Genomic DNA, 55,266 nt, shown 5'->3' with positions numbered 1-55,266 from the left:
GGTTCAAGGATGAACCCTCATCAATCAGTAATGCAAATTAATTAGAGAATCAATCATGACCCGAACCACCATTCTTACGCCGGAACAAGTGCCTGCCGAGTCGAAGGCGACGCTCGATGGCTTCGCCAAAAATATCGGCTTCACGCCGAACATGATGGCGGCGTTCGCGCAAAGCCCGATCGCGTTCAACGCCTGGGCGTACCTGCTGGGCTCCCTGAGCAAGGCGCTCGACGTGAAGACGCGTGACAGCATCGGCCTCGCCGTCTCCGAAGTGAACGGTTGCAACTATTGTCTGACGGTTCACAGCTTCACGGCAGAGCACCTGGCGAAGCTCCCCACGGACGACATCATCCTCGCGCGCAAGGGCCACGCCGCCGATCCGAAGCGCGATGCCGCAGTCCAGTTCGCGCGCAAGGTCATCGAGACCCGTGGGAAGGTGGGCGACGCCGACCTGAACGCGGTTCGCGAAGCGGGCTACACAGACGCAAACGTGATGGAAATCGTCGCACTGGTCGCTATGTATTCCCTGACGAACTTCTTCAATAACGTCTTCGATCCGGACATGGATTTCCCCGCTGTCACGCCGGCCGGTTCGATCTGACCTCGCGGCTACGACGCACATGACGTTGGACACCCCGAGAGCGGAGTTCTCGGGGTAATCCATCGGAACGCACGGCGGAACGGTCGGCCATGTTCGGCAAAAGGCCGGCACATTCCATCACCAAGGAAAAAGATGACCCTTCAGCATCCAGTTTTCACGCGCTGGCCCGCACAACACCCCGACCGGCTCCAGCTATTTTCTCTGCCGACTCCTAATGGAGTGAAGGTCAGCATCATGCTGGAGGAGACGGGCCTTGCGTACGAAGCCCATCGTGTCGACATCATGGCGAACGAGAACCAGGAACCTGCATTCGGTTCGCTCAACCCGAACGGCAAAATTCCGGCGATCTTCGATCCGAACGGTCCAGGTGACCGCCCGGTCGCGTTGTTCGAATCGGGTGCGATCCTGCTTTACCTCGCCGACAAGACAGGGCAACTCCTGTCTGCCGATCCCGTGATTCGCTATGAAACGATCCAGTGGCTGATGTGGCAGATGGGCGGTGTTGGGCCAATGTTCGGTCAGGTCGGCTTCTTCAATAAATTCGCAGGCAAAGCCTACGAGGACAAACGCCCGCGCGACCGGTATGTGGCGGAATCCGCCCGACTGCTCGGTGTGCTCGACACACGGCTCGCAGGTCGCGACTGGGTGATGGGCGATGACTACAGCATTGCCGACATCTCGCTGCTCGGGTGGGTGCGCAATTTGATCGGTTTTTACGAGGCGCGGGAGCTTGTCGGCTTCGATCGATTCGCTCATGTCCGGCGATGGATCGATCGTGGTCTCGCGCGCCCTGCTGTGCAGCGCGGCCTCGAGGTGCCCGCAGCTTGATTCTCGCCGGGCTTGAAAGATGTCCTGGCTGACACGCAAAAGGAGAAGACCATGAAGATTCCGAACATCATCATCGCCGCCTTCGTTGCACTAGCCGCGATGGGCGCGGACTCCGCTGTAGCTCACGACGGCGACGGACAAACCGTAACGAAGAATTTCGATGCAGCGATCCCCAACGTCCCCGGCAAGTCGCTGATTGCCCTGGAAGTCACCTACGCTCCGGGTGCATCGTCGGTGCCCCATACGCATGCGAAGTCAGCATTCATTTACGCGTACGTGATCAAGGGGGCTGTCGAGTCGAAAGTGAATGACGGCCCGACGCGCGTCTATCGGGAGGGTGAGAGCTGGTCAGAACCGCCCGGGGCTATCCATTCGATTAGCCGAAACGCGAGCAAAACGCAGTCCGCGAAATTGCTCGCCGTGTTCGTCCTCGACACGGACGACAAAGCGCTGACCACGCCTATCAAATAGCGCGAAGCTCATCGATAAACAACGATTCCTGCGAGGCACTGGAGAGCGTTCCCCGAATTCGCAGGATGTCCTTTTAGACGAGTGGATCCATGATTGAAATCACCGCAGACGCCGAGGCAATCATAAAGGGGGCAATCCTGTCGTTCGTCGCGACAGTGAATGAGGACGGGACACCGAATCTTTCGCCAAAGGCTTCCTTGACGGTCAGGAATGGCAAGCTTTACTTTGCCGATATCGCGTCGCCCGGGACGTTGCGAAACTTGAATCTCAACCCCGCTGTCGAGATCAACGTAGTCGACATCTTCCAGAGACGTGGTTACCGGTTCAATGGGCGTGCGCTTATTCTTCCGCCCGGCGGCGAAGAATACGCAATGATCGCCGACTGGATTCGCGAGGTAAACGGGCCTGAGTATCCTGTCGAGCATGTCATCCGCATAGAAATTAGTTCGATATCCTCATTGTGTTCACCTGCACATGTCTTTGCCGATCCGCCCCGCAGTCAAGACGAGATACAGAAAACGTACCGTCAAAAATACGGTGTGCGCCCAATCGGGGAATAGGCTCTGGAATCGAGCGTATTGCTTGATGCTGGGGCGGCCATAGCTGCGTTTCCCAGCGTGACCGTCAGATGAATTTCGGGAGCATTCTATGCAATCAGTTGACATCAAAGCCATCGAGCGTAGCGATTTCGATATTTGGCTGATGCTGTGGGAAAGCTACCAGCGATTTTACAAGGTAACTATCCCCAAAGCCGTGACACGCGACACCTGGGAGCGCTTCTTTGACCCTAACGAACCCATGCACGCGGTGCTCGCCCTGGCGTGTGGTCAGCCCTGCGGCTTTGCACACACGGTCTATCACCGTTCGACCTGGACAACCGACGACTACTGTTATCTACAGGACCTGTTTGTTGCGACTGATGCACGTGGGCGTGGCGTTGGTCGCGCGTTGATCGAACATGTGTATGCGGAGGCGAAACATCGAAAAGCGCCCCGTGTGCATTGGCTGACCCACGAAACCAACTATCCCGGCAGGCTCCTTTACGACGCCGTGGGAGAACGCTCTGGCTTTATCCAGTACCGAAAGGTGCTCGCATGAAGTTCACCGGCGCGGTCTTCGCCAGGATACTCGCGATGCAGCGTGAGCTGAGAGAAGAAAGAGAGCGGTGCCGGGTTGGTTCCTCGGCGTGTCGAACGTTTCCCGGACTACTTCGACAGAAGGTAGTGCCGGGGCCCGTATCGAAACTATGAAGCAGTGCATCCGTAACGAACCACCTAACATTCTGAAATGGGAAATAACAATGAGTATTCGCATGAATCTGCTTCGCTTTCAAATTGCAGAAAAGAGCGCAGGATCCCGAGCTGGACTTTCGTTGCTCAGATGGGCGCTAGTCATCATCTTTCTGTGGTTCGGTGCAATGAAATTCACCCATTACGAAGCGAACGGCATCTCGCCGTTCATCGTCAACAGTCCTATCATGGGTTGGTTGAATTCCCTGTTCGGGGTACAGGGCGCAAGTGACGTAATAGGTTTGCTTGAACTGTCGACTGCGGCCGCTCTGATCATCGGGGCGATTCAACCACTGTTCTCCGCGCTGGGAGCTGCGATGTCGGCCGTTACTTATCTGATCACGCTTACCTTCATGTTGAGCACTCCGGGCGTTGCCGAAGCAACTGCCGGTGGTTTTCCCGCGATTTCAGCGTTGCCCGGCCAGTTTCTGCTTAAAGACGTCGTTCTGCTGGCTGCGTCGCTTTCCCTCCTGCTCGGGTCAATCCAGGCCTCGCGGACGGACACGCGGCAGTGAGCTAACGGAAAGTTAGATATCTGGATAGTCTAAGGAGATGAAAATGGAGAGCAAAACTACGCGAAGCGCCGAGATAGGTGAAAGAATCTCTGGCAAATCCTCGCATCCGGATGAGCGTACTATCCGCGACTGGTTGGGCCCAGAAGCGTTCGAACACTGGAGGGAGCTGAGGAGCTGGATTGATGAGTTCTACCCCAATGTGTTCACGCCGGGTTGGATATATGGGGGCAAGAAGCGAGGCTGGGCACTGCGCTATAAGGAAACCAGGGCGTTGTGCAGTCTGCTCCCGGCATACAGTCTGTTGTCCGTTCTGGTCGTCCTGGGCAGAGCAGAACGAGAGAAGTTTGAAGAACGGCGTTATTTGTGGAGCCCGCCATTGGTCAAACTGTACGATGAATCCCGGACCTATCATGACGGGAAATGGCTGACTATTCCGATCTTGTCGGTGGATGACCGAATTGAGGTGACGGATCTCATGAGCATGAAACGCCCCGCGCTTTCACGCCTTCGAGGGTTGTAGCTGGACATCGCATCGCCAGTATCCGCGCCGTTGCGCACTGCCTGTTGCGCAAAGATAGCAGCCGGTGCGATCCCGGCATCGCGGAATGTATGAGATGAAGCGCCGGGCGCGTTCGGATGTCCGCTCTCGGCAGCATTTGCCTGCCGATGAACCATTAGTCGCAGCATAAGCGGAAGACCGTGTATGAGTGACTGCTTGCGAAGGGGAACTGCCGCCCGAATGTCATAGCGACGCAACGAACTGGATGTCACATCATGGCCGACACCGGCACTTCGGTGGCAGCGGCGCGTTGAACAGATCGAATGCTGAAAAGGCCACACGCAGCGCGGAGCACGGCCCTTGACGCGTTCCGGGGCCTGATGTGCTTAGGCATCCGCGCCTCGAGGTATTGGCTCCCACAGTCGCCGCGTACTGCGTTGACGGGACCCGTCTGCAAGGCGAACCTAGATCGGAGCAAGCATGGTCCCGCGGCAACGCCTGGCGCCACAGCGACAGGCGTACGCGCTGGCCGAAACGCGCGCTTTCGCTGAGACTTCAAGCGCGTAGTCGATGAACAGTTCCGCGCCGGGCTGGATATCCTTGAGCGCGTTGATGTAGACGCGGCCCGATTTCTCGATTGCCTCGCAGTTCGCCTTGCAGGCATGGTTGAGCCACCGCGCGCCATTGCCGCCGCGGCCGCCATCAATGACGCGCCCGTCCGACAACCCGAAGAGGAAAGTGTGCGCAGCATCGGTGCGTCGCGCATAGGCGCGGGTTGCTTCGCGCCAGGTGGTGACGAGCCCCCTGTATTCGAAGATGCGTTCGCCGGCGGAAAGTGCCCGCAAGGCAAAGACGCCCTTTCCGTGGATAGGAGACTGCCGAACGGAGACGCGCTTCATGTCGGGAAAGTGCGAAGGAGCGAGACGCGGAGTATAGCCGCAGAAACGGCGGCGCAACATGTGGCTGCGGCTAGTTACCGGTGTCTTGGTCATGAGCCGGCGCATATGTGCGACGACGCGCATGCTTCGTCCTCGCAAAAGCGGCCGCGATTTCCCTTACGCGTTTGACCTCGTAGCTGAGCCGATCGATCGAATGGTCGACGCGTAAGCGTGCCGCAGGTTGTGCGTTGTGGTGGGTTCAACGGCTCCTCGAGCGCGCGTGCCGCATCCAAGGCGTTACCGCCGGCGGCCGGGATTTTCAAGCCGGCGGGTGCTTGCAGCAGATGTATTGTAGGTTGGCCTGCGGTGGCTGCGGTCGTAGTCAGCCGCCCCGCGGCGCGAGTGCCCTCGAATGAAGCGAATGGATTGCGTCACGCGGTCTGGCGCATCCGATAGCCAACACCTCGTATCGTCACGATCTTCTCGGAGCCAAGCTTGCGCCGCAAGCCGTGAACGACGACATCGACAGCGCTACCCGAGGCCGCGCGTGTACGTCCAAAGAGGTGCAACGCCAGCTCCGAACGCGTGAAAACTCGCATGGGCTCGTTGACCAGTGCAGTCAGCAACCGGTATTCGCTCGGCCTCAACGTCACCGGCATGCCGTCGAGCAGTACCAGATAGTCGAGCTCGTTCACTGTCAAATTTCCCAGCACCAATGGACCTTGTGTGCGATTCGGCCGCCGCATCAAGACGCGAACCCTCGACCTCAGATCTTCGAGGTCGAACGGCGTGATTAGATAGTCGTCGGCGCCACCGTCGAGCACAACCATCGGACTCGCCAGGAGACCGCGCGGAAGCAGTGCGACGACCGCCGCGTTCCCGCCAAGCCTGCGATAGCGGCGCAACAGTTCGAGGGCGTCCACGGCAGATTCGCCGAAATCGAGCAGCACGACGTCGTGGCATCGATACCGCAAACTCAGTTCTGCTTCGTATTTGCTGCTCGCCCAATCGACCTCGTATCCCGCGAGGTGCATCTGCGTGACGACCTGCAGCGCGATTGAATCGTCCTCATGAACCAGTAACATCCTCACGTGGGTCTCCAGCCACCGAGATGGCGTTGTCACTGCGTTATGCGCAACCGGCTTCCTGACTATCGCGCGTCTGCCTCACGCGAGATTCCCGATCCGATAACCCACGCCGCGCACGTTGAGGATGGCGTCCCGCCCCAGCTTGCGGCGCAGATTGTGGATATGCACCTGGATGGCATTGCTCTCGATTTCCTCGTTCCATCCGTACAGGCATTCTTCGAGTTGCGCCGGCGTGACGACGATCGCTGGATTGCGCATCAACTCATGAAGCAGCGCAAACTCCCGCGTCGTCACCGATACCTCCCTGTCGCGCAACCACACACAGTGTTGCGCAGGGTCGAGCCGTAGCGCGCCGACCTGCAGCGACGGTTGCACACGCCCCGTTTGATGGCGGCTCAAAGCACGCATGCGTGCCAGCAGTTCGTCGAGTGCAAACGGTTTGACGAGGTAATCGTCGGCGCCGGAGTCGGGGCCGGCAACCGCATCCGGACCGACATCGCGCGCAGCCATCACAATCACGGGCGTCGCATCGTTTCGCTGCCGCAATCTTGCGAGCAGTGTCAGTTCGTTATTTCCGGACGAACCGATATCGAGTAGCACCAGAGCGTACGAGGTCGTTCGCAGCGCAAGCATCGCCATTTCGACATCATTCGCCCAATCGACAGCGAATCCCTCCTTGTGCAACCCGCGCTTCAACCCGCCATCTATCGAGGCGTCGTCTCCCACCACCAGTATGCGCATCGCGCTCCCCGTTGTTCACTCCAGAGCCCGTCAAAGATTTCGACTCGTCGCGTTACGGCGCTCTCGCCACGTCGCCGTTCGCCCGTGTTCTTTCCGTATTCGTTTGGTGTAGCGAGAAAGCCAGCTCGCGCCGTACGTGCCGCACGTAACGTGGGAGAGGCTAGCGTCGCCAACCTTAAGGGAAGGTTAACGCTCTCGCTCACAGAATTTTTGAACAACAGCACGCGCTCAGTGAATTCCCTGACCGTTGCGCTATTCCGGAAAGTCGAACGGCACGCAACGCTCTCTTCTCTTTACGTTTTCCTTCATCCGCTTCTTACGCAAGCTCATGCCTTGCGTAAACAACCACGGCCATTGCGAACCGTCGTCAGCCTTTCCCAACGGCGCTTTCCGGCGTTCAGGCACGCACGCGTTGTCAGGAAACGGACAGGTTCGAGGCCACGGGTCCATAGCCTTCGATCATTTAAACGGCTTTCAGACATAACGAACCTTTTATCGTGCACATAAAATTATTCGATTGTCCGAAAGCGGGGCACGCCGTCAAAGTTCGACCCGGGACAGCTGATGCCCGCCTCTCATCCCCGGTGGACAGTACGTACCGCAGCGCACCAATCGTGGCGCCAGACAGGGTGACCCACATGCCGCTGGAGGCCGCCGCCCCACCCGCAAGCATCGGCCCTAAGCACTGGATTCTTCATTCCGCACTTCGCACTACACAATATTATTAATGAAAGGAGAGGTTGTGAGACATTTCAGGTTAGGTGTTATTTGTGTCGTAGTACTTAGCACTTTCACGTCCGTTGCGGCACATGCACAGAGCAGCGTCACGCTATACGGTTCGCTCGACGAAGCCGTCGCCTGGTACAACAACACCGGCGGCCATTCCCTCGTAGCCATGCAAAACGGCGACAACGCTGCCACGTATTGGGGCCTCAAGGGCAAGGAAGAACTTGGCGGCGGTCTGAACGCAATCTTCACTCTGGAAAGCTCGTTCGACATCACGCGTGGATCGCTTTCGAATGGCCGTCTTTTCGGCCACCAGGCCACGGTGGGTCTCTCCGACGATGCGTACGGCACGGTAACGATGGGAAGGCAGTTCGACCCCACGGTCGACCTGATCCAGCCGATCACCGGCGACAACTTCGCGGGTCCGGTTTTCACCACCCCCGGCGACGCCGACAACAACGACAACTCGGCATGGATCAATAGTTCGATCAAATACGCGAGCCCAACTTACGCCGGCTTCCAGTATGAGTTGATGTACGGCGTAGGCGGCATTGCCGGCAATCCGACCGGCGGACACGCGTATGGCGCCGCCGCCGCGTACAACAACGGCGGCCTGACGCTTGCCACCGGCTATCTGTTCATGAAGAACGACCAGAACGGTAACGGCGCGGCGGACCTCGTTCAAAACAACTCAGTTACGCCGCTTTTCGGCGCAACACCGCTGTTCGGTTCGCGGCAGATCTTCCAGGTCGCCGCCCAGTACGTCATCGGCAATCTGACCGGCAACGTCCGCTACAGCAATGCTCAGTACAAGCCGTATATGAATTACGGCGCATTCAACCACACGCAGACCTTCAATGTTGGCGGCGCGGCGCTTCAATACCAGTTCAATCCGGAAGTGACCGCCGCGCTCAACTATGTGTACACGCACTCCAGCGGTGCTTCATCGGCGACGTACAACAACTTCGGCGTGAACGCTACCTACGCGTTGAGCAAGCGCACGAGCTTCTATGCAGCCGTGGCCTATTCCCACGCGAGCGGCACGACGTTCAGCGAAGACGGCTCCGAAATCGTCGCGGCGGGCGGCACGGTGGGCGATCTTGCGGCGAGTTCGAGCACGCGCTCGCAAGTCGTGACGATCGTCGGCATCACGCACAAGTTCTGACCTCGAATTCAAGCCAGTCGATAAAACCCGCTACAAGCGCATTCATTTCCTATGGAGGCAACATGGCTTTTCTCACGCACAAAGCATTGACGGTTTGTCTGGCAGCGATGGGGGTGTGCTCATTCGCGGCCCACGCGCAAACGTCGCAATATCAACTCGTCAAGACGATCGATTTGCCGGGAACCAAGGGCGGTCACGGCGACTGGGTCACCTATGACAAAGACACCCACGCGGTGTGGATCTCCCAGTCGCCCAATCACAACGTCGTCGTGATCGACGCGAACAGCATGGCGATAAAGAAAACGCTGACGGGTGTCGATTCCGGCAACGGCATCGACTTCGACGCAGAGCACGCGTATGTCACGGACGCGACGACTGGCAAGCTGATCGTCTATGACAAGCACTCGTTCGACCGCATCGCCGCCGTCGACAGCGGAGGCAAAACCCCCGACGGCGTGAACGTCGACACGAAAACGGGCGCGATTCTGCTCGCGAACGACGACAGTAACAACGAAGCCGTTTTCGAGCCGAAGTCGCCGTACAAGCTCACCGCATCGTTCAAGCTGAAGCCCGAAGACGACAAGGACGGCCCAGACGTCGCACTGTATGTGGCTTCCACCGACCGTCTATATCAGCCGGTTGGCAGCAAGATCGACGTGATCAATCCGAACACGCACGAGATCGAAGCGGTGTGGGACTTCGGTTTGAAGGAAGACGCCAAGGGCGGCGTCTACGACAGCAAGACCCATCACCTGCTCTTCGGCACCAACGACAAGAAGATGCTCGTGGTGGACCCCGCAACGGGCAAGCTGGTCACGACCATCGCTGTTGCCGGCGCGGTTGACCAGACCGCGATCGACGCCGAGAAGCGCCGCGCATTCATCGGCGACAAGACCGGCAATCTCGAGGTGATCGATCTCGACTCCAATCAAATTGTCGACCACATCCATACCGAACCCAAGGTCCACACCCTGACGGTCGACACGGCCACCCATCGCGTCTACGTCTATCTCAACGAGAGCAACAAAGTTGGGGTGTACGAGCAGAAGTCCTGATATCGCGGGCAACACACTACGGCGCGCGTGGCGCGGCCCCTCGCGCCGTAGTCTGACCTTCAATTCGTAGGAGAAGTCGTCATGTCATCTGCTGCCTCGCCGGCAGGCAATGCATTCCTGAGAAACCGGTGGACTCAACTCTTCATCGGCATTGCCTGCATGGCACTTGTCGCCAACCTTCAATATGCGTGGACGCTTTTTGTGATCCCGATGAAAACGGAAAACCTTTGGACCGGCGCCTCGGTCCAGCTAGCGTTTTCCATCTTCATTCTGGTCGAAACCTGGCTCGTGCCGGTCGAAGGTTGGCTCGTCGACCGTTTCGGCCCGCGTCCCGTCGTCATGTGCGGCGCGGCATTCGTCGCGCTGAGCTGGGTGCTCGATTCGTTCGCCACGACTTTACCCATGCTCTACACGGCTTCGGTGATCGCGGGCCTCGGAGCGGGCTGCGTCTACGGCACCTGCGTCGGCAATGCACTCAAGTGGTTCCCCGACCGTCGCGGTCTCGCTGCCGGCCTGACTGCTGCGGGCTTCGGCGCCGGTGCCGCGCTAACGGTGATTCCGATTGCCGACATGATTCACAACTCGGGATATCGGCAAACGTTCTTCGTGTTCGGCGTGATTCAGGGTATCGCCATCTTCATCCTGAGCATCGCGTTGATTCGCCCGAATCCAGGCCCGGGTATCAAGCCCGTCGCGCGCGTCGTGACGAGCAAAGTCGACTATACGCCGCGGCAGATGGTCAAGACGCCTCTCTTCTGGATGATTTATCTGCTATTCGTGCTCGTCGCCGCCGGCGGTCTGATTGCCACCGCGCAACTCGGCCCGATTGCCAAGTCATTTGGCTTTGCCAAGCTCCCGGTACAGTTCTTTGGCGCGACGCTGCCGTTGCTGACGCTGGCGCTATCGATCGACAATCTGCTCAACGGACTGACCCGTCCGGTTTGCGGCCTCCTCTCCGACAAGATCGGCCGCGAAAACACCATGCTGATCGTGTTCGTTGGCGAAGGGCTGGCATTGCTGGGGATGAATGCGTACGGTCACGATCCTTATGCATTCCTGATCTTTGCACCTCTGATATTCCTGTGCTGGGGCGAAATATTTTCGATCTTCCCTGCAATCTGTGCGGATACCTTCGGTAGCAAATACGCGGCGTCGAACGCGGGCACGCTCTATACCGCCAAGGGCACGGCATCATTGCTCGTGCCGATTGCTTCGCTTTTGGCCGCCGGCGGTTCATGGGAGCATGTCCTGATTGGCTCAGCCGTCGTGTCGATCGTCGCAGGGCTGTCGGCCAAGTTCATTCTCGCGCCCATGAGAAAACACCGGTTCGCAACCACGGCCAACGAGGTTGCGCCGGCCATGCAAACGCAATGATGCGCTTCGCGGCCGCCACGGTTCGACCTTGGAGCACGGTTGGATCGTGGCGGTAGCGAGTTGCAAATTGTCAGGCCTCCGTAAGTAAGCGGCTTATGCGGAGATTACAAGTCGCCCGTTCGGCGTTAACTATTCCTTAAGTCTGCCGCGTCAAGCTAGCGGTGCCAGCTTGCGATCCACCCCGGGGCCGTAGCGCTGGCACCTGGCTGGAGGCACAGACCATGAACCGGACACTCATATTGGCCGCGCTTGCTGCCGCCCTATTGATACCGGCCCTTTCTTTCGCTCAACCATCGAATGGATCGCCCACGCGCGACCAGGTCCGCGAGGAACTGGCTCAACTCGTGAAGGCCGGCTACAAACCGACCGGACGCGACAACAAATATCCTTCCGACCTGCATGCGGCACAGGCACGCGTTGCGGCCGCCGCCGCGGCGCACCAGGCTGCACCCGCGACCGCCCCAAATTGGCAAAACAATTGATGTGGTGTTGTACGGTAGTTCCGATAGCGCTTGATGGACATTCAATGTTCGTCAAGCGCGTTCTAATGCGCGCCGCGAAGCGCATGCTTTGAAGCATTCGAGTCTAAGAGGTGTTAATAGAATGACTTTTGCAGGTGTCGCCAGCATATGATTCAGCAGGCGATTCTGAGGAAAGCCTCGTGGATGAAGGCGAGCTGCTCGAAGCGGATGCGCAGTCGGCGGAAGTTGTGAAGCCACGAGGGATGGTCTGCTCCACAACCCAGCGTGTTTTGCGCCGCCCACTACCATGAGGCTGACCACGTCGAGCGATTTCGGTTGCAATGCCGGCGGCATGCAGAAGCGCTCATCGCAGAACTGCAAGCCGCGGACGTTATCGTGATCGGCGCGCCGATGTATAACTTCGGCATCTCGTCGCAACTGAAGACGTACTTCGACTTCATCGCGCGAGCGGGCATCACGTTCCAGTACACCGCAAACGGGCCCGAAGGCCTCGTTCTCGGAAAGAAGGCCTACGTCGTTACGGCGCGCGGCGGCAAGTACCACGGCACCCCGCACGATAGCCAGACGCCGTACCTGAAGTCGTTCCTCGGCTTCCTCGGCATGACCGACGTGAGCTTCATCCATGCCGAAGGCCTGGCGATGGGCCCAGACGCAGCGAGCGAGGCGCTCGCTTCCGCCCGCGAAGCGATTGCCGCCGTGTAAGGGCTGCCTTCTCGCCGCCGCCGCGGTGGCTCCTGACGGCGGTGGGTCGATGCAGTGAAAAACGCCACTGGCTTGCGCCAGTGGCGTTTTTTAGTCGCCGCCGTTTGCGCTCATGGCAATGTGATCTTGCGGGTGAATTCGGCCGTCACGTTGGCATTCGTGGCGACGCCGAATAAGGGGTAAATAGTTTTGGGTCCACTAGCGGCCAGACCCATGTAGTCGCCGAGGAAATGGCCACCCGCTACGGGTGCGTTAAGGATGTTGAACGAGGCGTCAGTCAGTTTCCGTTCGTTACCCCAATTGGTGGAGTTCGTGCAAGCAGTGGCGGTCGAGCAGAACACTGCGAAATAGTCGCTGCCTTCGAAGCCCACAGGCGTGTTCGTGTCATTACGAAAGTCGTAGTAGGTCACCACGATCGTATTGCCGTCGCCCGACGGCACTATCGCCGGAATGTAAGCCTGCTGACGGCAGGAGTTCGTACCGTTCGGCGGCGTCTTGTTGATCATCACGGGTGTTGACCAGGTGGCCCCACCGTCATCCGACTCGCTGAAGACGATCCCGACGATCGGAATCGATCCGGTGGGCGTGGTGCAGGTCCCGGACGAAAAGCGGTCGTCCTGCCAGGCAAGATAGATAGCCCCCGAGACCGGGTTCACAGCGACACTGTAGAGAATGGCGGCGTCGCGTATCGGCTGACCGCTGTCAGGTGTCACCACGCCGGTGACCACGCCGCCGACCGTATGAATATCGTTGGTGAACGTCGGCCCCGACCAGTTCGCACCTTTGTCCGTCGACTTGATATAGCCGATGCTCAGGGGCGATGGCGTGACGTTGATCGCGGTGAAGAAGTCGAGCAGGGTTCCATCAGGCAGCACGCGCACCATGTTGTCGATTGTCTGCGCGTTCGTGCCCGGCTGGTAGATCGGTGCGGCTGTGCTCCATGTCACCCCATTGTCGGTGGACCGTGAGAAGAAGCTCGGGCCGGTGAAACTAAATTTGGAGAAGGGGGCACCACCTGCGCACGGCGGCGTCCCACATGTCGAAGAAAGGCCCGCCAATTGGCGCGCGATCTCAACACCGTCATTTTGCGCGAGCAGTTGGGCGCCTTCCTTCGTTGGCGGGAACACGCTCAACTGATCCCAGACCGCATAGACGTATTTATTCGCGGTCGGATCCGCAGTGAGCGAGTTCTTGTCATTGAGCACGTGCGGCGAGTTGGTGCGGATCAGTGTAACGGGAGGCTGCCACGTCGCGCCGTGGTCAGCGGAGCGGCTGACCAGCATCCCGCTATTTCGGGCTCCGAAAGGAGTCGTCGGCTGCGCGGGGTCCAGTACCAGAGAGAAGAAGAAGGCCGTTCCGTCTTGCGCAAAATCTACCCAGGGATCGGAAGCTCGCCGGAATTTGCCTCCGGTGCACGCAGTCACGCCGGACGGAATCGAATTCGACCAGGTACTGCCCGCATCGCTGGAGACGACGCCGACAAGCCCGCGTGTCCGCCGTCGATCCAGCGATCCTGCTGGTGGCCGACGAGGAGGCGAGACGGGTCGGTCGGATCGACCGCAATCCATGGCTCGATTGAGGTTGCAGGATACAGGACGCTGCCGAATGCCGACTGCTGCGCGTTCACCTTGTCTGCCGTGCATCCGCTAAATGGGTCGCCCGCAGCTACCTGTACTAGCGAACCCAGCGTTTGCGCATGTGCGCCTGGGCCGATCGAGCACACCAACGCAATGACGCAACCGCCTGCCATGCCATTGAAAGTTGATCGGGATAAGCGTCTGATATTGATTTTCATTCTGAGCCTCGCGAAAAGGGGAAAACGCCTGTGCATTGCCCACCGCAAAACCAGAGCTTGCTACCGTCCACCAGGACATGCAGCGATGCATCTACCAAAACACACACTAGGTCGCGATAGCAGCATTTGTGTGAAAAATTCATTACGGATTCAGGTTCATCACATGGCGCCCCCGCTACGATTGGCGTGGTACGGGGATTGCAGGACAACCGTCAAAACATGTATGCGCTTGCAGAAGCATGCCACTTGATATTTACAGGGATTATTTGCATTGATATTTTATTCGGAGTACGTATTTAATATTGAATCGAAGCGTTCTGCATTGAATGGCCCATTTCGACTGCGGCTGGGTTGTAGATGATTGTGACTTCGATTACGGCTCCGACCTCCGCGACCTCGACACACGGCGTTTTGCCGTAGCATCGGCGTTTTTTTGCTGCCCGAGGGTGACGAACGGATGGCATTGAAACCTGGCGTTCGTGGTCGCAGAAAGCGGCCTCGGGTACCTGCCTTTGAAACTACGACGAGCCGATTGTCGGCAATGGGGCGTAAGTACGCGTTCGCCGATGTGAGAGTCGCCGCTCTGGAGCCGGATCGGGCGAACGGCCGGTTAGCACCGTGCAGTCGCCCGACGAGGGGCGATAGCTGGGCGTCCGGCTTCCTCTGCGGGGGTGGGACACCGCATCGAAACCGACGAGCGCGAAGAACACCACGGCCGAGCCGCGCCGCTCATGCCAAAAGCTCCCGAACTGACCGATGTTCGCCAGAATGAATGGATGCTGATTGAAGGTGCCCGTCGCGGTCGTGCCATCGGCGAGCTTGACGACGGTGCCGGACGAGGCGTCCAGATCAGGCGGAATATTGATGCTGGCGTTATACGGCAGATCAGCAACGAGTTCGTCCGTGACACCCATCATGCGCCGCGGCGGCAAAGCTGCTGACAACGCACGGCACCGTGGACCAGACCGTCAGCACGCGGGCAACAGGGATCTACTACCAGTGCTTGCTGATCAGGATGGGCTTCGAGTCGTTCGTGCGTTTCTATGGGATTGCCGGGTTGCAGCACGCAGTGGGCACCGAGTTCAACGCTTCGTGGGATTCGCTCACAACGCTGCAGAACTTGGTCGAGCACGGGACGGCGCCGGTGCACCGGCTGGTCACCGATACCGCAGGTGTGCCAGGCCGCACGCGGCCGCTGTCGCGTGCGAGGCTGTATCGATGGGTAATCAATTGTAGTTTTCAATATAAGGCATATTTACGGATTGCATTTGATGGATCGGCGAAGGCCGGCTAGTTCCCGACCTTCTCCGATTCGACCACCAGGTCCAGCACATAAACGACCGATGGCCCGTCGATGGGTGAGTTAGTGACGGTGTAGCGCATTACGCGCAGGACATTGCGAATTCCAGGGGTGTGGGTATAGCCCTCGATATCCTGATACAGCGATTGCCATTCACCAGGCGTGCCGGTGGCCAAACCCTGTTCGTCGAAGTGACGTTCGCGTACCAGCAAACATTGCTTGTCCGGAAACAGTGGATGCTGGCACGGTACGGACTGTGCGGCCACTTCGAGGAAGGTCATTTCACCGGGGCCGCCGAAACGCGTCTGCGCCGTGGGTACGCCGGTGAAACTCAACGTGTCGCCACGGTCGGTAACTAGCTGCATGCGCGGTGTGTTGCCACGTGTCAGCAGGTTCATGCTGAGGCTGCCCTGCAGCCGCTGTGCAATGGCGCTATCGAGCGCGGCGCGGGCGGGATCCGGGCACGCCACCATGGTGCTCACCATCTGGCCAATTTGCAGCCGTCCTTTCTTGATGCTGTAACTGGCGCCCATGTTGTTGCAACTATTGACCACGTTCAGCCGGTCAGCGCTGAAGTCCAACTGCACGGGCTTGTTCGTGTCGGCGAACAACGCATCGATGCGTTTGCCTTTGCTATCGAATGCGTCGTTGAGTTGCCAGTGGTACTGGGTGAGGATCCCGGTGCCGACTGTCGACGTCGCGCTTGTGGGGGCGGGGGCGGAAGCAGACGTTATCGCTGGCGTAGCCGGGGCACCCGTTTCATGGATCGGCGAGCAGGCGGCAATAGCGAATGTCAGCAAGAGCAGGTGGCATTTCACGTCGGTACCTCTGCTGGTCCAGTGGGTGTTACAGGCGGCTCGGATCGCTCACCGGAAGAACTGACGATCTAACGCATGGTACAACCCGGAGCCGCCGCACCGGGTTGACATAGCCTCCACGTCCCGTGCCCCTGGTCGCCATCGGATCCGATGCCCGAACAAAAATAAAAATGCAATTAGGGTTCAGGCCACTTGCCTCACCATTTTCAGTGCCTAAAACTTCGCCTTAATCCGGTTAATCAGACGCGTGTCCGGTATATCGGACAATGTGGATGCATAAGCCAGTGGGTTCCGAGGCCTGCCGAGAGCGCTGGAACCGACGCATCCGTGCCGGAATACCCACCTCCGATTAGGGCCTGTACATGAAACTTGCAAAACACGGCGTCAAGACTGCCTTCCTGTTCGCTGTTGCTGGACTGCTCGCGTTGACGGGCTGCACCAAGGTGTCTACGCCCGGACAAGCCGGGGCGGCCTCCTCGTCGACGCTACAGGCCGTGCTGCAGCGTGGCACGCTGCGCGTTGGCGATTGCCTGACGTTCGCGCCCTTCGGTTTCTATGACAAAGACGGTCAACCCGACGGCTACGACGTGGATCTCGCAAAGGAACTCGCCAAAGAAATGGGCGTAAAGCTCGAGATCGTAAACACGACGAGCGCGAACCGCATTCCGAACCTGCAGACGAGCAAGGTCGATGTCGTGTTCTGCAATTTCACGCGCAATCTCGAGCGCGCAAAGGTCGTCGAATTCACGACGCCCTATGTCGTCGCCAGTGAGGCGCTGCTGGTCAAGAAGAGCAGCGGGATTCAGTCCATCAAGGATATGAGCAATCGCACGATCGCCACGGTCAAGGGTTCGACGAATGGCGACGAAGTGCGGGCGTTGAACATGGCGGTCAAGATTCAGGAATACGACAGCTCGCAGGCCGCGATCCTCGCCGTGAAGCAGGGCCAGGCTGACGCGATGATCGAAGACAACAATTTCCTGGCCTATCAGGCGAAGCTCGACCCTGAACTCGCCGTCACCAATGAATCTCTCGTTCCGCTCGAGTACAACGCGTTTGGCGTCAAGTCCGGAGACCAGGCGTGGGTCAATTACCTGAACCTGTTCCTCTTCAACATCAATGCGTCGAAGCTGAACGCGCAACTCTACAAGAAGTGGTTCGGCACCGACCCGCGCTACGCGCTGAATCCGCAGCTCTAAGTGGCGCGTGATGCTAGCAGCGCAAGAGACTCAAACGAGTTGGAGAGGGAAATGAGTTACGAATGGCTGACACTATGGGGCTACGTGCCTGACTTTCTGCGGGCAGGCTGGCTGACGCTGCAGGTGACCCTGCTTGCGTTCGTATTGGCGGTGTCGCTCGGCCTGCTGGCCGCGCTTGCCAGCATCAGTCCGGTCGCGCCGTTTCGATGGTTCGCTCGCGGCTATGTCGAAATCATCCGCAATACGCCTGTCCTGTTGCAGATTTTCATTGTGTTCTTTGGCTTGCCTTCGGCTGGCATTTCACTGGACGCGTACTGGGCTGGCGTGATTGCGCTGGGGCTCAACGTCGGCGCCTACCTGTCGGAAGTGTTTCGTGCGGGCATCCAGTCTGTGCCGCGTGGCCAGCTGGAGGCCGCCGGCATTCTCGGGCTGGAGCGCAGGCAAATTTTCACGGAAATCGTGCTGCCGCAAGCCGCGCGGGCGGTATATCCCGCCATCGTCAACTACCTGATTCAGTTGCTGCTCGGCACATCGCTCCTGTCCGCCATCGCGCTTCCGGAGTTGACTGGAACCGCGACCGTGATCAACTCGCGAACCCTTCTCTACATTCAGACGTTCGCTGTGACGCTTGTCGCCTATCTCGTGCTCAGCAACGCACTGTCCTGGTTGGCGAGCCAACTCGGAGCGCGCATGTTTCATCCCCCCCTTCTCATCCGGCCTCGCGCCCGTTCAGGGGGCTTCTGGATCCGCCGAACCAACCGAGCTTGATCTTCGCATCGGAGCTGGATTATGTCCGTTGAACTGCTGAAAACCAGTCTTTCCATCCTGCTGCAAGGGTTGGTGACGACACTGCTGCTTTCCGTGGCGGCCATCGTATGCAGTACCCTGATTGGCCTTTTCGCCGCTGTTTTGAGGTCGTTCGGACCGTGGGGCACGTCCCGCATCGCGAAGCTCTATACGGAGCTGTTTCGCGGTACACCCGTGCTCATCACCTTGATGTTCATCTACTTCGGAGTGTCCTACTTCGGGTACGCCATCGACGTGTTCGCGGCCGGGGTAATCGGGTTGAGCGTGTATCAGGGCGCCTACATTGCCGAGGTGTTCCGGTCCGGCATCGAATCCGTGCCCAAAGGGCAGTGGGAGGTGTCGCAAATTCTCGGTCTCTCGAAGGTCCAGGCGTTTTCCTCAGTTGTGCTGCCCCAGACCGGGCGGATTGTGCTGCCCCCGCTCGTTGGTCAATATCTTTCGCTCATCAAAGACACGTCGATCGTCAGCATGATTGGTATGTCCGAACTGATGCACGGTGGCCAGGCCATCGTGGACCGGGTTGGGAAGCCTGTCGAAATTTACGGACTCGTCGCACTCATTTACTTTGCCGTGTGCTTCCCGCTCTCACAGTGGGTGCGCCACCATGACCGCAGGAGACTGTCGTGAGCGATCAAACTCAAACCAGGCCCATCATTTCACTCACGGGCGTCAGCAAGTCGTTCAGTTCGACCCGGGTGCTGAAGGAAATCAATCTCGATGTCCGGTCAGGCGAAGTTCTGGTGCTGATCGGAGCGTCTGGCTCCGGCAAGAGTACGGTGCTGCGCATCATGGCGGGACTCGAAACGTCGGATTCGGGCGAAGTTTGGGTCAACGACGTTCCGCTTCATGACCCGCGCCGTGCACGCGAAATTCGTGGTCACGTAGGCATGGTTTTCCAGCAGTTCAATCTTTTTCCGCACAAGACTGCGCTTGGGAACGTCACGCTCGCGCTCATCAAGGCTCGCAAGATGAATCCCGCCGACGCACACAAGCGCGCGATGGAAGCGCTTGACCGTGTTGGTCTCGCGGAACGCGCAGAGCACTATCCAAGCCAGTTGTCGGGTGGCCAGCAACAGCGGGTAGCCATTGCCAGAGCGCTTGCGGTCGAGCCAGGCATCATGTTTTTCGACGAGGCGACATCGGCACTCGACCCGGAACTGGTTGGCGAGGTCACTGAAGTCATGCGCGGCCTGGCGCGCGACGGCATGACGATGGTGGTTGTCACCCACGAAATGGGCTTTGCTCGCAAGACCGCGGACCGCGTTGTGTTCATGGACAAGGGCGTGATCGCCGAGCAGGGCGCGCCCGAGCAGATTTTCGTCAATCCTTCGAACGAGCGCACGAAGCAGTTTCTTCACAGGGTACTCGACCATTGACGCTGAAACCCGCACGTCGCTCTTGCGAAGGTTCGCGTACGGTAAACTCAGCTGTGTTTTCAGTGAATCGACTTTACGAACGCCTTGATGGAGTGAATGCATGGCTGTTGGAGAATCATCGCGCGCCAGAGGCGTAGACCGCGTCGTCGAAATTTTTCGGCAATTGCATATAGCCCAGCGGCCAATGACGATGCGCGAGTTGATCGATGCAACCGGTGCGCCTCGTTCGAGCATCTATGAACTGGTTACGATTCTCACCGGGGTTGGCTGGCTCGAGACCACCGCGGATGGTAGCGTGTTTTTTGGGCGCGAAATGCACTACTACGGGTCTGACTATGCAACTCACAACGATTTGATCAGCCGCTCTCATCAAGCCATTCTGGCGTTGGTCAGGAAGTATGAGGAGACTACGCAGTTGTGCATGCTCGAGGGCAATAAATATACCGTCGTGTTGTCGGAGAGCAGCGCGCGTCCTTTCAACATTAGTTCGGACATTGGCGTGAGGGTGCCGATTCCATGGACCGCGACCGGACGCCTGTTGCTTGGCCACCTGAATGCGGACGAGATCCGGGAGCTAATTCCCGGCGACGATTTCGTCCTCGACAACGGGGTTCGTATCGACTTTAACGGGTTCTTTCAGGAAGTGCAGCTCGCGAAAGAGCAGGGCTATTGCTGCACAGAGGGTTTGTCGAATGCCTTTCGGCTCTGCATGGCGGCGCCTGTCCGCGACCGCGCAGGCTTTCCGATTGCGGCGCTCTGTTTCATGACGAGTCGCGATACGAGCCCGGAGAGGCGATCCGCGATGCTCGAAGACCTTCTACAGTCCGCGAAGGCGTTATCGCTTAGGTAGTTCCGGGTGCGTTGAAAGCAGCTCGGCCATCAATCAGACAATGTGAGAAGGAGTGAGAGTGTGAAGCGTTATGGCGTAGAAGGCGGTAAAGGAACGGGTGGCCAGCACATGCCATTTGCACGTGCTGTCGAGGCGAATGGCTGGCTATTCGTTTCCGGTCAGACGCCGATGGAAAACGGCGAAGTCATTAACGGCGGCATCGTTGAGCAATCGCATCAGGCGCTGAAGAACGTATTCGCGATCCTGCACGAAGCGGGCTATGGTGCGGAACACGTCGTGCGCTGCGGGGTTTGGCTCGATGACCCGCGCGACTTCGCTTCTTTCAACAAGGTGTTTCGTGAGTACTTTGGCGAGTATCCACCCGCACGCGCGGCGGTCGTTTCGAGCATGGTGATCGACTGCAAGGTTGAAGTCGATTGCGTAGCCTATAAAGCACCGCAAAATTAAAAGCGCGAGTGATCGCCTGCACTGCATCAACCCGGCATGCGCGTCTCGTCAACGCGCAAGGCCGGTACCCGGTATTGCGTCAAGCCAACCCACTAAAGCTTCGTTGACTTCCGCGCGTTACGCAGGCCCGTGATGCTCCAGAATGAAGCTGCGTCGTTGCGGCCCGCAGTGCAACGGCGGGTCGACTCGCGCTGGCCGCATTCTCCCGGTCACTGGTGAGAGCGCGCTGATTGCGCGACGCCAATTGACAAAACATTGACGTGGCCAGCGCGCGGCCCGGGAAGCACAGGAAGAGGACCGCTGGCGCCTTTGGACGTCAGCAACACGCGACGATGTGGCGCGTTGACCGCGGGTCGGGACTCTCGCTCGACGAAGCGAACGTGATGATTCGCGAGCTGAAAACTGGGCCTTTTCTCGATGGTTGTCGCGGGCGGCAGAATGACGATGTTTCCGCGTTCGCGTCGGCGATCGTAGCTTTCTCGCAGATCGCGTTACTCGGCGATACGCTGCTCGAGGCAGAAATCAACCCGATCTTCGTGCTTGCCGAAGGGCAGGGCGTGCGGGTGGCAGATGGCGTTGCCGTTCTTGCAGACACAAGCCACGCGGGCTGAAAAATCACACAGTTCGTAGCAGGTGACGACCGGCCTCGGCCGGTCGATATTCCCGCCCGCGCTAGTGCAGTATCTTCGAGAGGAAATCCTTCGCGCGGTCGGACTTCGGGCGCTCGAAGAACGCCTCCTTGAGGTCGTCTTCCACGATATTCCCGCGGTCCATGAAGATCACCCGATGCGCGACTTTCCTGGCGAAGCCCATCTCGTGTGTGACGCACATCATCGTCATGCCTTCCTGCGCCAGTTCCACCATCACGTCCAGAACCTCATTGATCATCTCAGGATCGAGTGCCGAAGTGGGCTCGTCGAACAGCATCGCAATGGGATCCATCGACAACGCGCGGGCAATCGCCACACGCTGCTGCTGTCCGCCGGAGAGCTGAGCGGGATACTTGTCCGCATGGGCGCGCAGGCCAACACGGTGCAGTAGCCGCAGCGCCTTGTCGGCCGCCTCATCACGCCCTCTGCCCAGGACCTTCATTTGCGCCAGCGTCAGGTTCCCCGTAATCGACATGTGCGGAAACAGTTCGAAGTGCTGAAAAACCATCCCGACTTTCGAGCGCAGCCGGGAGAGGTTGGTCGTTCGATCGCCCACTGACTCGCCGTTGATCCTGATCTCGCCGTTCTGGAACGGCTCGAGTCCATTGACCGTCTTGATGAGCGTAGATTTGCCAGAGCCCGACGGGCCGCATACGACGACCACTTCGCCCTTTTTCACTTCAGTTGTACAGTCGGTCAGCACCTGAAACTGACCATACCACTTGGAAACATTGCTGATAGAGATCATTTTGAAACCTGCGTCTGGGAGTGTTGGCTAGGCAGTGTCGCGTTTTTACGTTGAGTTCACCGATGCCGGCCGGCCTGGTAGCGATGCTCGAGCGTGCGCGCATACCAGGTGAGCGGAAAGCACATCGCGAAGTACAGCAGCGCGACCATCGCGTAGATCGGGAACGGACGGAACGCGGCGTTCGTGATCATGGTGCCGGTCTTGGTCAACTCGGTGAGCCCGATGATCGATGTCAGCGCGGTGCTCTTCACGACCTGCACAAGAAAGCCGACGGTGGGCGGCACGGCGATCTTCCATGCCTGCGGCCACACCACGTAACGCAACTGCTGGGGCCACGTCATCCCGAGACTGGCCGCCGCCGCCCATTGCCCTCGCGGTATGGCATCGACACACCCGCGCCAGATGTCGGCAAGATAAGCGCCCGTATACAACGTGAGCGTCACGGTGGCGGCGAGCCAGGGCGACACGTCCACACCGAGCAGAGGCAAGCCGAAGAATCCGAGAAACAACTGCATCAGCAGCGGGGTACCTTGAAACACCTCGACGTACAGCATCACGACGCGTCTCAGCCACGGCACCGGCGACACTCGCATTGCCAGCAGCACGAGACCCGTCAAACCACCGCCGACGAAGGCAGCGAGCGAAAGCAGGACCGTCCAGCGCGCGGCGAACAGCAGATTGCGCGCGATGTCCCATAAGGTGAACTCGACCATTACGAACGCTCCGTTGGAAGAGGGGAGGCCGCCGCGCGGGCGCGCAACGAAAGCAGTGTGCGCAGACGCCCGCGCGGTGTGCTGCCCGCGCCGCGAAGCGCCTTGCCAGCAAAGAGGCCTTTGCCCAGCCGGTTGATCAACAGCCGCATCACGATGGAGAGCAGGAGATAGATGACTGTGACGATCACGTAGCTCTCGAACGAGCGGAAATTGCGCGACTGGATATAGTTTGCTGCGTAGGTCAGGTCGGGCACCGAGATCTGAGACACGACGGCGGAACCGAGCATGACGATCAACACCTGGCCGAGCAGCGCCGGGAAGACGTTGGCAAGCGCCTGAGGCAGCACGACGTAGCGGAACACCTGGCGGCCGCGCAGGCCGAGCGCCATCGCAGCCTGACTCTGCCCGCGCGGAATCGAGTCGATGCCGGCACGCACGATCTCCGTCGCGTAGGCACCCAGATTGACCGTCATGGCCAATACCGCCGCCTGCATCTCGTCGATCTGTACCCCAAGACTCGGCAGTCCGAAAAATACGAAAAAGAGCTGCACGAGAAAAGGCGTATTGCGTATCAGCTCGACATAGGACGCAATCAACGCGCGGCTCCACTTCGGTCCCGCGACGGCAATGCTCGCGCCCACGATGCCGACCACGCCGCCCAGTATCGTGGAGACGGCCGTGAGGCCAAGCGTTACCTCGACGCCACGCGCGAGCATGCCCGCGTACAGACCGAAGTCACTGAAATCAAACGTATAGGTCATCGCGGCGCCTTCCGTATTTCAGGGGAGGAAAACACGTCCAACATTAAAGATTCGTCGGCAGCGGAGCGCGCAGCCACTTCTGCGAAATCGCATTCATCGTGCCGTCTTTCTTCGAAGTGGCGATGGCCTCGTCGACTTTCTGCATCAGGCGTGGCTCGTTCTTGTTCATGCCGACGTGATCCGGCGAACTGAAGAGCGAGAACTTCTGTTCGGGATCGTTGGCCGGATGACGCGCCATGATGGTTGCGCCGACGTCGTTGCCAACCACGAGCAATTGCGCCTGACCGGACAGAAACGCGGAGATCGCGCCGTTCGGATCGTCAAAGCGCTTGATGGTCGCAGTGGGCGGAGCCACTTTCGACACGCTCAGGTCTTCGAGTGTGCCGCGCGCGACAGCAACCGTCTTGCCGGCCAGGTCTGCCGCATTCTTCACGGGCAGCGACTTGGGGCCGAATACCGCGAGATAGTAGGGCGCGTAAGGCTGCGAGAAGTCGATCACCTTGGCGCGCTCAGGGGTCTGGCCAACCGAAAGCAGCATGTCGGTCTTGTGATCCGCGAGGTACGCCATGCGGTTGTCGCCTGTCACCTGAACGAGTTCCACCTTCGCGTTCAGCGCCTTGCCGATCAGGTTGGCCACATCGATGTCGTAGCCTTGCGGCTTCATGTCGGGGCCGATCGAACCAAATGGCGGATAGTCCTCAAAGACGCCGATGCGCACGACGCCCGATTTCGCGATCGTATCGAGCGCGTCGGCATGCGCGAGCGGGGCGAACGTGCAGAGGCCGGCCATGCCGGTAAGCGCCACGCAAGCGGCGGTGCGCGCCAGCAGGCGCTGTATGGGAAGAGTGATGAAGGCCGGGGTGTTCATGACGGTATGGCTCCTGTGACTGCTCTATTGAGGGGAAATAGCGTTCAGTGGACGCTGCGCGCCGCAATCAGCCTGCAGGCGTGGGCTGGCAACTCCGCAAGCACTGGTATGCCGATCGCGATGTCGGGCGTCTCGCGCGGCGTTGTCGCCGCAGTCAGCGTGAAGCCGTCGCAGTCGATCGTCGCCTCGATCGATGCGCCCACATCGCGCACGAACAAGACCTTGCCGGCAACCGTATTCGGCCCCGGGGGCGAAGCCGCGGGGCGCACACAGATGTCCTCTGGCCGGATCAGCAGGCGGATATCGCCTGCCGGTCCCCGCGCACGCGATGCGGCGCTCACGGCGATCGTCCGGCCGCCGGGCAGTGCGATCCGGTCCGTGCCATCGAGCGTCACCGGCAGGATGTTGCCGAGACCGATAAAGTCTGCGACGAATTCATTGACGGGATCGCGGTAGATGTCGAGAGGCCTGCCGACCTGTGCAATGCGGCCCTTTTCCATCACGACGATCTCGTCGGCCATCGTCATTGCTTCGCGCTGGTCGTGCGTGACCATGATCGTCGTGATGCCAAGCCGCTGCTGCAACAAGCGGATCTCGACCTGCATCGCTTCGCGAAGCTTCGCATCCAGTGCCGACAGCGGCTCGTCGAGCAGCAGCAGTCTGGGCGCCGAGGCGATCGCACGGGCGATCGCGACGCGCTGCCGCTGCCCGCCCGAGAGCTGCGTGACGGGCCGGTTCGTCATATGCGGGAGCTGGATCATCTCGAGCAGTTCGGCGACGCGCTTCGCCTGTGCGCCGCGCTCGACGCCGCGCAGTCGTAACGGATACGCGACGTTCTCGGCGACGGTCATATGCGGGAACAGCGCGAGTGACTGGAACACCATGCCGAAGTCGCGCCGGTTCGCTGGCACGTGGGTCAGATCGCGGTTCGAGAACATCACGGAGCCCGAGGTCGGCGTCTCGAGTCCCGCGATCATCCGCAGCAACGTCGTTTTGCCGCAACCGGACGGTCCGAGGAAAGAGACCAGTTTGCCGTCCGCGACGCTCAGGTCGACGTGATCGACGGCAAATGTGTTGTGGAAGCGCTTCGTGACGGCCTGGAGTGAGAGTTGGGTCATGAGAACTCCTTATTGCGCATTCATGTACGGGCACGGATCAGATTGCGACGCCTTTGTCGCCGACGAGCTTTTCCAGCAGCCAGATCAGAGCAAAGTCGACCATCACGATCACAACGGCGAACGAGAACACGGTCGGGTCCAGCGAAGAGACGGTCCGGCTGTAGAGCCACACGGGCAACGTCATCGTGTTGATGCTGTACAGAAAGAACGTCACCGTGAATTCGTTGAACGAGATGATGAACGCGAACAGCATGCCGGCCAGGATGCCGGGTCGCATGAGCGGGAGCACGACATCGAGGAGTGCGCGATGCGGACTTGCGCCCATCACGAATGCCGCTTCCTCGAACTCGGCGCCGACTGACGCGACCGAGGCAGCGCAGTTCTTCACGGTGAACGGCAGGGCGAGGATCACGTGCGCGATGATGAGCCGAAGCACGCCGAGGTCCGTCGGCAACACATTGAAGACCAGCAGGAGCGAAAGGCCCAGCATCACCAGCGGATACACGAGCGGCAGCGCGACCAGTTGCTCGACGATTGCCTTGCCGCGAAAGCGGTAGCGCGACAGCGCATACGCAGCCGGCACCGATACGGCGGTTGCGATCAGCATCGTCGAGACGGCGACGATTAGGCTGGTCGTCAACGCGGTGCCCATCGAAAGCGCGTCCCCCGCGTCTGGCGACACGAACGTGTGCCACGCCGCGTGATACCAGCGCAGGCTGAGGCTCTGCGGCGGAAATTCGAGCGTGTCTGAATTGCCGAACGACATGGTGATCAACGTCAGTATCGGCAATGCGGCGAGAAAGAGCACGATCGTCGCAAGGAGACTGGTGACTCGCCCGAGCCGGCCGGGCATCGTCGCGGGAATACGAAGGGTGCTCATGCGCGGGACTCCCCATGACGTTGGAGTCTGTGTGCGAGCCGCTGCGAGATCGCCATCACCGTGAGCGTCGCGACCATCAGCACGACGCCCGATGCCGACGCGGCGGGCCAGTTCAGCAGCGGTGCGACCTGGTCGTGCACGAGCACGGCAAGCATCGGCACCCGGCGTCCGCCGAGCAGCAGCGGCACCGCGAATGCGCTCGCGTTATAGGCGAACACGAGCAGCGCGCCGGACACGAGCCCCGGCATGGCGAGCGGCAGCATGACGTGGCGCAGCGTCTGCCAGCGCGTGGCACCCAGGGTCGCCGCCGCCTCTTCGTACGACTGCGAGATCGCACGCATGGCGCTCGATATCGGCAGTACGGCGAGCGGGAACGCGGTCTGGATCAGGCCGAGCAGCACGCCGTTCTCGCGATACAGCCACAGTATCGGCCGCTGGATGACGCCGGCGGACAGCAGCACGTGATTGACGAGCCCCGACGGCCCGAGCATGACGAGCCAGCCGTAACCCTGCAGCAGCAGGTTGACGAGCAGCGGCAACAGCACACCGGCCAGCAGGAGCCGCCGCGCGAGCCGCGACTGCGTGCGCGCCATGGCCAGCGCGACCGGAATCGCGAGCACCACGGCGCACACCATGCTCTGGAACGCGAGCTTGAGCGTGAGCCACAGCGAGCGCAGGAAGTACGTGTCGCCGAGGTCCGCATAGTTTTGCAGCGTCCACGTATGCCACTCGTTGCCCGATACGCCGAAGCTCATGCGCAGGACTACGATCGTGGCGGCGACGAGCACGGCGAGAAACGCGAGAATGGGCGCGAGCAGCAGCAACGGCGGCACGCGGGGAAGCGCAGGCGGCATGTCGTGTTGCGCGCGGGCGTCGTCGCTGGAAGCCGCTGCGCCCGCGCGGCTCGAAGAGAGTGTTGGCATGACCGTCAGGCCGCAAAGAGCTCGGTATAGCGCTTGATCCACGCGGACTGAACGGCGGCCAGCGCCTTGTCGTCGTGCAGCACCGCTTTCTCGGCAATCTGCTGGGGCGAGGGCACGAACGCACGGCTTTCCGGCGGGATCATCGCTTTGCCGTTCACGGGACCGTTGAGCACGTCCGCGGCCATGCGGCCCTGGACGCCCGCATCGAGCGAATGGTTGATGAACGCGTGAATCAGGTCAACGTCACCGGGGTGCGCCTTCGGAATCACCGTGAACATCAACTGGCTCGCGAAGCCCTCCTTCATGCCGTAGGTCACGCCCATCTTGTACTCCGGCTTGCGGATCTGATCGGGGAAGAACGCCGGGGAATAGATGCCGCCGATATCGAGCGAGCCGGTGCGGAACAGGTCGGCCACCTGGTTCGGGTTCTCGCCGAGCGTCATGACGCGATCCTTCAGTTGCGCGAGCTTCGCGAACCCAGGTTCGATGTTCTGCTGCGAGCCCCCGTTCATCTTCGCCGCGATGATCGCGAGATCCACGGCCTCGGCCCATTCGGGTGGCGGCAGGAACAGGCGTCCTGAATATTTCGGATCCCATAGCGCCTCGTAGCTCGCGGGAGGCGCCTTGACGGTCGACGTGTTGTAGATCAGCCCGTCCGACCAGAGCAGGTAGCCCACGCCGAATCCGTTCGCGCCCGTGCGGTACTGCGGCGCGACCTCCTTGAGGTTCGGCAGCTTGTCCAGCTCCGGCTTCGTCAGAAGGCCAGCTTCGCCGAGACCCGACGCGCCGACGCCGGCCAGCGTGATCACATCGTAGGTCGGCCGATCGCCGGAGGCTTTCACCTTGGCGACCATGCCGGAGGTGCCGTCCGCGCGGTCGGCGATCACCTGCGCGCCGGTTTTCGCGCTGAATGTGTTGGCTATGTTGCGCAGGGCGGCAGCACCGGTGTCGTCGGACCACGTCAGCAGTCGCAGCGTCTTGCCGGCAAAGTGCTTCTCCTGTGCCTTCGCGGTGCGGATAAACGGCATCGGCAGCGCGGACACTGCCAGCGCAGCCCCCAAAGTCTTGATGGCTTGCCTTCTAGTCAATTTGGAGTCCTGCATGATTGTCTCCTGGATCAATCGTGTGTCTGGGTGTCCGCTCTGGCCGCCATTCGGTAACGCGGCGGGTCAATCAACTGTAGGTGGGTCAAAAACACGCAGCAAACGAAATCTCTGCATGCGCGCCATGACGTAAGCTCATGCGCCGCCGCTGTTCTGCGCCGCGTGAGGCGGCTCCGCTGCTGGCATCAGGATTTGTTTGATTTCCTGGAACGCCGCGAGCCCGAACGGACCCAGTTCGCGGCCAACGCTGCTGCGCTTGTAGCCGCCCCATGAGGTCTGAGGAAAGATCAATTGTGGTGCATTGATCCAGACGACGCCGGCTTCGAGTTCGCCGGCGATCTTTTTGCCGCGTTCGGCGTCCCCGGTGACGATCGTCGCGACGAGGCCAAACTCGGTGTCGTTCGCGGCGCAGACGGCCGCTTCGTCCGTGTCGAAGCTGCGCACGCAGAGCACAGGCCCGAAGATCTCTTCGCGCCACAACACGCTGTCGACCGGGACGTCGACAAATATCGTCGGCTTCACGAAGTATCCGGGACCGGCCGGCGCCTCGCCCTCGATGACGAGGCGCGCGCCGTCGGCTTTGCCGCGCTCGATGAATCGCTTGACGCGCTCATACTGGGTGCGATTCGTGAGCGGCCCCATTTGCACACCTGCCGTGAACGGATCGCCGACCACGGTGCGCGTCGCACGATCGGCGAGACGAGCGACAAGCTCGGCCTGGACCGATCGCTCGACGAGCACGCGCGACGTCGCAGAACACATCTGCCCCGCATTGAAGAATCCGCCCGCCATGACGAGATCGGCGGCCAGCTCGAGGTCCGCGTCCGCGAACACGATGATTGACGACTTGCCGCCGAGTTCGAGCCCGACGCCCTTGATCGTATCGGCTGCTGTCTTCATCACTTGCGTACCCACAGCGGTGCTGCCCGTGAACGAGACCTTCGCAACGAGCGGGTGCGCCGCAAGGGGGGCGCCGACCTCCGTTCCGGTGCCGGTCAGGACGTTCACGACGCCGCGAGGTACACCGGCCTGCTCGATGATGGCGGCAAGCTCCAGTTCGGGCAGCGGCGTCACCTCGGAGGGTTTCAGCACCACGGTGCAGCCCGCGGCGAGCGCCGGCGCGAGCTTCCAGGCGGTGGTCACCATCGGGAAGTTCCACGGCACGATCAGCGCGACTACGCCGGCCGGTTCTCGGCGGATCTGCGCCTGGTAGGCGCTGCTGGGGATCGCTACGCCGGATGCGCCGGTTTGATCCAGTTGTTCCGCGAGCTCCGCGTAGTAGTTGAACGTGGCGACGACGTCATCGACATCGATCTGCGCCTCGGCCAAGGGTTTGCCGTTGTTCAGCGACTGAAGCGAGGCGAGACAGGCGCGACGCGCCTCGACGCCGTGCGCGATCGCCCGAAGGACAGACGCCCGTGCGGTACCAGTCGTGCGCTTCCAGGCAGGCAGCGCACGGGCCGCGGCCCGTACCGCGCAATCGACGTCATCGGGGCCGGCGGCCTCGACCTCGGCAATGATCTGCTCAGTCGACGGATTGACGACAGGCAGACGGCGCCTGGTTTCTGCCGCGCACCAGCAGCCGTCGATATAGAGCTGGGTGCGCAGCGAGCCTGATGGCTCTAGAGCCGCCCGCGCTAAAGTTTCGGCGTTCATGCCGGCACCTTTGCAAACCATTCGGCTTCGCTGACCTCGATCACCGTCGGTACATCACGCACCGCCGCGAGCCGCAGTTGCGCGGCCAGGGAGTCGGGGTTGTCTGCCTGGCAGGCAGCGCATCCAAAGCCGCGCGCGAGCGCGATGAAGTCGGGCGTATGAATGTCGACGCCAACCGGAACGATGTTGCGTGCAGTCATGTACTTACGGATCTCGCCATAGCCGAAGTTGTTCCACAGCACCACGACGGCCGGGACTCTCGCTTCAACTGCGCTCGCGAGTTCTGGTAACGTGAACTGCAGTCCGCCGTCGCCGATCAGGCATACGACGGGTCGCTCAGGTGCCGCGAGCTTGGCGCCGATGGCGGCGGGCAGGCCGTAGCCGAGCGTCCCGTAGCCGGTCGACGAATTGAACCAGGAGCGCGGTGCCGGTGCGTCATGCACGAAGTTGCCGGCGTAGACGGGACTCGTCGAATCCCCGGCGATGATGACGTCGGGGAGCGCGTCGACGATGGTGTCGATGAGGCGCCGCTGCGCAATCGTTGGGGCATCCCACGTAGCGGCAAGCGCGCCGCGAACGGCCGCCACGCGGGCCGCCCCCCAGTCGCCGCCTTCCCCGGCGCGCACCGTGCGTTCATGCAGCCTCATCGAGAGACTGCCAAGCGCCTGTTGTGCGTCGCTTGTGATAGGCACGTCCGCACGGAAGTTGCGCGCCAGTTGCTGAGCGTCGATATCAATGCGGATCAGGCGGCCGTCGATCGCGAAGCCTCCATCGAACACCACGTCATAGTCGGTTTCGCCCAGTTCGGTGCCCACCGCGAGCACCACGTCCGCTTCCCGGATCAATGCGCGGGTGGGTGGCAACGACTGCGTCGAGCCAACCAGCAGCGCATGGGAAGGGGGCAGCAGGCCCTTGGCATTGGTCGTGAGTGCGACTGGCGCCTGCAGGCGTTCGGCAAGTTCACGCAGTTCCGCCGCGGCGCCTACCGCTCCGCCACCCGCGAGGATCAGCGGCCGGCGCGCACTGGCAAGCAGGTCGGCGGCCGCGGCGAGGGCGGCTGCACTCGCCGCGGGTCTCGCTGGCAATGCGGCGCGGCGGCCGGGAACGCGGGGCGCCGGCGCAACGATCACATCGAGGGGCATTTCGATGTGCACCGGCCTTGGCCGCGCGCTTTCGAATACGGCGAACGCGCGGGCCAGAACCTCAGGCAATTCGGCGGCATCGAAAAGCGTGTGAGAGAACGCCGCAAGACCCGCGAATACGTCGCGCTGTGACGGTAGCTCGTGCAGACGTCCGGCTCCCGTGCCCAACTCGCGTCGCGCGTTGACGCTCGAAATCACGAGCATCGGGATCGAGTCGGAGTAGGCCTGGGCCATCGCCGTTGCGATGTTCGTCATGCCCGGTCCGGTAATGATGAAGCACACGCCCGGCTTGCCGGTCACACGCGCATAACCGTCGGCCATGAAGCCCGCGCCTTGTTCGTGGCGTGGCGTCACGTGCCGGATCGCCGAGGCTGCGAGGCCCCGATACAGTTCGACTGTATGCACGCCGGGAATCCCAAACACGTATTCGACGCCATACGCCTCGAGTAGGGAGACCAGTGCTTCGCCACAGGTTTGATCGGGTATAGGCAGCCGATTCGTCGTGCGATTGCCGGCCTCATCCAGGCGGGCAGGGTTGTCGGGGTAATTCATCGGTTGTCGCGTTCCTGTCTGGTGTGAGCCGGCAGGGGTGCCGGTGGATATTGCCCGATACCTGCTCAGGGGCGCATGCACGCGCGATGGATGCCAGTCCACTAGCCTTGAGCATGTACACCGTTTTGCTGAGGCCATTTTCAGCGCCGGCGTGGGTGCGAACAATCGATAAGTTTTCATGAGGTGCATGAACTTGCCTCATGGACTGATGAAAACCCGTATGGTGGATTTCTTCACGCGCATCGGGGTGCGTGGGGGCGTTAACAACGAGAAACCCATGCCGAAGATGGCGTGCCAAGACCTGCGGAGATCGTCGATTGGCGATTTGGCTCGAACGCAGACAGACAAAGTTGCCCAAAATTTTTCAACGAATATAAGAATCGCGCCCCATCATCCAGTTGACGCTTGGGCAATTCGGTTCGGCGGTTCAAGCGGAGATGGTCCGTCCTGTTCCCTCGAGGATGGCCAGAAAGACAAGCTGCTGATCAACGAAGACTGTGCCGCGGTGCCCGGAAGATCAGGGCGCAATTCGGCCTCGATCTGATGGATGCTCGGCAAGCTGGTTCCGCGCGCTCCTGAGCGCCTTCCGCCAACGCCAGGAAATTAAAGATGTGGGGATCCTTCAATGCTTCTCGGGCAAGAGCGGATTGAGGTGTGGAGGCAGGCGTTCGGCGACATTCGTAACAGCATTGCCAGCCCGGCTACATGCATCCGTTTCGACCTGCGCGACGAGCATAGCCCTCGATCAACCGTGTTCGAGCGTCTTGGTGGAGTACCAATCGCGTTGGACGGGGTCCTTGACCTTGTCAGGCAAGGTGCAAAGGTGCCGCCAGGGCAATTGTTTAGCAGGCTGCTGCACAAATTGCGGGTCCGGCCAGGCTTGGGCGAGCGCGCGCATGTGTTTCAGGTTGCGCGGCGAGAAACCCCGCATATCCGGAAAGGCGACCTTCAGGTCACGTGCAAGCTGTTCGACGATGCCGGCTCCCCATCCCTGGCTACCAGTACAGCTTAGTCAGTTCGCAGTTGCACGCTCGACGCGCAGCTTCAACTCGTACAGCCAGCGGCGGTAATCTTCACTCGCAGCGAGGTTTTTTGAGGTCATCTGACATGCATTCCTGGCTTCGCGCCGCCGATCGGTGCCGTCAAGCTTGACTACCGCAACCCGCAGTCGTCTTGATGGGGCTGGATGATAGCGCCAGAAAACATTATGTTAATTAATTATTCAGACCGTTGTTTTGGACTGCCTCACGCCAGTTGAGGCACTGGACGAGCCTGCCCGCGTGCGGGGGCATATTCCTTCTATTAAAATTTCAGGGACAGAATGTCCGTCTGAAGCTATGTCCGTGCGGGAAATATGGCAGACTATGTGCATGGTTCATGCACATAGGAGGTGCGCATGAATAATACGCCTGTGGTGCAACCCGATGCCATCAAGCGGGCCGCTAAAGCACACGCCCCATCAAAGGTTACGCGCAAACCCACCAACGTTTCGCTTCCGACGGATCTGCTCGAGCGTGCCAGGGAACTGAACGTCAACGTTTCGCGGGCAAGCGAACGCGGCTTGCGCGAAGAGGTTCAGGCGGCCGAGGCTCGTGCCTGGGCGGAACGGAACGCGGACTTCATTGCGGAAATGAATGCACGTATCGAGCGTGACGGCTTGCCCCTGGAAGAATATCGGATGTTTTGATGGCGCGTTTTGATCTATACAACAACCCCTCGACAAGATCCGGGACCAGGTCACCGTTTCTGCTCGACGTGCAAAGCGATCATCTCGGTAATCTCATATCGCGCGTAGTCATTCCATTAACGCGCGTAGCGGGAAATTACACAGCGAGCAAGGTTGCGCAGGATCTCTCGCACATCATTGAGATCGAGGGAGAACCGTTCGTGCTGGAAACGCCGTTGCTCGGCGCGTTCAGGACGAGTGATCTCGGCCCCGCAATTGGCACGCTCAAGGATGAACAAAGCCGCATCAGTGCCGCGCTTGACCGTCTCTTCGGCGCTTACCGATCCCACTTAATCACCGTCGACAACGCAAAAGTGATAGCGGCAGCATCGGCGACCGGCCCCTGCCATGTCACGGTACCAATGCTTGCCGTGACACGGCCCCACCTGGGGGCGGCGTGGAGAGGAGTGGTCTGAGTGTATCTTGCTCAATCCTCGTTCCAGCATGTCCGTGAGATTCGAATATGACGCGTTGCTGCATGTTGAGGCAGCAGGTCAGACGAAGCTGGAAGTACTACAGGTTTTCCGCACGCTGGTTGATTCTGGTGGCAGATCTCAGTGAACTAGCTTTTTGAGTGTTCGCAGCGAATCGCTAGACCGGGCAAATCACTCCGTGAAAACGCCCAATGTCAATTCCTATTGCTCTCCCAATGTTGAACGCGACAAGCGTGTGCGCCGTGGACTGAGAGTTGGGCAGCGCCGCCGTAACGACGGCGCTGCCCGAGTAAGTGGTTAAGCAGGCTGTCAGCCTGCTTGCTCCCCAGCTTATTGCAAAACGCGGCCTTCTCCCGTCTGTTCATGGTTTGGCGCGGGTGCGTGAGGTTGGTGTCGTGCCTTGCCTAAGCTGCGCCCACTGTCGTTTGTTTCCATGGATGTGAATCGTCACGCCACGTCAGTGTCCCAAACTGCGCCCCGCCTTGCTCTGTGATTGCGTTCACAAGAGCGAATGCGCGACCACCGTCTCCGTCAAGCCCATCACGCGGACCGACTGCCATGCCGCATGGCGTGTCATTATTTTTATTGGCCGCTCGCGCGAGCGATAGGCTACTTATTACCAGGAACCGCGCGAACGAATGTCCGCTCAGTGCAAATGCACGCCGATGGCCCCAACGTCCCTCATCGACGCCGACGTCGAGTACAGGTGTAAATACCCAGTCGGGCTGGTATCGCCTGACGATTGTGTCCGCCAGTTCACTTTCGAGGTCCTGGCAGATCAGGACCACACATCGTCCAAGACTGGCGATGTCCGCGACCACGATGCAATCTCCAGTGGCAGTGTTCTCGAAAAAAGTGGTGGACGAGTCGTCATGCTGCGCGATTGCACATTCCTTCGCTCGATCAGGGCTCATCGTTGCGAGCATGACCTTGCGTTGACGCCATAGCACGGTGCCGACTCCATTCAGAACATGTGACTCATTCCACGGCAGGTTGTACTGGGCGCCGTCGCAATCGGCTGTCAAACCCGAACCACACACAAACAATCTGGGCACAGTTTCGTATTGTGGCAAAAGACCTGCGAGCTGGCCGGCGTCCTGTTCTGAGACGATGAGCTCCGGCGCGATAGCGATATCGATATCCCGCTTTCCCAATTCCGGAAAAATCGTTCGGACACGTTCTGTGATAGAGACGCCCGGCGCCAAGCTGTAGTCGACAAATGATTTAGCATCCAGTGGTGGCAGGTGTCGTCCTGGCGGGAATCTGAACTTTCGGTGGATGTCTCGCGATCACACTCCGCGCGCCCTGGTGACCCCTGCCTTCGGAGACTTCCAGCATATGCGCCAGAAGTGCCAGCGCGTAACCCCAGGCAGCGGCAGGTAAGCGTTCATTCATGACTGGCCCCAGGCAACTGGCGATGAGTTAGCTCGAAGCCCGGGCGTTCGACGTGGTCTGCCGACCGATCCTCGGGTCTCCGGCGACAACCTGGCCTGACTGAAGATGCGCACGCACTCCGCTGGCTTCCGTTGATAAAGTCGGGCTGTCGCGACCATGAAGCATTTGCCTGCCATGTCCGGAAGCGCCAGATTTTGATATGGCGAGGCGGAAGTCCACGAGGAAGTTCCCCGACAGCCCCATCGAATGAGTCGAACACAGCGCACCGACGCGGCACGATTCAGCTCGCCGGTGCATTCGTGACGGGGTTAGCGGCCGCAGTGACGTGTATCCATGGTATCGGCTGGCCAGCGGCGTCTCTGGTCGCTGGGTGCCATGGGCGGGGACGACGGTTGACTGAACGTGCCACGGGAGGCGGCAGATATTGTTCGACGAATGATCCGGACGCGTGCCGTCGAAGCGAAGACACTCTATACTCGATTCCGCGTGATATTTGCGAAGCGTAAGTAGCCGGGGGCTTGCGATGACAAATACGATAACCACTTCTCTTAACCGTTGGTCCACGAGCGAAGTCGCACCGGCCATGCGGTTCGACTACTATGCGAACGCCCTGTCCACTGCACTTACGCCGATGCTGCTGATCGCGGGCAACAGTCGGACGTTCGAATCGCATATGACCGCAGCGCAGGCAGGACCCGTTTGCGTGATCCGGCAAAGCGGCTCTTCGCACAGTGTTCGCCGGGACCCGTTCCATGAAGACCGGGCGCTGGAGCACTCGTGGCATTTGATCGTCAATCTCTCGTCCGCGTGGAATACACACCATCGTGAGGCGGTGCGCCTGCTGCCAGGGGAGATGATCATCGTGGACTCGCGCATGGACTTCATGGTCGAGATCACGGGGCGCTACGACGTCGCGCACTTCAAATTTTCTCCAGCCTGGCTGCGACAGTGGGTACCGGCGCCTGAAGCGCTGGTTGGGCGCCGGATTGCTTCGAATTCCGGATGGGGACGCGTGCTGGGCGCATATCTGGCCGAGCTTTCGCCCGAAGCGATCGATGCGTCGCCGTTGCCGGTGTCGGTCCTGACCGATCACATCGGCGCCCTGCTGGCGCTGATCGCCGCGGAACGTGATCTACCCGCCGCTGTGGCGCAGCGCCGCGACGACTCGCTGCATCGGCGCATCTGCGACTGCATCGCCCAGCGCAGCGCCGAGCCGGGCATCTGCGCCGCGGACATCGCGAGGGAACTCAATATCTCCGTGCGAAGTTTGCACCGCACGCTCGCGGCCCACAGCGAGACGTTCGGCAAGCTCCTGATCGACCGCCGTGCGGCGGTTGCCGTGCGGATGATTCGCTCCAGCATCTGCCGGCGCCTTAGCCTTGCGGAAATAGGCCGGCGCGCGGGGTTCGCAGATCCGTCACACTTCAGCCGGGTCATCTCGAGCCGCTACGGCATGACGCCTTCGCGAATACGGGATGGGGATCAACGCTCGCCCGATGACGCTGAGCAATCGTCTGGCGCGTGAACAGAATCGGCCCTGATTCCGGGGCGTCGTCAACGCTGCGGTGCTTAAACCGTGGTGGTTGCGTGAGCAACCACTTGACCCTCTCTGGTTGTCTGCCAGTCGGGCAATAAAAAGGGTCTTTAAACATGGCCGACTTCCTGAATCACCTGCGCATATTCGTTCGTGTCGTCGAGGCAGGATCGTTTACCGCGGTCGCAAAAGAAAACGACTCCACCGCTGCCCAGATTTCCCGCGCCGTGTCTTCGCTGGAAGAGGAGTTGCAGGCGGTCGTATTGCATCGGACGACGCGCCACCTTTCCGTGACCGACGTGGGCGCGCGGTTCTACGAGCGGGCAAAGGCGATTCTCGGGGAACTCGACAACGCGGCGGACGAAGCGCGCAACGCCACGCAGAAGCCATCGGGGCGCATCCGCGTGCATTCGGCGCCCGGGCTCGCGTACAGCTGCGTGGCGCAGGTGCTTGCGAGCTATCAGCAGGCATTTCCCGATGTTTCCGTCGAACTCAAGGTCGAGCAGAGCATGCCGAGCCTTGTCGAGGACGGCTACGACCTGTCGATCGTCTCGGCTACCCGGTTGCCGGACTCTGCCTATATCTCGCAAGCGTTGGGCGCCGCGTACGCAGTGCCGGTCGCCTCCGAGTCATATCTCAAGCAGCGTGGCTATCCGCGAAAGCTGACCGATCTGGCCAATCATGCACTGCTGCAACTCGAAAGCCCCGTCGCGCCGCCCGACGAATGGCATCTGCAACAGGGAGCCGACACCCATGTCTGGACGATTACGCGCACGCCGTTCCGGGCAAACTCGCCCGAGGCGTTGCGGGCGGCGATTCTGGCCGGAGCGGGCATTGGCACGCTTGCCACCTATTCGGTGGCTGACGATCTCGCGAGTGGCAAGCTCAGGCGCGTTCTCCCGCAGATCCATCTGCGTCCGTTCACGGTCTATGCCGTCTATCCTTCGCGGCGCTACCTCGACGCCAAGGTGCGCACCTTGCTCGCGCATCTGCGTGCAACGCTGTCTCCCGCATTGGCACGGGCAATGGAGATCTGCGAGGCCCACGCCGACGCAGCCGTCGCTTCCAGCGCGCGGCGGAGCAACCGGACAAAGCAGCAGACGAAGCAGCAGACGAAGCGCAAGTAGGGCAGTCTGGCCTCATACGCGCAGGCGTGTACATGATTCCGTGCACGCGCAGCAAAATTGATTATCGCGCGACCCGTCTTAATCGCCGACGGCTTCATTTCTAGACTCCATTCCAAGCCGATGATCGTTCGATCGTTCATCGACGGATTCTCAATCCGATACTGGAGTCACCACATGAAACCCACCTTGTTTTCCTGCCTGCTCGCGGCCGTGCTGGCCGCCCCCGCTGCAGCCTTTTCACAGTCAATCATCACGCGTGCACAGGTCCGCGACCAGCTCGTGACCTTCGAGTCCGCCGCCGCTCCCGGAGCGCCGGGCGATGCGCACTATCCGGACGACGTTCTTGCCGCCGCCAACGGCGGTGCGAAGCCCGCAACGGCGTCGCGTGCCTTCGGCGACCAGGGGGGCGTTGCCGCCGGTTCGAGCGAAGCGGGCCGGCGCGCGCAACGCGCGGTTTCGGGCGACGTAAGCGACGTTCCCGGACTCAAGCCCATCTACTTCGGCCAGTGAGGGAGAGGTGAATCATGCAAACAATCGACCTCGTTCATCACACGGTCAGGGCGAACGGCATCCGGCAGCACTACGTGGAGGCAGGAGATGGGCCGCCCGTGGTGCTGTTGCACGGCTTTCCGGAAACGCACTACGCGTGGCGCCATCAGATTCCGGCGCTCGCCCGGAAGTATCGCGTGATTGCGCCGGATCTCCGCGGCTATGGCGAAACCGACAAGCCGGCGAGCGGCTACGACAAGCGCACGATGGCGAACGACGTGCGCGCGCTGCTGGATCATCTGGGTATCGATCGCGCGGCGCTCGTGAGTCACGATCGCGGATCCCGCGTGGCAACGCGCTTCGCCAAGGACCATGCGAACCGGCTGGACCGGCTCGTGGTGATGGACAACGTGCCCACGCGGGTCGTGGCGGAGCAACTGGACGCCCGCATCGCCCGCGCATACTGGTTCTTCCTGTTCCACCAGGTACCGGACCTGCCCGAAACGCTGGTTGCCGGCAACGAACGCGCGTGGCTGCGCCACTTCTTCTCCGACTGGTGCTATGACCCGAATGCGATCAGCGGGGACGCTTTTGAGGCCTACGTGCGCGCTTACGAAGCCCCCGGAGCGGTGCGTGGCGCGATGGCCGACTATCGGGCGAACGCCGAGGACGTTGCCCAGGACAAGGTGGATGCCCACGTACCCATCAGCGTCCCGACACTGGCGCTGTGGGGCGCCGAGTTTTACGCGGTCGGCAAGATGTTCGACATGGAAGCCGTCTGGAAAGGCATGGCAACCGATGTGCGCACCCATGCGATCGAGCGCGCGGGGCATCTGCCGCACGAGGAGCAACCGGAGCGGGTCAATGCACTGCTGCTCGACTTCCTGGAGGGATGGAAGGGCTAAGCGTGGCATGCAGGCGGACAGCCATTGCGCTGTCACGCCTGAAGCCCCGCGCATCTTCCGCATATCGCCATGAGCCACGAAATCGCTTTTGCCCTGGTGCCTTTTCTCTTTTCGATGGGTGCCGGTTATCTCGCCCGGCGGCTGAGCACGACGCCCATGCCGCTCGCCGCCATCAACACGATGCTGGTGCATTACGCGTTGCCCTTCGCGCTCTTTGTCTATACCGCGCGGATGCAGCGCGAGAGCCTGGGTGCGCATCTGGCGCTCATTGTCGTGCTGACGATCGTGATGATCGTGCCGTATGCGATCTCGCTCCTGCTTTCGCGCTACGTCTTTCGTTCGGATCTCGCGCAGGCGGCCGTCAAGGCGGTCACGGTCGGCATGCCGAATTTCGCTTCCGTTGGCTTGCCCTTGCTACGGGCGGTGTATGGAGAAGGCGCCGATTTGACCGTCGCCATCGCGGTCACGATGGGAGCGGTCATCATGTCGCCTGCCGCCCTCATCCTGCTCGAGCGCGCGCAGCATCGTGACGGACAGGCGCGGCTCGGCAAAGCGCTGCGCAATACTTTCGTCAAGCCGGTCGTGATCGCGCCGATCGCCGGCTTGCTGGTGTCGCTGTCCGGGTGCACGCTGCCAGCACTCCTCACGCAGTCGCTGGGCATCATCGGAAACACGACTGCCGGACTTGCCCTTTTCTCGACGGGACTCATACTCGCAGCACAACCGTTCCGGCTCGACGCACAGGCACTGGTTGGCGTTTTGCTCAGCAATGTCGTGCAGCCCCTGCTTGCCTTAGCGCTTGTCCGGCTGCTGGCGCTTCCGCAGCCGTTAGCCGGCCAGGCCATTCTTCTGTCGGCGATCCCGTGCGGTTCGTTCAGCATCCTGTTTGGCCTGTCTTATGGGGTAAAGGACACCTCGGCGGGCACGACGCTGGTCGTGTCGAGCGTAGTGTCGGCCGTCACACTCGCGGGCACGATGGTCTTACTCGGGCGGATTTGACCGCTTATCGAGCAACTTACATAGGAGTACGATTTAAAATGAAACGAACTTTCCTGATTACGGGTGCAAGCAAAGGTATCGGGCGTGCGCTGAGCGAGCGTCTCGCGCGTGATGGTCACAATGTGGTCGGCCTTGCGCGCAGTTCCGGTGACACGACTTTTCCAGGTACGCTCGTGTCCGTCGACCTGACGGACCGGGAGGGGACGCAAGCGGTGTTGTCCGATCTCGACGCGCGCTTCGTATTTGACGGCGTCGTCAACAACGTCGGGTTCGTTGAGCTTTCGCCGCTCGGCTCGATCGATCTCGATGATCTCGACAGGGCGATGCGCGACAACCTGGCACCCGCTGTGCAAACGGTTCAGACCTTGCTGCCGCGAATGCGCAAACGCGGCTGGGGCCGTATCGTGAATCTGTCCAGCCTCGTCGTGCTGGGCGTGGCTCAACGTTCGACGTATGCCGCTGCGAAGGCCGCGATGATCAGCCTGACCCGAACGTGGGCGCTCGAACTTGCCGATACGGGTATCACCGTCAATGCGGTCGCACCTGGGCCGACCGAAACCGAGATGTTCCGCGCGAATACACCGGAGGGCAGCGAAGCGGAGCGCCGTTTCCTCTCGATTGTTCCGATGAAACGGCTGGGGCGTCCCGATGAACTGGCGGCATCCATCGCGTTCCTGCTGGGCGAGGACGCGGGATTCGTGACGGGGCAGACGCTTTTCGTCGACGGCGGCGCGTCGATCGGGAAGTCGATGATCTGATTGGGATGCTGGACGCGGAGGCCTCCCAGGAGGCCTCCGCGTTTGCCGCTATTCCGGTTGGCCGAGAATATGAATGAGGTTCCCTTCTGGGTCCCGGATCATCGTCGAGGAAATGGTGGGCGTGAGTTGCGCCTGCGCCCAGACAATCTCTACGCCAAGCCTGGCGAAGCCGGCAGTCGCACCCGCAAGATCGCCGCTCTCCAGCACCAGCGCCTTCCAGCCCGTTTCGTCCAGGTGCTCCGGTGGCGGTGTGCGCTTCGCGGCGACCTTGGGTGTGCCAGGGCGGGAGACGAGTTCGAGCCGGAAGCCCATGCCGTCGAGCATGGCGTAGTTCGCGCCAACGGCATCGAAGTGCCCCTTCGCTGCGATGGCGAGGCCAAGTACGTCGACATACCAGGCAACCATGGCATCGAGATTCGCAACGGCGAGCGCGAAGTTGTTTAGACGTAGTGCGGGTGCAGCCGTTGGCTGCGGCGATTGTGCGGTACTCATGAGCCGGGCTCCTCGTTAGAGAGACGCATCGCGGGCAGCGCCGCGATGCGTCTGGAAAGCATTAGACGTTTTGGGGGAAGAGCGCGCGACGCGTTTCTTCGTCAAAGTCGGTCTTCAGCGTGAGCCGTTCCTTCAGTGCGAGCGCACGTGCGGCTGCGGGGCGTTTGCCGATTTCGTCTACGAGGCGTTTGACGTTGGCGTAGTCACTCAGTCCTTTTTCGGCAAGAATGTAGCCGGCGAACATGGCCCAGCCCCACAGCGCCATGTCCGCAATCGAATAGTGCTCACCTGCCAGATACCGTGTTCTGGCGAGCCGCTCGTCGAGCACGCGATAGTGACGCTCGACTTCCTTCAGGTAGCGGTTGCGCGCATAGGGCAAGGGCTCCGGGGTGTGGTGCTGGAAATGCACGGCCTGACCGGAGAACGGCGAGAGCCCCGTTGCCACGAACATGAGCCAAGAGAGCATTTCAGCGCGCGCGGCAGCATCGGCGGGAACGAACTTGCCGTGCTTCGTGGCGAGGTGCAGCAGGATGGCATGCGAATCGAAAACGGTCGCGTCCTCGTCGGTGATGGCGGGCACCTTGCCGTTCGGATTTACGTTGCGGAATGCCGGCAGATGCTGTTCGCCCTTGAACGTGTCGACGGCGATCAGATCGAACGGCAATTCCAGTTCTTCGAGCAGAAGGGCGGCCTTCATGGAATTGGGCGAAGGGTGGAAGTAAAGCTTGATCATTGGCGTTTCCTTGGTAAAGCAGGAGAGAAATTCGCTTGGAGATGAGGCAGTTCATCAAATCTGCATTGGTCGCTCGCACTACGAGGCGGACCGCGTCTCACTGACGTGATGGTGGACGCGCTGCGCGAGATTGCCGTTCGACGGGGCTGATGAAATCGTTCGACGGTATCGAACGTGTTGTTGCGAGGGGGCGGAGGGAAGTGAAGGCTACCGGCTGAAGCAGATGAGAAGCCAGCGGCACACGCAACGCGCCGCTGGTTCCCCTGCGCCAACTTACAGCTTTACGCAAAAAAGTCGATTAGCGCGCGAGCGATCGTTTTCGGATCGTTTTCAGTCGGAATATGTCCGGCCGCGGGGATACGCACGAGCGAGGAGTGCGGTATTTCGGTCACGAATCGCTCGGCGTGCTCGATCAACTGGAACGTATCGTCTTCGCCCCAAATCAGCAGCTTCGGCACGCTGGACGCGCGCAAGGCCGGAACGAGATCCATCGTGTAGTGGCTGTATGCCGCGCCCGCCAGGGCTAGCCACGAGCGTGTCACGCGGGGCTCGGTCCACGGGTCGAGATAGTCGGCAATTTCTGCCTCGGATGCGGGGCGTCCTAGCGCGGTGATCACCGACGTGCGTCTCGCCGCGAGCACATCGGCGGGCGTCGTGGCCGCGGCAATTGCGGGGTCGCGAAAGCGTGCGACCCCGGGGACCGGCCAGGAGTCGAACATGACGGCGTTCATGAGCGCGAGACGGCTCACTCCGAGCTTGCCGTCGACGAGCACCTGTTGTGCAACGCCACCGCCGATGTCGTGGCCGGCAACGCCGACTGGTCCGCTTATGCCGAGCGCCTGTGTGAAGCGAAACAGCCAATCCGCGAGCGCGGGAATGGAAGCGGTCGCAACCGACAATTCACCGGCGGAGCGGCCGAAGCCCGGGAAATCGACGGCGATCGGGCGCAAGCCCGCAGCAGCCAGATCGTCGATGACGGGTTGCCAGACCCGGCTCCAATAGGTGCCGTGGAGCATGAGCACGACGCGGCCGCGGTCGCCGGCGCACAGATAACTGGCGGCGACACCGTCCACTTCTACAGTCTTTCGTTGCATGATCAGAACCTCTTGATGGCGCGATTGCAGCGCCGGTATGTCTCAACGGATAAAGCGCTTGACGTAGTCCGTACCAAGTCCGATCGCCTCGTAGTGCCTGCGGGCAGCTTCGATCTTGGTGAATACATCCTCGTAGCCTGTTGCGTTGCCTTGAGGATCGACGTAGGTGTAGCCACCTGTCACGTGAAACCAGGTGATCATCTCTTCAACGCCTTCGGGCACGAACAGCGTATGCGTTTCACCTGCCGGCTCGTGTGCATACGAGCCTTGTTCGGCGACCCAGTCGTGTTCGAGGTAATACCAGCGACCGCGCAAGACCATGGCATGCACCGGACCGGTGTGACGATGACGCGAGAGCACGCCGGACTGGCGCACGCGCAGCAGATTGACGTAGTAGCCCTGGCTCGCATTGAGGAGCAGGGGCTTGAACGATACGGTCTTCGTCGTGGGTACCCACAGGTTGTCGTCTTGCAGCCACTCGTCGAGCACGCCAGCGTGAACGAGGTCTGCCGACATGTCGGCAGGCTGCGGATGTTGATAGGGGATCGCCAGTTCGTCCGGCTTGCGTGTTGTTGCTTCGCTCATGATGATGTCCTTGTCAGATCAAACGATGTTCTGTTGCGCATCACGCGCTCAAACCGCCTCTACCGGCGCGACAGAGCTTACGGGCCCAAGACCGCGCAGCAGTTGTCGGTATGCTGCGCCGCGCTCGGTCAGCGCTTCGTGGCTGATGGACCCGGTCCGTGTCAGCGGGCCGATGTTGTAGATGACGAACGGACGTCCATATTCCATGCCGGCGAGGTGCGCAGTCTGTTCGAACGGCGCAAGCAGCGTATCGACGATGTGTTCACCATGGCGCTCCAGCAGCGCCGGCTTGAGATACGGCCGCGTGACGCCTTCGGCCCAGATGTGTTCGCGGGAGGGCGGAAAATAGCGTTCGCGAACACGCCCGATCGTCACGGCAAGCTGGAGCGTGCGGCCGTCCAGTACCAGGGATTTTTCCGGCGCGCTGCCGAACAGCGTGTCGTTGACAACGTCGTCGAGCCACTTCTTGAGCAATGGCGGGCAGTTGTACCAGTACAACGGAAATTGCAGAACGAGATGTCCATGCTCGCGAATCAGTTGCTGTTCCCGTGTTGCGTCGATGCGGAAGTCGGGGTACAGCTTGTACAACTCACGCACGGTGATATCCGGTTCCTGGGCGATTGCATCGCGAAGGGCCTTGTTGCCGCGCGAGTCTTCGATGTTGGGGTGTGCGACGATCACTAACGTCTTCATCTTTCATCCTCGATGGGTTTCGGATTCAACGTCGCCGACTATACTGGGGTGCCGAACGCTTGATTAGCCATCCGAACGCCAAATCACTTTACGAGCTCTTCAAAAGATGGACAGGATTGACGCGCTGCGCACGCTGATCGAAGTGGCCGAGATGGGCAGCTTTTCCGCCGTTGCAAGACAGCGCGCGATCGCACCTTCGTCGGTGACGGTGGCAGTCAGGCAGCTTGAAGAGGAACTGGGCACTTCGCTGATCACGCGCTCGACACGACGCCTCGTTTTCACACACGAAGGCTTGTTGTTGCTGGAAAGCGCTCGTCGTATCGTTGCTGAATGGGACGCAGCAGTTACGGGGTCGAGAGAGGACGGCCCGTTGAGCGGGCCGATACGGGTGACGGCAACGAACGATTTCGGGCGCGCTCAGTTGCGAGCGCTGCTCGACCGGTTTCAGGCCCTTCATCCCCGTGTTCATATCAGCCTGCTGCTCAGCGACAGCACCGTCGATCTGATTGATGAGCATATCGATCTGGCTCTGCGCAATGGCCCGCTCGTGGATTCCGGCTTGCACGCGCGGCTCCTCGTGCGCGGCGAGCGGCTCGTGTGCGCCTCGCCGCACTACTGGCGTACGCATGGCAAGGCCAAAGTGCCCGACGACCTGACGGGCCACAACTGCCTGATTCTTGCGCGGCCAGGCGCGCCGCTCGCGATCTGGCCGTTTCGCATGGCAGGCAAGCCGCACAACGTCAAGGTTTCAGGCGATCGCCAGGCGAGCGACGGTGGCGTACTCCGCGAGTGGGCGTTAGAGGGCGTAGGGGTCATCATCAAGAACCGTTGGGATATTCGGACGGAACTCGCGTCCAGGACGCTGGAGACGGCGCTGGAGGAGTACGTCGCGGAGCACGTCGATTTGTATGCCGTTTATCCGGCCGAGTTACCGGCGCGGCGCGTGACAGCGCTCATCCAGTTCCTCGCGGACGAACTTGCCGCAGGATAAGGTCGTCGTGACTTTGCGCACGCAACGACTCATCCACCAATGCGGGCTAGTGTGAAATCGGCTTCTTGATCGGGTCGTGGGGCCCCGCGAGCGCGAACACGACGATCTGCGCGGGTTCTGTGTCGCTGGCATTCCTCGAAACGAGATGATGCGCGCCAGGCGGCTCGTACCAGGCTTCGCCGGGACCATAGGTCCTTGCGGGCGAGCCTTCGAGTTGCGACACGACGTGACCAACAGTCACGTACGCGAAAATGGAACCCGGATGCATGTGTGGCTCAGAAGCCTGACCAGGTGCGAATGTCACGGTGGCGATATCGACGTTTTTGCCGGGTAGCTCCGGAATCGGTTGCTGCATCACCGGCTTGATGGCTTCCTCGCCAGCACCTTCTGCCATGGCGGTCTGAATGCCAGCGAGGGACAGCGTAGCGGTTGCGAGTGAACAATAAAGGACTGCAAACCGAAAGGCTTTCATCTCGGCTCCTCAGGCTGGCGTTTTGCGGAATGCGATGGCGAAACGGTTCCAGCTGTTGATTGCGCAGATCAGCAGGGTAAGATCCACCACTTCGGCGTCGCTGAAATGCGGTGTGACGCTTTCCCATGCAGCGTCCGGTATATGACTCTGCGCAACGAGCGTGACCGCCTCGACCCATTCCAGCGCGGCGCGCTCGCGTGGCGTGAAAAACGGCACCTCTCTCCATGTCACCAGCGTTGCCAGCCGGCGGTCGGTTTCGCCGTTCTTGCGGGCGTCGCTCGTATGCATGTCGACACAGTAAGCGCAGCCGTTGATCTGTGACGCGCGCAGGCGCACAAGCTCGATCAGCGGCTTTTCAATCGTACTCTTTCCAATCCGCTCTTCCAGCGCGAGCAGCGCCTTGATGGCTAGCGGGTTGGCCTGATAGAAGTCCAGACGTGGTTGCATGACAGCTCCTTCGAATGAGCCGAAGGCGGCGCGCGGACGTGGTACGCCTTTCGGATTTTGGAATGTGGCAACGCTGACGCGAGCCTATCGTATCGGCCTGTTTCCGCGGATTCTGGCCGCTGCGTGCCAACGATGTGGGCTGCGCTTGACTGGGCGTGCCAGGCGCCTGTCTAAAGGCGAGCGCATCGCGCGACTTGATCGCGTGCCCTGGCACGCCGAGGCAACTTCAACCGTCGACGACGGCGCCTGGAGACCAGTGCCTTCGCGGAAAGCCCCATACGATTGGCCGGCCTGCGCGCTATCCGAAACGGCAGGTAAATCCGTAAGCGATTTCGGGTTAGCAGGGTTCTCAATCTCGTGCAGCAAATCCCCGGAGGTGGCTAGTGGCCCAGCGTATCGTTGTCATCGGAGCCGGGTTTGCCGGCATGTGGAGCGCCCTGAGTGCAGCGCGCCTGCTGGATGCACATGGCAGGACCGACGTGGAAATCACGCTTGTTGCGCCCGATCCGCATTTGCATGTACGCCCGCGCTTGTACGAGGAGGGGCCGGCCAACTTCAGGGCGCCGCTCACGGAGATTTTCGACGCGGTGGGCGTGAAGTTCGTGCAGGGAACGGTAGAGCGCATTCAGGTGCCGACCCGTACGGTCGAGGTCGTTGGTGAGGATGGACGACGCGGGATGCTCGATTTCGATCGACTCGTGCTCGCGAGCGGCAGCCGGCTCTTCAGGCCCGCTATCCCAGGTCTTGCCGGGCACGCGTTCAGCGTGGACCAGACCCACGAGGCGGTTGAACTGGAAGCGCATATCCTGAAGCTGGCTGAACGGCCGGAATCGCTGGCGCGCAACACGGTGGTGGTAGCGGGGGGGCGGCTTTACGGGTATCGAAACGGCGGCTGAAATGCCGGCTCGCCTGCGTGCCGCGCTGGGCGAGGATGCGGATGTGCGCGTGATCATCGTCGAACGCAACGAGGCAATCGGGCCCGATCTTGGCCCAGGGCCCCGGCCGGTCATCGAAGAGGCGCTTCGCGAGCTTGGCGTGACATGGAAGCTCGGCTCGGCCGTCGCATCGATGGATGACGAGAGCGTTGTCACCGCGGATGGAGAGCGTATCGAATCGAGTACGGTGGTCTGGACCGCCGGACTGCGAGCAAGCTCGCTTACGGAGCAGATTCCCGGTCGACGGCATGCGAGCGGTCGTCTCTATGTGGACCGTTACCTCGCGGTTGACGGGGTGACAGGTGTCTACGCGACCGGCGACGTGGCGTACGCCGCCACGGACGACGAAGGCAATCACACGATGATGTCGTGCCAGCACGCGATGAATCTGGGCCGCTCAGCGGGGCACAACGTCGCAGCAGATTTGCTGGGCCTCGAGCCGATTCCATATAGCCAGCCCAAATACGTGACGTGTCTCGATCTTGGCCCCTGGGGCGCGGTCTATACCGAAGGCTGGGAGCGCGACGTGAAGATGAAGGGCGCGGAGGCGAAGAAGCTCAAGCGCCAGATCAATTGCGAATGGATCTACCCGCCGGGCGCAGATCGCGCGACAGCGCTCGCTGCTGCGGATCCGCTTCGCATCGTCGTAGCCTGATTGTTCCGGGTCGTGGTGCCTTGCGGGCCTTTGTGGGAAACCGGGTCGCTGCTTCGGGTACGCAGAACGCCACTAACACGTGCTTCCATTCCTGGTCGCGTTCGCCGGAGAAGCCATATAACAACTAGCCACTAACGTGCAGCGAGGCTGACGATGGATTCATCCGGGCCGCCCCACGGCGTCGCCCCCCTCAGTGGCCCGCGTTTCATGATTGGTACTTTCGCGGTCGCTCTTGCCACCTTCATGAACGTGCTCGATTCGTCTATCGCAAACGTTGCGATCCCGACGCTCTCGGGCAATCTCGGTGTGTCAGTGGATGAGGGGACGTGGGTCATCACTCTCTTTGCCGCGGCTAACGCTGTGGCAATTCCGCTTACGGGATGGCTGACACAGCGCGTGGGCCAGGTGCGCCTGTTTGTCTGGGCGATTCTGCTCTTCGTAGCATCTTCGGCTGCGTGCGGACTGGCGCCCAACCTCGCTCTGCTTCTCGTGGCACGCGTTGTTCAGGGCGCGGTGGCCGGACCGTTGGTGCCTCTTTCTCAGGCTCTCCTGCTTGCCTCGTTTCCAAAGGAGAAGAGTGCGAGTGCGCTGTCGCTATGGGCGATGACGGCGACAGTCGGGCCGATTGCCGGACCCGCGCTGGGCGGCTGGATTACCGACAGCTATAGCTGGTCATGGATCTTCTACATCAACGTACCCGTGGGGCTCTTTGCTGCGGGTGCGATCTGGGCGATCTACCGCGACCGCGAAACGCCGTCGCGCAAGCTGCCGATCGACAAGGTCGGCGTGATCTCGCTGATCATCTGGGTGGGATCGCTCCAGGTCATGCTCGACAAGGGTAAGGACCTCGACTGGTTCAACTCGCCACTCATCTGGACGCTGGGTATCGTCGCAGTAGTAGTGTTCGCGTTTTTCGTGATATGGGAGCTGACCGACGAGCGGCCGGTGATCGATTTGCGGCTCTTCAAGGGCCGAAATTTTCTTGGCGGGACGATAGCGATTTCAGTTGCCTACGCGGTCTTTTTCGCCAACCTGGTGATTCTCCCTCAGTGGATTCAGGGCTTTTTAGGCTATCGCGCCGTTGATGCGGGGCTGGCAACAGCGCCACTCGGCGTCTTCGCGGTCATCCTGGCGCCAGTGATGGGCAAGATCATGCCTCGCTCGGATATGCGGGTGCTGGCGACGCTCGCATTTTTAGGATTCGCGGGTGTGTTCTACATGCGCTCGCTTTACACGACGGAGGTTGACCGTTACACGCTTGTGCTACCGACCCTCCTGCAGGGGATACCGACAGCCCTCTTTTTCACGCCGCTCACAGCGATTATTCTTTCAGGGCTTCCCCCCGAGAAAATTCCCGCTGCCGCGGGGCTTTCGAACTTCGTACGGATCTTCGCGGGCGCAGTGGGCACTTCGCTCGTCAGTACCGGCTGGAACAATCGCACAATCCTGCATCACGCGCGCCTCATGGAACAGGCGAGTGTCGATAATCCGACGTTTACTGGCGCAATAGAGAGTTTCGAGCGAACGCTCAATGTCGGAACCCCGCAAGCGCTCGCGTTCTTTGAAAGCTCACTCAATGTTCAGGCGACGATGTTGGGTCTTAATGACATTTTTTGGCTCTCCGCGGTCATTTTCATAGCGATCGTGCCTCTGATCTGGGTGACGCGGCCTACGCAAGATGCCAGTAACAGCGCGGTCGCGGCGGGGGGACATTGAGGTCGACCGAGGCAGCGGCAAAATGAGAACATATTTGGCGATCGCAGTCCCAACGCCTGCCCGAAGAATACGCCTCACATTCCAGCCCGGGCAACAGACAATCCTTAGCCTCGAGACTCTCCGATGACCTGGTCGCGGTATTTCCGCAACTTCTCCAGGCCGGTGGCAGGGTGCTCGTACTGGTAGAGCAAGCTACCGTCCAAAAGGTCAATGGCCTGACAGCAAAGGCGCTCGCAGAGCTGGAGGATTCCGCCGACGATCTCTGTGCTCGCCCGTACGTGAAGTGCCAGGCTTTGCACCGAATCGTCTTTTCCGAGGTTGAACTCAATCGAGCCGAACTCGCCGTCGTAGATGCCCAACCGGGATCATTCCAGTTCGTGCCTGGAAGAACATCTGTCACCGCGGTCTGGACTTCCGAACGAGACCCTAGTGGATGTGGCTGATCGTCGCTGGGAATCTCCTCGATACGGCGATAACTTCAAGTGAATTTGTACAGTGAGACGTCCCAGCTCATGTTGGATGCTCCAGTGAGGCTATCGGTCAATAGGGGCAGACAGGGGAAATTGTCGGCAATTCACGCCCTCATGTCGAACGACCGGTTGTGGCCGTACAAAGTCTTGGGGCCGGGCGTGACGGCCCGGATGCAGTCACCGTTGAAGCCAATCGTCGCGACCGATGCCATAGACGTGATCACATTCGTCGTATGCCTCGTCGATTGACAGATACAAATGATCTGAAGTCGGAAATGGCGCATCCAGAGACTCATAGCGCATCAGTAGAAAGATTCCGCCTTCGAGTTCTTCAATCTCGATCTTCGCGGTCGTACCTTCGCTTTCGCCTCGTCCGTCAAGGGATTTTCGAGTTGGCGCCCAAATCAGCATAGGCGGTTCGTGTTCGTCAAACGTAGTGTTTTCATGTGCGTCGTCAACGTTGTTGGCTCGCGTTCTCGTGATTGTCGACGATCTGGGGGGGCGATGTCGAATGACACGAACTGGCCGACCACCGCCCAACGCCCGTGCGCCGCAAGTGCCTTGTGCTCGGCCTCTCATGCAGCAGGCATAACCCAGCCCGGGAGAGGCATCTATGCTTCTCCGAAGCGGCCACTCGCAGTCCGCAATGGCAGGTAGATAGCGTTATCGACGGTGGATTGCGCTCTATGTGACGAGCTCAAAAGGCGGCGGATTTGGTGATCTGGGCCTCCCTCCTTGGATTTCAGCGAGTGCTTTGTGCAACGCGTATATCTCGGCGGGCTCGCCATCCAATCGGCCACTTCGGGGGATTTTTGTTGCGTGTTGGCTCATCCAGCGCAGAAGCGAAGCCCAAAACCGCTTTGCTGGTCGTACATCCGAGCCGTTTGCGTACCGTGCTCCACTCCATTCGAATGAGGACACGGCGATGGCATCTGGCTGAGCTTGCGAGCGCTCATGCACATTCAGCCAGAGAACTCCGGGATGCCCCGGCCCGAAGAACGGCTGCTTCGGGTCCGCACCTTGACGCTGCTCCGCCCACCCTGCCCAAGGATTGTCGATCACACCGTGGCAGTCACCGTCTCTGGCGGGGATTAGCGGCAGCAATCCGCTTGGTACGTACCACAGGCAATTGCGCCCGGTTTGCAAATGAATGGGTCGGTGCGCGCGCCATCTTCCCGCGGTCGCCGGTTGAATTATCGCGACATCGCGTGATTGATTCAGAAAGCTCTCAAGACTTGCGATATCGTCACGGCACGCATAGAAGGGAAGCCAAGGCATCAAACGCTCCGACTAGACAGGGGACTATGAGATGTCTGGGATTGTTAACGATCCGAGATCACATGTCGAATGTCCCTTCATGGCCGGACAGCGTCCGCGCGCTGTCCGGCGCTCCAGCTTCACACGTCGGTTTGCTCCGCCATCTCCAGCGCGTCGTCGACTTCGATACCCAAGTATCGAACTGTGCTCTCCAGCTTCGAGTGACCGAGCAGCAGCTGCACCGCCCGCAGGTTCTTCGTACGGCGGTAGATCAGCGAAGCCTTTGTGCGTCGCATTGTATGCGTTCCGTAAGCAGCGTCGTCCAGTCCGATCGACCGGATCCAGCGATGTACCAGCCGGGCGTACTGGCGTGTCGACACATGCGGCGATCCGTGGATCCGGCTCGGAAACAGATAGTCACCCGACGCGAGAGCTGCCGCCTGGATCCACGCTTCCACGCTCGCACGTGTCTGTTCGGTGATTTCAAACTGCACCGGCCGCTGCGTCTTCTGCTGCATGACGGTTGCTCGCGCCGCCACACGCGAGCCGTGACAAACGTCTGAGACGCGCAGCCTTGTGAGATCGCATGCCCGAAGCTTGCTGTCGATCGCCAGATTGAACATTGCCAGGTCCCGTGTGCTTCCCGCGAGTTGCAAACGGATACGAATCGCCCAGATCTCTCTGAGTTTCAGTGGTGGCTTCTGGCCGGTCAGCTTTCCCTTGTTCCAAGGCACGCGCCGCGCGCTGCCGACGTCAATGGCTTCCATGACGATTCTCCTTTCGACGGAAGGAGGTTCTGTCTGAGGCAATCGCCGGCGGACGATATCCGACCCACAAGGGACCGTCGCTCTTCTCCAAAGCGGTCGTTCCGATGCCGAGTCGCAACCAACCTTGTCGAACAATGACGCCTGCCCGCACACCGACTGGACCATTCGGTAGCGGGAATGCCCTATCCAACGAGCCTCTTAAACCCGCTGGGTTGTGTGAGGATCAACTATGTGTACGTAGGCACCATCACGTCAACACAGCGGACATCAGCAGCCGAGTTACAAGCCCAATGCGCGTGGCTCGGATACGTCGTTCACTTTCTCCTATAAGTACAACATGGAGAAGACTGACAACGGCTGGCAGATCACGCAGTAAGCATCTAGCACCTCGTAGCAACAGCGATGAGCACCTTCGGGTCCTTTTTTGCTTGCTGGACACATCTATGCTCGACTGATGAGGTCGGTGCGTTTAGCCTCACGCTCGTCGAACTCGGCATTGTGACGCTGCAAATACGCAGCCCGCGCTCCACAGGGAGGCGTCAGCAGATCGCCCATCGGCCCAAGGCCCGCGAGATCATGTTTGAGCAGGGTGAATGAACAACGCAACGTGCCATCCGGGGCGAATGTGATGAGGTAGCGATCGAACAAGGCATCAACGTTCGCAGCGAGCAGCAGACCGTTTTGGGGATCGGTTTGCTCGTGTAGTTCTGATTTCGCGTACGGGACAATGTGGGACGCTCGCAAAACCCCCACAACAGATAGCCGCGTGACTACGCAGGAGCTTCCGAATTCTTTCAGCAGATCATCGCGATATTTGCCCTGTCCCATGCGCGCCTCCACCAGCATGCGCTTTCGCTCCGGGCTCTCTTTGCTCGCCTGAATCCGTTCAATGTCGCTGGCAGCGGTGACATCACTGCCCACTTCTGTCTGCGAAAGCACGTCGCCATCGATGTAACGCGCCCAGTCCTGCATCAGTTTTTTGGTTGTCTCGATACCCGTTACCCACAGGTAATGCTTGCGCTCGCCTGGTTCGTAACGTGAAAACAGGTCAGCGGGATCGATGCCGTGTGTCTTGGCAAAGGTGTCGAGAACGAAATCGGACGGTGTCGCGGCTGACGAGGCCCCGGGAAATCGATAGACGATTGTCCGAGGGTCCTTTTTTCGGCCCCACAAGTCGTGCCGCATTAATCCGACATAGACGCCTCGGTAAGTAATGCGCAACGTTAGTGCTGAGCCCGGCGACGGTGATTGGGTTGTAGCTGCAATCCTGAACCCAAGAAGCATAAGAACATCATAGACCTGCCATGCAAGCTCGTTCAGCTTTGGGCCCGTGTAGCCCGGGAGGTCCCGCTGTTCGCGTGTGAGGCCGGAATCGTCTGTCATTGTCAATGCGGTTTGCTTTCTGCGTTCGTGCCGATTATATGGTCGGGCTTCAAGACATGGCCGCTCTGCGTTTTTTCTTTGACAGCAGAATTTTCTGTAGCGCATCACGCATTGGAGCAGAGCATGCACGCCCCCCAATCCATCATTCTCGAAGCGGTAGACGAAGTATCGATTCTTTGCAGCAACGCCGCATCCCCAATGGGTCAGTTCTGCGTGGACGTCGACACCCTCGCATAGGCCTCACCCTAACTACGGGCGCGCAAGAGGGCGTCGTCAAGCCCTTTGGTATATACCAGCCTTCAGCTTTTTCGCTTCCAGAACAAAATGGCCTCGCAGGTGGCAATCGACGCGACCGACGCTGCTGGAGCCGTCACCAAGCAAAAAAATAAAAGGACGCTCGAGCATGTTGTCATGCGCGGCATTGGGGTGTGACTTCGGCATCTCAAATAGTTCGCACGGATCCAACACGAAAGACTGCGCGGTCGCCAGTTTGCTTGCCTTTACCCCTTGCCAGCGATCAATGAACCCCCTTAATTTATGTCATTTTGTTCAGAGCGCGGGTTGATACCATCATCACGTCTCGCGGTGAACCACGATGTCACTAGACGATTGTCGACAATCCTAGCAGGGATGTCGAATGTCTCAAACTGGCCGACGACAGTCGCACACATCGAGAAGGATCATTCGCCTTAGCCCCAAAGCTCAACGATCACAACATCCGTATCGCCACGCGCGATCAAATCCAGCTGCGCCTCGTCACGGATGGCTACACCGTCTCGCGGTGCGAGCTGGATAGGTCCCACGTCGAGCTGCCCGTGATCTGCGACCAGATAGGCCGAGCCCGGCTTCGGTAACACGTGGCTTATTGTCGCGCCTTCGCGCAGGGTGGCGACACGCACGCGTGCGTCGGCATTGATGGGCAGCGCGCCTTCGCGCACATCTTGGGGATCGCCGCTCGCCAGCGTCACGAAACGGCCTTCGCGACATTCGCGCGAACAGACGCGCGTTGACCAGCGCGGCGTACCGCCCGGCGTGCGCGGACGCAGCCAGATCTGAAACACGCGCGCGGCGACATCTTCCTCGTTGCGT

General features: G+C 60.4%; 59 protein-coding genes and 3 pseudogenes. 31 read left to right on the top strand and 31 right to left on the bottom strand.

From position 1 onward, the window contains the following. Positions 1–55 precede the first annotated feature (55 nt). The 7 genes from U5A58_RS35940 to U5A58_RS35910 all read left to right on the top strand — a co-directional run bounded on the left by U5A58_RS35940 (position 56) and on the right by U5A58_RS35910 (position 4,224). Entirely contained in the window at positions 56–601 is a 546-nt protein-coding gene (locus U5A58_RS35940; protein WP_321916669.1) for a peroxidase-related enzyme, read from the top strand. A 132-nt stretch (positions 602–733) separates the two neighbouring features. Continuing rightward, complete coding sequence (locus U5A58_RS35935) at positions 734–1,429, top strand: glutathione S-transferase N-terminal domain-containing protein (protein ID WP_321964925.1); 696 nt, start codon at positions 734–736, stop codon at positions 1,427–1,429. 51 nt (positions 1,430–1,480) lie between these two features. After that, positions 1,481–1,900, top strand: a complete 420-nt coding sequence (locus tag U5A58_RS35930) for a cupin domain-containing protein (RefSeq protein ID WP_321930697.1) — start codon at positions 1,481–1,483, stop codon at positions 1,898–1,900. An 89-nt stretch (positions 1,901–1,989) separates the two neighbouring features. Further along, positions 1,990–2,460 (top strand): pyridoxamine 5'-phosphate oxidase family protein, encoded by a 471-nt coding sequence (locus tag U5A58_RS35925; protein WP_321930696.1) that lies wholly within the window; start codon positions 1,990–1,992, stop codon positions 2,458–2,460. A gap of 88 nt (positions 2,461–2,548) precedes the next feature. Next, positions 2,549–2,998: a GNAT family N-acetyltransferase gene (locus tag U5A58_RS35920; protein ID WP_321916676.1), complete on the top strand. Its 450-nt coding sequence runs from the start codon at positions 2,549–2,551 to the stop codon at positions 2,996–2,998. Positions 2,999–3,200: 202 nt separating this feature from the next. After that, positions 3,201–3,704 carry a YkgB family protein gene (locus tag U5A58_RS35915; protein WP_321930694.1) on the top strand — a complete coding sequence of 168 codons (504 nt, stop codon included), beginning with the start codon at positions 3,201–3,203 and terminating at the stop codon, positions 3,702–3,704. A gap of 37 nt (positions 3,705–3,741) precedes the next feature. Continuing rightward, positions 3,742–4,224, top strand: a complete 483-nt coding sequence (locus U5A58_RS35910; protein ID WP_321916680.1) for a DUF3788 domain-containing protein — start codon at positions 3,742–3,744, stop codon at positions 4,222–4,224. A 443-nt stretch (positions 4,225–4,667) separates the two neighbouring features. Here U5A58_RS35910 and U5A58_RS35905 read toward each other — a convergent pair whose 3' ends face one another. The 3 genes from U5A58_RS35905 to U5A58_RS35895 all read right to left on the bottom strand — a co-directional run bounded on the left by U5A58_RS35905 (position 4,668) and on the right by U5A58_RS35895 (position 6,910). Further along, the gene (locus tag U5A58_RS35905) at positions 4,668–5,225 is read right to left on the bottom strand and encodes an SET domain-containing protein (protein WP_321964924.1); all 558 of its coding nucleotides are present in this window, start codon (positions 5,223–5,225) and stop codon (positions 4,668–4,670) included. 287 nt (positions 5,226–5,512) lie between these two features. Then, positions 5,513–6,205, bottom strand: a complete 693-nt coding sequence (locus U5A58_RS35900; RefSeq protein WP_321964923.1) for a response regulator transcription factor — start codon at positions 6,203–6,205, stop codon at positions 5,513–5,515. A gap of 42 nt (positions 6,206–6,247) precedes the next feature. After that, positions 6,248–6,910 (bottom strand): winged helix-turn-helix domain-containing protein, encoded by a 663-nt coding sequence (locus U5A58_RS35895; RefSeq protein WP_321964922.1) that lies wholly within the window; start codon positions 6,908–6,910, stop codon positions 6,248–6,250. 742 nt (positions 6,911–7,652) lie between these two features. Between U5A58_RS35895 and U5A58_RS35890 the strand changes: the two genes are divergently transcribed. The 5 genes and pseudogenes from U5A58_RS35890 to U5A58_RS35865 all read left to right on the top strand — a co-directional run. Then, complete coding sequence (locus tag U5A58_RS35890; protein ID WP_321964921.1) at positions 7,653–8,801, top strand: porin; 1,149 nt, start codon at positions 7,653–7,655, stop codon at positions 8,799–8,801. A gap of 62 nt (positions 8,802–8,863) precedes the next feature. Then, positions 8,864–9,856 carry a hypothetical protein gene (locus tag U5A58_RS35885; RefSeq protein ID WP_321964920.1) on the top strand — a complete coding sequence of 331 codons (993 nt, stop codon included), beginning with the start codon at positions 8,864–8,866 and terminating at the stop codon, positions 9,854–9,856. An 81-nt stretch (positions 9,857–9,937) separates the two neighbouring features. Continuing rightward, a complete protein-coding gene (gene oxlT / locus U5A58_RS35880; protein ID WP_321964919.1) occupies positions 9,938–11,230 on the top strand; it encodes an oxalate/formate MFS antiporter in 1,293 nt (430 codons plus the stop codon). A 221-nt stretch (positions 11,231–11,451) separates the two neighbouring features. Next, a complete protein-coding gene (locus U5A58_RS35875) occupies positions 11,452–11,712 on the top strand; it encodes a DUF4148 domain-containing protein (protein WP_321964918.1) in 261 nt (86 codons plus the stop codon). Between the two features lie 333 nt (positions 11,713–12,045). Next, a pseudogene (locus U5A58_RS35865) lies at positions 12,046–12,414 on the top strand (FMN-dependent NADH-azoreductase); the annotation flags it as partial. 110 nt (positions 12,415–12,524) lie between these two features. On the opposite strand, the gene U5A58_RS35860 reads toward U5A58_RS35865, so the two are convergent. From U5A58_RS35860 to U5A58_RS35850, 3 genes are all read right to left on the bottom strand, one after another. Further along, positions 12,525–13,697, bottom strand: coding sequence for a sialidase family protein (locus U5A58_RS35860; RefSeq protein ID WP_321964917.1), 1,173 nt, complete (start codon positions 13,695–13,697; stop codon positions 12,525–12,527). A 137-nt stretch (positions 13,698–13,834) separates the two neighbouring features. After that, positions 13,835–14,209 carry a hypothetical protein gene (locus tag U5A58_RS35855; RefSeq protein ID WP_321964916.1) on the bottom strand — a complete coding sequence of 125 codons (375 nt, stop codon included), beginning with the start codon at positions 14,207–14,209 and terminating at the stop codon, positions 13,835–13,837. Positions 14,210–14,727: 518 nt separating this feature from the next. Continuing rightward, positions 14,728–15,153 carry a hypothetical protein gene (locus U5A58_RS35850; protein ID WP_321964915.1) on the bottom strand — a complete coding sequence of 142 codons (426 nt, stop codon included), beginning with the start codon at positions 15,151–15,153 and terminating at the stop codon, positions 14,728–14,730. A gap of 11 nt (positions 15,154–15,164) precedes the next feature. On the opposite strand from U5A58_RS35850, the gene U5A58_RS35845 reads away from it, so the two are divergent. Then, complete coding sequence (locus U5A58_RS35845; protein WP_321964914.1) at positions 15,165–15,503, top strand: tannase/feruloyl esterase family alpha/beta hydrolase; 339 nt, start codon at positions 15,165–15,167, stop codon at positions 15,501–15,503. Here U5A58_RS35845 and U5A58_RS35840 read toward each other — a convergent pair. Further along, positions 15,500–16,327 (bottom strand): DUF4377 domain-containing protein, encoded by an 828-nt coding sequence (locus U5A58_RS35840; RefSeq protein ID WP_321964913.1) that lies wholly within the window; start codon positions 16,325–16,327, stop codon positions 15,500–15,502. The genes U5A58_RS35845 and U5A58_RS35840 overlap by 4 nt on opposite strands. Before the next feature lie 362 nt (positions 16,328–16,689). On the opposite strand from U5A58_RS35840, the gene U5A58_RS35835 reads away from it, so the two are divergent. From U5A58_RS35835 to U5A58_RS35805, 7 genes are all read left to right on the top strand, one after another. Further along, a complete protein-coding gene (locus U5A58_RS35835) occupies positions 16,690–17,526 on the top strand; it encodes a transporter substrate-binding domain-containing protein (protein ID WP_321940150.1) in 837 nt (278 codons plus the stop codon). 51 nt (positions 17,527–17,577) lie between these two features. After that, a complete protein-coding gene (locus U5A58_RS35830) occupies positions 17,578–18,294 on the top strand; it encodes an amino acid ABC transporter permease (protein ID WP_321917019.1) in 717 nt (238 codons plus the stop codon). A gap of 21 nt (positions 18,295–18,315) precedes the next feature. Next, entirely contained in the window at positions 18,316–18,960 is a 645-nt protein-coding gene (locus tag U5A58_RS35825) for an amino acid ABC transporter permease (RefSeq protein WP_321917018.1), read from the top strand. Beyond that, entirely contained in the window at positions 18,957–19,709 is a 753-nt protein-coding gene (locus U5A58_RS35820; protein WP_321964912.1) for an amino acid ABC transporter ATP-binding protein, read from the top strand. The genes U5A58_RS35825 and U5A58_RS35820 overlap by 4 nt, the downstream gene beginning before the upstream one ends. 100 nt (positions 19,710–19,809) lie before the next feature. After that, positions 19,810–20,559 (top strand): IclR family transcriptional regulator, encoded by a 750-nt coding sequence (locus U5A58_RS35815; protein ID WP_321917015.1) that lies wholly within the window; start codon positions 19,810–19,812, stop codon positions 20,557–20,559. Between the two features lie 60 nt (positions 20,560–20,619). Then, positions 20,620–21,006: a RidA family protein gene (locus U5A58_RS35810; protein WP_321940152.1), complete on the top strand. Its 387-nt coding sequence runs from the start codon at positions 20,620–20,622 to the stop codon at positions 21,004–21,006. Positions 21,007–21,338: 332 nt separating this feature from the next. Further along, positions 21,339–21,617 carry an acetate--CoA ligase family protein gene (locus U5A58_RS35805; RefSeq protein WP_415774343.1) on the top strand — a complete coding sequence of 93 codons (279 nt, stop codon included), beginning with the start codon at positions 21,339–21,341 and terminating at the stop codon, positions 21,615–21,617. A 61-nt stretch (positions 21,618–21,678) separates the two neighbouring features. Here the strand turns inward: U5A58_RS35805 and U5A58_RS35800 are convergent, their stop codons facing one another. From U5A58_RS35800 to U5A58_RS35750, 11 genes are all read right to left on the bottom strand, one after another. Beyond that, the gene (locus tag U5A58_RS35800; protein ID WP_321964911.1) at positions 21,679–22,404 is read right to left on the bottom strand and encodes an amino acid ABC transporter ATP-binding protein; all 726 of its coding nucleotides are present in this window, start codon (positions 22,402–22,404) and stop codon (positions 21,679–21,681) included. A 56-nt stretch (positions 22,405–22,460) separates the two neighbouring features. Continuing rightward, a complete protein-coding gene (locus U5A58_RS35795; protein ID WP_321948443.1) occupies positions 22,461–23,117 on the bottom strand; it encodes an amino acid ABC transporter permease in 657 nt (218 codons plus the stop codon). After that, on the bottom strand, positions 23,117–23,878 hold the full coding sequence (locus U5A58_RS35790) for an amino acid ABC transporter permease (RefSeq protein WP_321917007.1): 762 nt from the start codon (positions 23,876–23,878) through the stop codon (positions 23,117–23,119). Before U5A58_RS35790 ends, U5A58_RS35795 begins: the two co-directional genes overlap by 1 nt. Before the next feature lie 43 nt (positions 23,879–23,921). Continuing rightward, entirely contained in the window at positions 23,922–24,746 is an 825-nt protein-coding gene (locus U5A58_RS35785; protein WP_321964910.1) for a transporter substrate-binding domain-containing protein, read from the bottom strand. Positions 24,747–24,790: 44 nt separating this feature from the next. Next, entirely contained in the window at positions 24,791–25,864 is a 1,074-nt protein-coding gene (locus U5A58_RS35780) for an ABC transporter ATP-binding protein (protein ID WP_321948440.1), read from the bottom strand. 37 nt (positions 25,865–25,901) lie between these two features. Then, entirely contained in the window at positions 25,902–26,744 is an 843-nt protein-coding gene (locus U5A58_RS35775; RefSeq protein ID WP_321948439.1) for an ABC transporter permease, read from the bottom strand. After that, positions 26,741–27,667: an ABC transporter permease gene (locus U5A58_RS35770; protein ID WP_321964909.1), complete on the bottom strand. Its 927-nt coding sequence runs from the start codon at positions 27,665–27,667 to the stop codon at positions 26,741–26,743. Before U5A58_RS35770 ends, U5A58_RS35775 begins: the two co-directional genes overlap by 4 nt. A 5-nt stretch (positions 27,668–27,672) precedes the next feature. Then, positions 27,673–28,770: an ABC transporter substrate-binding protein gene (locus U5A58_RS35765; RefSeq protein WP_321964908.1), complete on the bottom strand. Its 1,098-nt coding sequence runs from the start codon at positions 28,768–28,770 to the stop codon at positions 27,673–27,675. A gap of 135 nt (positions 28,771–28,905) precedes the next feature. Continuing rightward, on the bottom strand, positions 28,906–30,426 hold the full coding sequence (locus U5A58_RS35760; RefSeq protein WP_321964907.1) for an aldehyde dehydrogenase family protein: 1,521 nt from the start codon (positions 30,424–30,426) through the stop codon (positions 28,906–28,908). Beyond that, the gene (locus U5A58_RS35755) at positions 30,423–32,120 is read right to left on the bottom strand and encodes a 5-guanidino-2-oxopentanoate decarboxylase (protein ID WP_321964906.1); all 1,698 of its coding nucleotides are present in this window, start codon (positions 32,118–32,120) and stop codon (positions 30,423–30,425) included. Before U5A58_RS35755 ends, U5A58_RS35760 begins: the two co-directional genes overlap by 4 nt. 745 nt (positions 32,121–32,865) lie before the next feature. Further along, positions 32,866–33,072 carry a DUF1016 N-terminal domain-containing protein gene (locus tag U5A58_RS35750; RefSeq protein WP_321917083.1) on the bottom strand — a complete coding sequence of 69 codons (207 nt, stop codon included), beginning with the start codon at positions 33,070–33,072 and terminating at the stop codon, positions 32,866–32,868. Positions 33,073–33,516: 444 nt separating this feature from the next. On the opposite strand from U5A58_RS35750, the gene U5A58_RS35745 reads away from it, so the two are divergent. Continuing rightward, a complete protein-coding gene (locus U5A58_RS35745; RefSeq protein WP_321940172.1) occupies positions 33,517–33,807 on the top strand; it encodes a type II toxin-antitoxin system CcdA family antitoxin in 291 nt (96 codons plus the stop codon). Continuing rightward, entirely contained in the window at positions 33,807–34,262 is a 456-nt protein-coding gene (locus tag U5A58_RS35740; RefSeq protein ID WP_321964905.1) for a CcdB family protein, read from the top strand. The genes U5A58_RS35745 and U5A58_RS35740 overlap by 1 nt, the downstream gene beginning before the upstream one ends. A 422-nt stretch (positions 34,263–34,684) precedes the next feature. Here the strand turns inward: U5A58_RS35740 and U5A58_RS35735 are convergent, their stop codons facing one another. Then, on the bottom strand, positions 34,685–35,485 hold the full coding sequence (locus tag U5A58_RS35735) for a hypothetical protein (protein WP_321918021.1): 801 nt from the start codon (positions 35,483–35,485) through the stop codon (positions 34,685–34,687). Positions 35,486–36,258: 773 nt separating this feature from the next. Here U5A58_RS35735 and U5A58_RS35730 point away from each other — a divergent pair. From U5A58_RS35730 to U5A58_RS35705, 6 genes are all read left to right on the top strand, one after another. Continuing rightward, entirely contained in the window at positions 36,259–37,200 is a 942-nt protein-coding gene (locus U5A58_RS35730) for a helix-turn-helix transcriptional regulator (RefSeq protein ID WP_321964904.1), read from the top strand. A 125-nt stretch (positions 37,201–37,325) separates the two neighbouring features. After that, positions 37,326–38,336 carry a LysR family transcriptional regulator gene (locus tag U5A58_RS35725; RefSeq protein WP_321964903.1) on the top strand — a complete coding sequence of 337 codons (1,011 nt, stop codon included), beginning with the start codon at positions 37,326–37,328 and terminating at the stop codon, positions 38,334–38,336. A gap of 174 nt (positions 38,337–38,510) precedes the next feature. After that, positions 38,511–38,846, top strand: a complete 336-nt coding sequence (locus tag U5A58_RS35720; RefSeq protein WP_321918128.1) for a DUF4148 domain-containing protein — start codon at positions 38,511–38,513, stop codon at positions 38,844–38,846. Between the two features lie 14 nt (positions 38,847–38,860). Continuing rightward, a complete protein-coding gene (locus tag U5A58_RS35715) occupies positions 38,861–39,730 on the top strand; it encodes an alpha/beta hydrolase (RefSeq protein ID WP_321964902.1) in 870 nt (289 codons plus the stop codon). 69 nt (positions 39,731–39,799) lie between these two features. Further along, on the top strand, positions 39,800–40,729 hold the full coding sequence (locus U5A58_RS35710; RefSeq protein WP_321964901.1) for an AEC family transporter: 930 nt from the start codon (positions 39,800–39,802) through the stop codon (positions 40,727–40,729). Positions 40,730–40,767: 38 nt separating this feature from the next. After that, entirely contained in the window at positions 40,768–41,487 is a 720-nt protein-coding gene (locus tag U5A58_RS35705) for an SDR family oxidoreductase (protein ID WP_321964938.1), read from the top strand. A gap of 48 nt (positions 41,488–41,535) precedes the next feature. Here the strand turns inward: U5A58_RS35705 and U5A58_RS35700 are convergent, their stop codons facing one another. The 5 genes from U5A58_RS35700 to U5A58_RS35680 form a co-directional block, all read right to left on the bottom strand. Further along, entirely contained in the window at positions 41,536–41,979 is a 444-nt protein-coding gene (locus U5A58_RS35700) for a VOC family protein (RefSeq protein WP_321964900.1), read from the bottom strand. 61 nt (positions 41,980–42,040) lie between these two features. Further along, a complete protein-coding gene (locus tag U5A58_RS35695; protein ID WP_321918054.1) occupies positions 42,041–42,712 on the bottom strand; it encodes a glutathione S-transferase family protein in 672 nt (223 codons plus the stop codon). 281 nt (positions 42,713–42,993) lie between these two features. Further along, positions 42,994–43,806 (bottom strand): alpha/beta hydrolase, encoded by an 813-nt coding sequence (locus U5A58_RS35690; RefSeq protein ID WP_321964899.1) that lies wholly within the window; start codon positions 43,804–43,806, stop codon positions 42,994–42,996. A 42-nt stretch (positions 43,807–43,848) separates the two neighbouring features. Further along, positions 43,849–44,391, bottom strand: coding sequence for a 2,4'-dihydroxyacetophenone dioxygenase family protein (locus U5A58_RS35685; protein ID WP_321964898.1), 543 nt, complete (start codon positions 44,389–44,391; stop codon positions 43,849–43,851). Between the two features lie 48 nt (positions 44,392–44,439). Further along, on the bottom strand, positions 44,440–45,084 hold the full coding sequence (locus U5A58_RS35680) for an NAD(P)H-dependent oxidoreductase (RefSeq protein WP_321964897.1): 645 nt from the start codon (positions 45,082–45,084) through the stop codon (positions 44,440–44,442). Positions 45,085–45,190: 106 nt separating this feature from the next. On the opposite strand from U5A58_RS35680, the gene U5A58_RS35675 reads away from it, so the two are divergent. After that, positions 45,191–46,075, top strand: a complete 885-nt coding sequence (locus tag U5A58_RS35675) for a LysR family transcriptional regulator (protein WP_321964896.1) — start codon at positions 45,191–45,193, stop codon at positions 46,073–46,075. Positions 46,076–46,121: 46 nt separating this feature from the next. Here U5A58_RS35675 and U5A58_RS35670 read toward each other — a convergent pair whose 3' ends face one another. Together U5A58_RS35670 and U5A58_RS35665 are read right to left on the bottom strand one after the other, a co-directional pair. After that, complete coding sequence (locus tag U5A58_RS35670; protein WP_415774342.1) at positions 46,122–46,469, bottom strand: cupin domain-containing protein; 348 nt, start codon at positions 46,467–46,469, stop codon at positions 46,122–46,124. Between the two features lie 87 nt (positions 46,470–46,556). After that, positions 46,557–46,994 (bottom strand): carboxymuconolactone decarboxylase family protein, encoded by a 438-nt coding sequence (locus tag U5A58_RS35665; RefSeq protein WP_321964894.1) that lies wholly within the window; start codon positions 46,992–46,994, stop codon positions 46,557–46,559. Positions 46,995–47,377: 383 nt separating this feature from the next. Between U5A58_RS35665 and U5A58_RS35660 the strand changes: the two are divergent. Together U5A58_RS35660 and U5A58_RS35655 are read left to right on the top strand one after the other, a co-directional pair. Then, positions 47,378–48,584: pseudogene (locus tag U5A58_RS35660) on the top strand (NAD(P)/FAD-dependent oxidoreductase). A 153-nt stretch (positions 48,585–48,737) separates the two neighbouring features. Beyond that, positions 48,738–50,300, top strand: coding sequence for a DHA2 family efflux MFS transporter permease subunit (locus tag U5A58_RS35655; protein ID WP_321964893.1), 1,563 nt, complete (start codon positions 48,738–48,740; stop codon positions 50,298–50,300). 104 nt (positions 50,301–50,404) lie between these two features. On the opposite strand, the gene U5A58_RS35650 is transcribed toward U5A58_RS35655, so the two are convergent. From U5A58_RS35650 to U5A58_RS35630, 5 genes and pseudogenes are all read right to left on the bottom strand, one after another. Next, positions 50,405–50,659 (bottom strand): hypothetical protein, encoded by a 255-nt coding sequence (locus tag U5A58_RS35650; protein ID WP_321918107.1) that lies wholly within the window; start codon positions 50,657–50,659, stop codon positions 50,405–50,407. Between the two features lie 288 nt (positions 50,660–50,947). Further along, complete coding sequence (locus U5A58_RS35645; RefSeq protein ID WP_321964892.1) at positions 50,948–51,181, bottom strand: hypothetical protein; 234 nt, start codon at positions 51,179–51,181, stop codon at positions 50,948–50,950. A gap of 986 nt (positions 51,182–52,167) precedes the next feature. Next, positions 52,168–52,794, bottom strand: coding sequence for a tyrosine-type recombinase/integrase (locus tag U5A58_RS35640; RefSeq protein WP_321964891.1), 627 nt, complete (start codon positions 52,792–52,794; stop codon positions 52,168–52,170). Positions 52,795–53,235: 441 nt separating this feature from the next. Continuing rightward, positions 53,236–54,177: an HNH endonuclease signature motif containing protein gene (locus U5A58_RS35635; RefSeq protein WP_321918062.1), complete on the bottom strand. Its 942-nt coding sequence runs from the start codon at positions 54,175–54,177 to the stop codon at positions 53,236–53,238. 689 nt (positions 54,178–54,866) lie between these two features. Continuing rightward, a pseudogene (locus tag U5A58_RS35630) lies at positions 54,867–55,266 on the bottom strand (pirin family protein); the annotation flags it as partial.

This window comes from Paraburkholderia sp. J7 (assembly GCF_905220155.1).
Taxonomy (GTDB): Bacteria; Pseudomonadota; Gammaproteobacteria; order Burkholderiales; family Burkholderiaceae; genus Paraburkholderia.
Note: the sequence above shows the minus strand (reverse complement) of the source record. Positions and strands in the feature narration are given on the sequence as shown.

Bases quoted from the DNA above. Each gene is read 5' to 3' on its own strand.
- U5A58_RS35755 (WP_321964906.1), bottom strand. From the start codon at position 32,120: ATGAATTACCCCGACAACCCTGCCCGCCTGGATGAGGCCGGCAATCGC.
- oxlT (WP_321964919.1), top strand. From the start codon at position 9,938: ATGTCATCTGCTGCCTCGCCGGCAGGCAATGCATTCCTGAGAAACCGG.
- U5A58_RS35830 (WP_321917019.1), top strand. From the start codon at position 17,578: ATGAGTTACGAATGGCTGACACTATGGGGCTACGTGCCTGACTTTCTG.
- U5A58_RS35725 (WP_321964903.1), top strand. From the start codon at position 37,326: ATGGCCGACTTCCTGAATCACCTGCGCATATTCGTTCGTGTCGTCGAG.
- U5A58_RS35685 (WP_321964898.1), bottom strand. From the start codon at position 44,391: ATGAGCGAAGCAACAACACGCAAGCCGGACGAACTGGCGATCCCCTAT.
- U5A58_RS35935 (WP_321964925.1), top strand. From the start codon at position 734: ATGACCCTTCAGCATCCAGTTTTCACGCGCTGGCCCGCACAACACCCC.
- U5A58_RS35675 (WP_321964896.1), top strand. From the start codon at position 45,191: ATGGACAGGATTGACGCGCTGCGCACGCTGATCGAAGTGGCCGAGATG.
- U5A58_RS35885 (WP_321964920.1), top strand. From the start codon at position 8,864: ATGGCTTTTCTCACGCACAAAGCATTGACGGTTTGTCTGGCAGCGATG.
- U5A58_RS35765 (WP_321964908.1), bottom strand. From the start codon at position 28,770: ATGCAGGACTCCAAATTGACTAGAAGGCAAGCCATCAAGACTTTGGGG.
- U5A58_RS35775 (WP_321948439.1), bottom strand. From the start codon at position 26,744: ATGAGCACCCTTCGTATTCCCGCGACGATGCCCGGCCGGCTCGGGCGA.
- U5A58_RS35805 (WP_415774343.1), top strand. From the start codon at position 21,339: ATGTGGCGCGTTGACCGCGGGTCGGGACTCTCGCTCGACGAAGCGAAC.
- U5A58_RS35715 (WP_321964902.1), top strand. From the start codon at position 38,861: ATGCAAACAATCGACCTCGTTCATCACACGGTCAGGGCGAACGGCATC.
- U5A58_RS35760 (WP_321964907.1), bottom strand. From the start codon at position 30,426: ATGAACGCCGAAACTTTAGCGCGGGCGGCTCTAGAGCCATCAGGCTCG.
- U5A58_RS35895 (WP_321964922.1), bottom strand. From the start codon at position 6,910: ATGCGCATACTGGTGGTGGGAGACGACGCCTCGATAGATGGCGGGTTG.
- U5A58_RS35665 (WP_321964894.1), bottom strand. From the start codon at position 46,994: ATGCAACCACGTCTGGACTTCTATCAGGCCAACCCGCTAGCCATCAAG.
- U5A58_RS35635 (WP_321918062.1), bottom strand. From the start codon at position 54,177: ATGACAGACGATTCCGGCCTCACACGCGAACAGCGGGACCTCCCGGGC.
- U5A58_RS35855 (WP_321964916.1), bottom strand. From the start codon at position 14,209: ATGAAAATCAATATCAGACGCTTATCCCGATCAACTTTCAATGGCATG.
- U5A58_RS35790 (WP_321917007.1), bottom strand. From the start codon at position 23,878: ATGACCTATACGTTTGATTTCAGTGACTTCGGTCTGTACGCGGGCATG.
- U5A58_RS35815 (WP_321917015.1), top strand. From the start codon at position 19,810: ATGGCTGTTGGAGAATCATCGCGCGCCAGAGGCGTAGACCGCGTCGTC.
- U5A58_RS35780 (WP_321948440.1), bottom strand. From the start codon at position 25,864: ATGACCCAACTCTCACTCCAGGCCGTCACGAAGCGCTTCCACAACACA.
- U5A58_RS35910 (WP_321916680.1), top strand. From the start codon at position 3,742: ATGAAAATGGAGAGCAAAACTACGCGAAGCGCCGAGATAGGTGAAAGA.
- U5A58_RS35925 (WP_321930696.1), top strand. From the start codon at position 1,990: ATGATTGAAATCACCGCAGACGCCGAGGCAATCATAAAGGGGGCAATC.
- U5A58_RS35745 (WP_321940172.1), top strand. From the start codon at position 33,517: ATGAATAATACGCCTGTGGTGCAACCCGATGCCATCAAGCGGGCCGCT.
- U5A58_RS35915 (WP_321930694.1), top strand. From the start codon at position 3,201: ATGAGTATTCGCATGAATCTGCTTCGCTTTCAAATTGCAGAAAAGAGC.
- U5A58_RS35800 (WP_321964911.1), bottom strand. From the start codon at position 22,404: ATGATCTCTATCAGCAATGTTTCCAAGTGGTATGGTCAGTTTCAGGTG.
- U5A58_RS35720 (WP_321918128.1), top strand. From the start codon at position 38,511: ATGAAACCCACCTTGTTTTCCTGCCTGCTCGCGGCCGTGCTGGCCGCC.
- U5A58_RS35690 (WP_321964899.1), bottom strand. From the start codon at position 43,806: ATGCAACGAAAGACTGTAGAAGTGGACGGTGTCGCCGCCAGTTATCTG.
- U5A58_RS35740 (WP_321964905.1), top strand. From the start codon at position 33,807: ATGGCGCGTTTTGATCTATACAACAACCCCTCGACAAGATCCGGGACC.
- U5A58_RS35705 (WP_321964938.1), top strand. From the start codon at position 40,768: ATGAAACGAACTTTCCTGATTACGGGTGCAAGCAAAGGTATCGGGCGT.
- U5A58_RS35680 (WP_321964897.1), bottom strand. From the start codon at position 45,084: ATGAAGACGTTAGTGATCGTCGCACACCCCAACATCGAAGACTCGCGC.
- U5A58_RS35645 (WP_321964892.1), bottom strand. From the start codon at position 51,181: ATGCTGATTTGGGCGCCAACTCGAAAATCCCTTGACGGACGAGGCGAA.
- U5A58_RS35795 (WP_321948443.1), bottom strand. From the start codon at position 23,117: ATGGTCGAGTTCACCTTATGGGACATCGCGCGCAATCTGCTGTTCGCC.
- U5A58_RS35825 (WP_321917018.1), top strand. From the start codon at position 18,316: ATGTCCGTTGAACTGCTGAAAACCAGTCTTTCCATCCTGCTGCAAGGG.
- U5A58_RS35640 (WP_321964891.1), bottom strand. From the start codon at position 52,794: ATGGAAGCCATTGACGTCGGCAGCGCGCGGCGCGTGCCTTGGAACAAG.
- U5A58_RS35920 (WP_321916676.1), top strand. From the start codon at position 2,549: ATGCAATCAGTTGACATCAAAGCCATCGAGCGTAGCGATTTCGATATT.
- U5A58_RS35695 (WP_321918054.1), bottom strand. From the start codon at position 42,712: ATGATCAAGCTTTACTTCCACCCTTCGCCCAATTCCATGAAGGCCGCC.
- U5A58_RS35860 (WP_321964917.1), bottom strand. From the start codon at position 13,697: ATGCTGGTCAGCCGCTCCGCTGACCACGGCGCGACGTGGCAGCCTCCC.
- U5A58_RS35930 (WP_321930697.1), top strand. From the start codon at position 1,481: ATGAAGATTCCGAACATCATCATCGCCGCCTTCGTTGCACTAGCCGCG.
- U5A58_RS35785 (WP_321964910.1), bottom strand. From the start codon at position 24,746: ATGAACACCCCGGCCTTCATCACTCTTCCCATACAGCGCCTGCTGGCG.
- U5A58_RS35730 (WP_321964904.1), top strand. From the start codon at position 36,259: ATGCGGTTCGACTACTATGCGAACGCCCTGTCCACTGCACTTACGCCG.
- U5A58_RS35875 (WP_321964918.1), top strand. From the start codon at position 11,452: ATGAACCGGACACTCATATTGGCCGCGCTTGCTGCCGCCCTATTGATA.
- U5A58_RS35710 (WP_321964901.1), top strand. From the start codon at position 39,800: ATGAGCCACGAAATCGCTTTTGCCCTGGTGCCTTTTCTCTTTTCGATG.
- U5A58_RS35770 (WP_321964909.1), bottom strand. From the start codon at position 27,667: ATGCCAACACTCTCTTCGAGCCGCGCGGGCGCAGCGGCTTCCAGCGAC.
- U5A58_RS35655 (WP_321964893.1), top strand. From the start codon at position 48,738: ATGGATTCATCCGGGCCGCCCCACGGCGTCGCCCCCCTCAGTGGCCCG.
- U5A58_RS35835 (WP_321940150.1), top strand. From the start codon at position 16,690: ATGAAACTTGCAAAACACGGCGTCAAGACTGCCTTCCTGTTCGCTGTT.
- U5A58_RS35670 (WP_415774342.1), bottom strand. From the start codon at position 46,469: ATGGCAGAAGGTGCTGGCGAGGAAGCCATCAAGCCGGTGATGCAGCAA.
- U5A58_RS35700 (WP_321964900.1), bottom strand. From the start codon at position 41,979: ATGAGTACCGCACAATCGCCGCAGCCAACGGCTGCACCCGCACTACGT.
- U5A58_RS35905 (WP_321964924.1), bottom strand. From the start codon at position 5,225: ATGCGCGTCGTCGCACATATGCGCCGGCTCATGACCAAGACACCGGTA.
- U5A58_RS35940 (WP_321916669.1), top strand. From the start codon at position 56: ATGACCCGAACCACCATTCTTACGCCGGAACAAGTGCCTGCCGAGTCG.